Here is a 55581-nt window from a genome sequence, read left to right as displayed (position 1 = left end):
ATCCGGGTCGGCGATGTTGGCCCGCACCAACGCGACCAGCTGACGCTCGCCCGCGGACATCGACTCGCCTCGCTGGCCGACCGGCGAGTCCAGGCCGTCGGGCAACGACTCCAGCCAATCCGTCAGCCCGAGCGATTCGAACGCGTCGACCAGCTGCGCATCCGTCACCTCCGGGCGACCGAACCGCACGTTCTCGGCGAGTGACGCGTCGAACAGGTACCCGTCCTGCGGCACCATCACGACCCGCTCCCGCAACGACTCGAACGAGATCTCGCGCGCATCCACGCTGTCCAGCCGGACCGCGCCCGAGGTCGGATCCATCAACCGGGTCAGCAACTTCGCGAACGTCGTCTTCCCCGACCCGGTCTCGCCGACCACCGCGACCCGCCGGTGCGGCTCGATCCGTACGTCGACGTCGCGCAGAACCAGCTCACCCTCCGGGTACGCGAAGTCCACGTCGTCGAACTCGACCGTGATCGGCCCGCGCGGCTGCTTCACCCCCGACTCCCCCGGGTCGACCACATCGGCCGGCGTGGCGATCACGCCGAGCACTCGCCGCCACCCGGCGAACGCACTCTGCGCGTCGGTCAGCACCTGGGTCGCGATCTGCACCGGGTCCGAGAACAGCGCGACCAGGAACATGAAGGCGAGCAGCTCGCCCAGCGTCGCCTTGTGGTCCACGCCGAGCAGTACGCCGACGGTCAGCACGCCCGCGTTGGCCAGACCGGCCGCGAGGCCACCGATCGAGAAGGTCAGGCCGGTGATGGCCTGCGCCTTGGTGGCCTGTCGCCGGTAGTCCTCGATCGTCGTGTCGATCCGGTCCTGCGTCCGCTTCTCGATCGCGTACGCGCGCACCACCTGCGCGCCGACGACCGGCTCGGCCACCGCGGACAGCATCTCGCCGACCTTCGCACGAACGATGCCGTACGCCGCCGACATCGCGCGCTGCAGGTACTTCAAGCTGGCGAACAGCGGGATGAAGCAGATCAGCACCACCAGCGCGAGCTGCCAGGAGTAGAAGAACATCACCACGGTCGCGAGCACCATCTGCCCGATGCTGACCAGGAAGATGAACCCACCGAACTGCAGGAACTGCGACACCGTGTCCACGTCCGACGTGACCCGGCTGACCAGCGCACCACGCCGCTCGGTGCTCTGGGTCAGCACCGGCAGGTCGTGCACGTGCCGGAACGCCTTGATCCGCATCGTCGCGAGCCCGTTCTCGGAGTTGATCGCGAGCCGCACGGTGGTCAGGTACGACGCTCCGGCGGTGACCACCACGCCTAGCGCGCAGATCACGCACATCCAGGCGACGTACGACATGTCCGGGCCGCCGGCCGCGGACAGCCCTTTGTCGATCGTCTGCTGAACGGCGATCGGTACGACGATCCGCCCAGCGGTCATGGTCAGCGCCAGCAGCCCGGTCAACACCCAGCCCTTGGCCAGCTCCGGCGACACCTTCAAACCCTGCCGCAGTGTCTCCAGCCCACCCGCGTTGTCCGCGTGATCCAACCGGCTACTTGCCTCCGCCGTCGTCACGCCGACGCTCCTTCCGCATCAAGATCGTCCAGTTCTTCGGCCAGCTCCGCCTCTTCCTGGCGGCGCTCGGCGTCCTTCTCGTAGGCGTCGACCAGGTCCCGGTAGGCGGCCGACGTCTCCTGCAGCTTCAGGTGCGTGCCCTGCGCCGCGATCCGGCCGTCGTCCAGGAACAACACCTCGTCGGCGAGCGAGATCGTCGCCTTCCGGTAGGCGATCACCAGGACGGTCGTCGCGTGCTCGGCATCCTGGACCGCGGATCGCAGCCCGGCCAGGATCCGCGCCTCGACCTGTGGATCCACCGCGCTGGTCGCGTCGTCCAGGATCAGCAGGCGGGGACGCCGTACCAGGGCGCGGGCCAGCGCGATGCGTTGCCGCTGGCCGCCGGAGAGCGTCGTACCGCGCTCGCCGACCTTGGTGTCCAGGCCGTCGTGCAGGCTCTTCACGAAGCCGTCGCCCTGCGCGATCCGGAGCGCGTCCCAGACGTCCTCGTCGCTGTAGTCGCCGCCGAGGGTGATGTTGCCGCGGATCGTGTCGTCGAACAGGAACGCGGTCTGCGCCACCAGCGCCACCGAGCCGGCCAGCTGGTCCCGGGCGAGGTCGCGCAGATCGACGCCGTCGACCGTGATCGAGCCCTCCTCCGGGTCGATCAGCCGGGTCAGCAGCGTGGTGATCGTGGACTTGCCGGCGCCGGTCGGACCGACCATCGCGACCGTCCGCCCCGGCTCGATGGTGAAGTCGACCCCGGCCAGTACGTCGCGCTCCGGCAGGTACCCGAACCGTACGTCGTGGACCTGCAGCCGGGCGGCCTTCGTCGAGGGCAGCTCGGCCTCGCCGTACTCCATCCCGCCCTCGGCGGTCAGCACCCGCTGGATCCGGTCCCAGCCGACGACCGACCGCGGCAACTCGCCGAGCACCCAGCCGAGCGCGCGGATCGGGAAGCCGATCAGCGTGAACAGGAACGCCACCTGGACCACGTCACCCGCGTCGGCTCCGCCGGACCGCACCCGGCCGACGCCGACCAGCAGCACCGCGAGCACGCCCAGCCGGGGCAGGCCGTCGATCACCGGGTCGAACAGACCGCGGGCCTTGTTCACCGCGATGTTCGCGTCCCGCAGCGCGTACGTCGGAGTCCGGAAGCGCTCGGTCTCGGCGGCCTCCCGACCCAGCGTCTTCACGACCAGCGCGCCGTCGAACGACTCGTGCGCGACCTCGGAGACATCGGCCCGGAGTTGTTGCGCGCGGGTGGCGAGGGGCTGCAGGTAGCGCTGGAAGATCACGTTCGCGACGAACACCAGCGGGAAGACCAGGCAGCCGACCAGCGCGAGCCAGACGTCGGCCGCGAACATCGCGACGGTCGCGAACGCCAGCATCGCGATGACCCCGATCGCCATCGGCAGCGGCGCGATCACGAACCAGGTCGACTCGACGTCCGCGTTGGCGTTGGAGAGCAACATGCCGGTCGAGTGCTGATGGTGCCACTCGAGCGGAAGCTTCAGGTACTGCCGGGTGACCCGGCGGCGGTACGTCGCCTGCAGTCGGAACTGCATGATCCCGGCCCCGACCCGGCGCCCGACCACGCCGATCGCGTTGAGGATCGCGATCCCGATGAACAGCCCGATCAGCGACGCGATCGCGCCGAAGGTGGTGTCACCGCGGTCGAAGGCCGGCCGGAGCACGTGATCGGTGGCCCAGCCGAGTGCCCAGCCGCCGGCCACCGTCATCGCGCCGTAGAGCATCGCGGCGACTACGGAGAAGGCGAAGATCCACGGCTCTTCCCAGATCGCGACCCGCAGGACCGCGAACCCCCGCCGAGTGACGCTGCCCTTGTCGGGGACTTTCGGCATGGGCAAAACAATCTCCAAGACAGTCAGGTGCGAAAACAAGGCAAGACCATGACAACGAATGACATTCTGCCACCCCCTCTCCCCTGTCTCCTTCCCTTATTCCTCAGGTTGCCGGTAGCGGGGAAGGAAAAACCAGTAAGTAGGTGGTGGTGGTTACGATCGAGTATGTGACCGACTACAGCCGGGTAGAACGACTCGCTTTGTGTGACCTCTTCGATGAACTTGGGCCCGATCAGCCCACTCTGTGTGAAGGCTGGGACACCTACGACCTCGCGGTCCACCTCTATGTCCGGGAAGCTGACCCAATGGCCGGCCCAGGCATCATGATCTCCGCGCTCTCCGACACCACTGACCGCCGGATGAAGCGCGCCAAGGAGCGCTACAGCTTCACCGAGGTGGTCGACAAGGTCCGCAACGGGCCGCCCGGCTTCTCGATCTACGCCTTCCCCAAGCTCGGCCACCAGCTGAACACGACCGAGTACTTCGTCCACCACGAGGACGTCCGCCGGGCCCAGCCGTCGTACCAGGTCCGCGAGCTGCCGGCCGATCAGCAGGAGGGCCTGTGGAAGGGCGTTCGGCTCGCCGGGAAGACGATGCTCCGGAAGGCGCAGAGCGGTGTGGTCCTCAGCCTGCCCGACGGTACGACGTCCGTCGCGAAGCGGCCCACCGAGCTCGGATCGGTGACCGTGACCGGCGACCCGGCCGAGCTCGTGCTGTTCTGCATGGGCCGCCAGCGGGTCGCGAACGTCAAGCTGGACGGTGACGCGGAGAACGTCGACCGTCTCCGCTCCGCCTCATTCGGCGTCTGACGCCTTGGCCGCGGCGCGCTTGCGTCGGGCCCGCTGGATCAGCGCGCTGACCACCGTGGTCAGCACCACGAGCACGATCGCCGCGACCACGCCCTGCCACGGCTCGTCGAACAGGACGTATCCGAGCAGCCCGATCGCCATGTAGACCGCCGCCCACAGCGACGACGCGGTGAGGTCGACCAGCGCGAACCGCTCCCACTTGTAGCCCGCCAGCCCGGCCGCGAGCAGCACCGGAACCCGACCGCCCGGGATCAGCCGGGACGTCAGCAACACCCCGATCTCATGCTCGGCCAAGCGATCGCGCAGTGCGTCCAGCGAGGCGTTGTCACGCAACCACCCGACCCGCTTGGCCAACCGCTCGCCGCCGAACCGGCAACCGGCGTACACGATCAGATCGCCGACGTACGCGCCGCCGGCACCGGCGATCAGTACGCCGACCAGTCCGATCGGGTTGCTGTGTGAGGCCAGGACAGCACCGGTCGAGACCGCCGCACCCGTCGGCAGCACCGGCAGCACCGCGCCGATCAGGACTGCGCCGGCGAGTGCGAACAGGTACCAGAGATCGAAGTGCGCGTCACCGCTCATGCGCTCACCTCGGTCGACTCGCCAGGCACCAGGACGTCCACCTTCACCGCGGGATCCACCTCGGCCATCGCGGTCTTGAACCTGTCCCCCGGTGGCAGGAACAGCTCCGGCTTGATCCAGTCGAATCCGATCGGCCAGAACGTCCCGAAATGTACCGGTAACGCCATCCGCGCGCCGACCCGCCGAACCGCCTCCGCCGCACGGACCGGATCCAGGTGCCCAGGACCGAGCGACGGACCCCAACCGCCGACCGGCACCACGGCGAGGTCGACCGGACCCGCCTCCGCGGCCATCTCGTCGTACAGGTCGGTGTCACCGGCGAACCACACGCTCGGCGAGCCTTCGACGCGATACCCGAGGGCCGGACCGGCGTGCGACGACCACGGCAGCCGACGACCGTCGTGATGCGCGGTGATCGCGGTGATCTCGAGGGACCCGATCCGCACCTGGTTGCCCGGAGCAACCTCGATGCACCGGTCCGAGAACGCGGCGCCACAGTCCTGGTGGATCAGCTTGGCCGCACCTCGTGGCACCACCAGCGCCGCGTCCGGCGCCACCATCGGGAGCGACGTGAGGTGCAGGTGGTCGGCATGCATATGCGAGATCAGTACGGCGTCGCACTGTCCGGCCTCGGCGAGCGGGGCCGGACCACGGCGCCGGCGCAGGTGCGCGATCCGGGCCGTCAGCACCGGGTCGGTCAGGAGCCGCGTGCCGTCCGCCTCGATGGTGGTGGTGGCGTGCCCCCACCAGGTGATCCGCACGCTTCAGGCCTCCACACTCGACTCGACCGGTTCCTTCTGGTCCTTGCGCTGCCCCAGCTTCTCCAGCCAGCTGATCAGCAGTTCGTGGACCGCGTCGGAGCCTACGGGAGGCTCAGCCAGGTCCCAACGTGCCGGGTGTACCAGCACCGCCTCGGTCTGCCAGCCGCCGATGCCACCGTGGCAGCCGACCAGCTCCTCGAACGCCGCCACCTCGTGCGTGTAGTCGTCCAACCGGCTCACCACCACGACGTCACCGTTGTGCGGCATCTCCGCCTGCCGCAGCAGCGACTCCGGCGCGAACGGACCGTACGGCGTCAACGGGTCCTCCCCCTCGATCCGGCCGGACCGCAAGACCCGGACCCCGGCCGCACCGATCGCCACGGGTCCTTCGGCCAGCGAGTCGACGACGACGAACCCGATCCCCGGATGGGTCGCCAGGCCAGGGATCAGCTTCGGGTGCAGTAGCTCGATCTCTTCCAGCGGCACCCGGCCTGGCGTGGTCGCGAGGTAGATCAGCGCCAGGTTGCCCGATGACGTGACCACCATCTGCTCGTCGGCGGCAACGGGCGGCTCACAGTCCTTCGGGCCGAGCTCGACCTCGCCGCGTCCGGCCTTGCTGTGCAGGGCCTTCCGGGTGACCGATCCGGCCACGCTCCGGCGCAGCGACAGCTCGGTCAGGAACGCGTTCACCGGCCCCCAGCCCTCGGACTTGCCGACCGCGACCACCGGTTCCTTGGTGGTGTCGACCAGCTCGTCGACGACCTCGCCGAGCGTCCGCCCGTACCGCTGCAGGAAGGTCGAGCCCTGGCTCTGACCGTGATCGGAGAGTACGACGATCTCGTACGAGTGCGGCAGGATGTCGATGATCCGCTGCAAGGCGCCGAGCACGCGATCCAGACCCTCCAGCGTCTGCAGCGACTCCGGCCGGGTCGGACCGGCGTGGTGTGCGACCTCGTCGTAGTCGACGAAGTCGCAGTAGATCACCGGGGTGCCCTTGACCAGCTCGTCGGTGATCAGCGAGACGTTCAGGTCGCGGAGCAGCACGTTGGTGATCGCGCGCAGGAAGACATAGCCGCCGCCACGCTTGACCCGTGGGACCAGGTGGCGGACGCGCTGTCGTCGGGCCTGGTGCAACTCCTTCACGATCTCCGCGAAACACAGCACCAGACCGCGCGCGGCCCCCTGCGGGCTGGAGAAGAACCGGACGTACCCGCGGCTACGACTGTTCGGCAACGCGGCCCGGCTGAACACCAGTTCGCACTTGTCCGCGTCCCCGGACCAGTTGTTGCTGATGCTGACGCCACCGTCGGCGAGCAGCCCTCGCCCGGTCGACATCCGCGTCTCGATCTCGGCCGCGTCGCGGGCCCGGTTCGTCACCATCAACCGGCCGGAGTCCTTCTCGTACCACCGGAACGCCGGGATCTGCCGCGAGCCGCCGTGCAGGATCCCGGCCTGGCTCGCCGGAGTGGTCGCCGGTACGCCGGTATGCCACGGGACCATGGAGTGCTTACCGTCCCGGATCCAGCCGCCCAGGTTGGGCAGGTTGCCGGCCAGGACCATCCAGTTCAGCAGCGGCGCGGACAGCCCGTCGATCTGGATGATCAGCATCCCGGTCTTCGGCGCCGCGGTGATCTTCCGGGCCCGGCGGTGCACGAGCCGCATGACCTCGGCGACGTACGCGTCGTCACTGCCCGCGTACACGATCCAGCCGACGAACGCGCTCACCGACGACATCCAGATCGCGACCAGCACCGGCGCCTCGACGCCGCCGTGCAGGGTCACGCCGGGATCGACGGTGATGCCGAGATAGACGACGCCGAACTGCGAGAGCAGGCCGCCGACCAGGACGCCGATCGAGCCGATCAGGATCGCGACCCCGGCCAGCACCCAGCGCATCAGGATGCTGAAGAGCGCCAGCAGCACCACCAGCCGGAAGATCGGCAACCGGCCGTCACTGCTGATCTGCGGCAGGGTCCAGAACGTGATGATCAGCGAGATGAGCGAGGCGACGCCGCCGTACAGCATCGCCTGCAGGCCCCGGCCGGTACGGCGCAGGTCCAGCCAGACCGGGCGTCGTCGCCGCCGGTCGCCGGACACCTGCTCTGGTGGTTTCGCCATCTGGTGGATCGTGCTCCCCGTCTGTCCCGCTGTGCCCTACGAGAGTACGAGGCCCGGTCCAGTCCACACGCATCACGCCACACCCCGGACGGGACCTTCCCGGGTCCGCAGCCGGGTCCCGCCGGGGAGATCCCTGACCCGTCACTGGACCTCCAGGTAGTCCACCTCCGTGTACTGGTCGCCCTTGGTCAGACGGATCGTGTTCCAGCCGACGTTGAGCGTGACCGACACCGAGCTCTGCTGCCAGTTGTCCCAGCCGGTGACCGGGTAGCTGACCGCACCCTGGTTGTTGCCATTGACAACAAGCCCGTGGCTCGCGGTCGAGGCCGAACCGTTCGCGTACCCGACGTGCAGCATGTAACTGCCCGCTACCGGCGCGAACACCGTGTTCTCCACCCACGAGTCGGCGTAGTCGATGTAGGCAACCACCTTCCCGTCCGAGGCACCGGCGGCGTTCGCACGCACCGAGCAGTGGTTCAGCGTGCCCCGCTCGGCCTCGTAGCGCACCCGGCTCCCCCGGACCACCGGGAAGTCGTTGGCCCACCCGATGTCGGCGACGTACAGATGCCGCGAGCCGTTCACCCATCCGTGCACGAACACCTTGTCCCCGACTACGTCCGCGCCACCCGGCCCGCAGATGTGGTTGTCGAAGGTCGCGGTCGTCATCAACGGCCGAAAGGCGGTCGTCCACGGTCCGCTCAGGCTCGGCGCGGTCGCGTACGACGTGAGGTAGTTGCAGTCGGTGTAGCCGCCGCCCGAGTAGAACAACACGAACTGACTACCCCGTTGGACCAGATCGGGCGCCTCGATCACGCCGCTCGACGTGAGCAGCGCGGAGTTGCCGCCAACCAGGGTCTGGCCGTTGTTCGACGTACGCGTGAGCCACAGGGTCGAGGGCTGGCCGATCGCGTTGCCGTCGTTCTTCCAGAGCAGGTAGCGGGTGCCGTCGTTCGCGACGAAGGTGTTCGCGTCGATCGCACCGCCCTGGTCGAGCGGGCAGATCAGCGGGTTGGTGCCGACCGGGGTGAACGGGCCGAGCGGTGAGGTCGCGGTCGCCACGCCGATGCACTGGTGGCCGGAGGCCTTGTGCCAGGCGGTGTAGGTGAGGGTGTAGGTGCCGTCGGGGTTCGGGTAGACGTCCGGCGCCCAGGTGCGGCCGGGCTGGGCCCAGCCCGCGGACGGGCCGCCGGGCATCGCGTCACCGCGGATCGTCCACGGCCCGTTCGCGCTCGGCGCGGTCGCGACCGGCACGGTGCCGCGGCCGTTGTTGGTCGAGTAGGCGTACCAGGTTCCGTTCTGCTGGAAGACGTCCGGATCCGGGAAGTCCTCACCGACGATCTCGGCCGGGAACACCGCCGAGGTCGTCCGCGCGTGGGCGGCCGGGGTCAGGACAGAGGTGAGGCTGAGTGCGACGGCGACAGCCGCCAGAAGGCGTCTCATGGGGACTCCTCAGGTGGGGGCGGGTACCTGTACGACGAACTTTTCCATCGATTCACCTGGAACGCGAGACCTCAATCGGCCTGATCCCTGGACCCGGGGGCTCGGGAGGTGTTGACTCCCGCTAGTTGATTTCCGCCTGGGTTGAGGGAGTTTCTCGTGAAGTATTTACCGAGAGTGTCGGGGCGCGCGGTGGTCGCCTCCGTCGCCGCAGTGGCGGCGGCCGTCGGTGGGGTGGTCACCCAGTCGGCGGGTGCGCCGACAGCAGTACAGGCAACCGCCTTGCAGCAGCAGCTCGACGGCCTGCTGAACGACAGCCGGTACGACGGCTCGCAGGTCGCGCTCGTGGTCCGGGACGCGACCACCGGCGAGACGCTGTACAACCGGAACGGCGACCAGCGAATGCTGCCCGCCTCGAACACCAAGCTCTTCACCTCGACGGCCGCGATGCACGTCCTCGGCCCGTCGTACCGCTTCCACACCGATGTCCTCGCGACCGCGCCCGTCCGCGGCGGCAAGCTCCGCGGCGACCTCTACCTCAAGGGGTACGGCGACCCGACCGCACTGGAATCCGATTACGTCGGACTGGCCAAGCAACTCAAGGCGGCCGGCGTACGCCGGGTCGACGGTGACCTGATCGCGGACGACACGTACTTCGACCACGTCCGCCTGGGCGACAGCTGGGCCTGGGACGACGAGCCGTTCTACTACAACGCCCAGATCTCCGCCCTCACGCTCGCCCCGAACACCGACTACGACTCGGGTACGGCGATTGTCGAGAGCCGGCCCGGGACTGCGGTCGGTGCGCCTGTGAAACTCACGCTCGTACCGGGCAACGGCGTCATCAAGCTGATCAGCACCGCGAAGACCGGTGCGGCGGGGTCGTCGAACACGCTCAGCATCGAGCGTGACCACGGCACCAACATCGTCCGGGTGACCGGCTCGGTCCCGCTCGGTGCAGCGGTCGGGCAGGAGTGGGTGACCGTGTGGGAGCCCGAGCTCTACGCAGCTGACGTCTTCCAGCGGGCGCTTGCCGCTCAGGGCATCAAGGTCGACGGCCACATCAAGAACGCGGCCACCCCGGCGACGGCCAAGCAGCTCGCCCGGGACGAGTCGATGACGGTCGGCGAACTGATGACGCCGTTCCTCAAGCTCTCCAACAACATGCACGCCGAGACGTTGGTCAAGGCGATGGGCGCGGTCGTCGAGGCCAGCGGCACGTGGTCGGCCGGACTGGGTGTGGTCACGGACTACGCGCAGAGCATCGGCGTCGACACCAGCCGGATCCGGCTCTCCGACGGCTCCGGCCTGTCCCGCAAGGTGAACGTGACCGCTGACGCAGTCACCGACGTACTGATCGGCGCGCAGAAGGAGACCTGGTGGCAGCAGTGGTACGACGCGCTGCCGATCGCAGGTAACCCGGAACGGTTCGTCGGCGGCACCCTGCGCAGCCGGATGCTGAACACGCCGGCCGCGAACAACCTGCACGGCAAGACCGGCTCGCTGACCGGTGTGACGGCGCTGTCCGGCTACGTGACCGACAAGGACGGCCGCAAGCTGGTGTTCTCGATGCTGAGCAACAACTACCTGGACAGCCCCCGCTCGGTCGAGGACGCGGTCGGCGTCACGCTCGCGTCGTGGTCCGACCAGGCCCCGCCGGCCGCGGTGTCGCCGAACAACCTCCGCAGCACCCAGACCAGTTGTGACCTGGAGTGGGCCAAGGCCTGCTAATGCCTTGGACAGTACGGCGGTCGTTCACCACCATGAGTGCATGACCGCCGTACTGCCAGACACGCACAGCGTCCGCCCACCGACGAAGGACGACGCGAAGGCGGTCTTCGACCTGGTCGCCGCCGAGAACATCGCCGTGATCGGGTTCGCCGACTACACGCTCGACGACATGGTCGACGAGCTCACCGATCCGGGGTTCGCCCCGGAGACCGACGGCTGGCTGGTCTTCGACGGAGACCGGCTGGTCGGCTACGGCTCGGTGTTCGGCAAAGGCGACCATCATCAGCTCGGCATCGACGTCATCACCTCGGACCCGGCGGTCGTCGAGTATCTGCTCGGTGAGGTCATCCGGCGATCCCGCGAGATCGCCCGGGCCTACGGACATGCGTCCGTTCTGCTGGACATCGGTGTCTACCGGGCCGACGAGACCCGCCGGGCCTGGCTGGCCGAGCACGGCTTCAGGTCCGGTACGACGTACCACCGGATGCGGATCGACCACCAGGGGCCGGTGGAACCACCCGTGGTTCCGGCTGGAATCACCGTTCGCCGGGGTGTTCCGGATGAGGCGAGCCGACGGGCGGCGCAGGACGTCCTGAACGCGTCGTTCGACGGGCAGTTCGGCTTCAGCCCACGCTCGTACGAGGAGTGGCACGCGGCGCACGAGAACCAGTCGACGTTCGACTGGTCGCAGATCACCCTGCTCGAGCAGGACGGCCGGGCGGTGGCGTTCCGTGAGTGCACGGATCAGTACATCGAAGACGAGAACTGCAACTACATCGGGCGGTTGGGAGTCCTGGCGGAAGCTCGCGGCAAGGGGTTGGCGACGTTCCTGCTCCGCGACCAGTTCGCCCTCGACGCGGCCGCGGGCCGGGCCGGCACGATTCTGCACGTGGACACGAACAATCCGACGCCGGCGCTCGGCCTGTATCTCTCGGTCGGCATGACGGCGTCGCTCGTGATCGACGTCTGGCAACTCGAGGTCGCCGCATGACGCTGCCCGCCGGCTACACCGCGCGGCCGATGCGGCTCGAGGATGCGGCCTTGGTAGCCGAGCACTCCGGTGCGTACACACGAGCCCTGCTTGGGTTCGCGAAGCATAGTCCCGAGGACGTCGCGAACTACCTGCGCGACCCCGGCTTCGACCCGGCCACGGGCGGATGGGTCGTGCTCGACCCATCCGGCGAGTTCGCCGGCTCGGCGACCGCACTGACGACGGCCGACGGCTCGCGGGCACAACTCGAGGTACTCAGCGAGAACCCGGCGATCGTCCGCTGGCTGCTCGACCAAGGGCTTACCCGGGCCGAGACGGTCGGACGGGCCGGCGGGCAACGCGAGGTCGTGGTGAGTACGGCGAGTCTCCGGCAGGACGAGCTGATGCCCCCGATCATCGCCGCACAAGGCTTCGCGATCGGTACGACGGTCCAGCGGATGCGCATCACCTTCGACGGCCCGGTCAAGGATCCCGTGGTCCCCGACGGAGTGTCCGTACGGCGTGGCGCCTTCGACGACTCGAGTCGCCGCGCGGCTCACGCCGTACTGGAGGAGGCGTTTCGGGCGCAGCCCAGCGCGATGCCGCGGCCGTACGACGAGTGGAAGGAATCGCGGGAGAGCCGGTCGACGTTCGACTGGTCGCAGCTGACCACGGTCGCACTCGATGGGCAGGCCGTCGGAGTGACCGAGTGCAACGACAACTTCGTCAGCACCGACAACTGCGGGTACGTCGGCCGGCTCGCCGTCGTACCGTCCGCGCGGGGCCGCGGGTTGGCCAAGTTCCTTCTGTACAACGCCTTTGCGGTCGACGCGACCGCCGGCAGGTCCGGCACGATCCTGCACGTCGATAGCAACAACCCGACTCCAGCCGTCGCGCTTTACACCGCGGTCGGCATGCGTCCCGACGTGGTCAGCGACATCTGGCGGCGAACGATCCAGCTGGCCTGACGCAGCCGCGTCCCTTCAGTACGACCCGCTCACCGGTGCTGCCGGCGTACACCGTGCGACTCCCGAGCAGACTCTTCAGGTCGAGCCGGAGGCTGGTCGGTGCAGGCCCCGGGGCCGTGCATTGGTGACCGTCGTTATGGTCCGAGTCGATGCCGTACCGGTACGCCGCGATCCGGACCGAGTAGGCGTCCTGGGACAGGATCCGGACGACCGTGTTCGGCAGGCAGGGCTCGATCGCGACCTCGTCGGGTTCGAGCCCGACGGTCAGCACCGACAGGTGATCCGGATCCACCTGGGCCGACGTCACCCCGATCTCACCGCGCAGAAGGATCTTCGTCGTACCGATCTTGTACTGCTTCGGGGCCGGCCCGTCGATCAGGTACTGCGGCATCTCGAGGCCGATCGTCGGCTCGGTCTCGGCCCTCGGTAGCCCGAGAAACGCGCCGGCCCCGGCCACGAGCACGACCGCGGCAACGGCGGCGGACACGACGTACCGCCGCCGGCGCCTCTCCCGGACAGCCTGTTCGACGTCCTCGACCGGCGGCGCCTCGGCCGGCGTCCGCGCCTCGACGTACTCGGTCAGGTCGAGCCCAGGTGCAAGGACCCGCCGGGCCTGGGTCAGCCGGGACCTCACCGCGCCGGTCGCGAGTTCCAGTTCCACGGCGATCTGCTCGACCGGCAGCTCCACCACGTCATGCAGTACGACGACCGCCCACTGCTCCGGCGTGATCCGTGCCTGTCCGTCTGCCGGTCCACCACCACCGGTCAGCCTCGCCAGCGCCCGGGTCACCACCTGCCGCCGGCGCAACCGCTCGATCATCGCCCGCACGGCGACCCCGCGAACCCAGGCCTCCGGGTCCTCGTACCGGCGGATCGCATCCCACCGGCCGAGCAGTTTCACGTACGCGTCCTGGGCCACCACCTCGGCGTCCGCCCGCGATCCCCCGATCGACACCAGCACGCCGATCAGCCGCGGCCAGGTCCGCCAGTAGAAGGCAGCCATGTCCGCAACTGGGTCGCTGTCGTCCTGCACCCGCCCAGTGTCTCGCCGTACCCCACGTCAGCGACAGGGGTTGCCTCCCGGAGATCTGAGAGATTACTCTCGAAACATGTCTCTCAGAAATCCGTACGGCGATTTCGAGATCACCGACCCGCAGGCGATGCGGGCGCTGGCTCACCCGGTGCGCCTGGCTGCGCTCTCCTGGTTGCAGAAGAACGGCCCGGCGACGGCGACCCAGCTCTCGGAGCACGTAGGCGCCTCACCATCGGTGACCAGCTGGCACCTTCGGCACCTGGCGAGCTTCGGGCTCGTTGCCGACGGGCCACCGCCGAGCGGGACGGACCGGCGGCAACGCTGGTGGAGCGCGGTCGCGCACGGGTTCCGGTACGACATGCCCGACACTCCGGAGGGCGCCGTGGCCGCCGGGCTGCTCCGGGCCGAGATGATCAAGCAGTCGCTCGGCGCGGCCCAGCAGTGGCTGGCCGAGACCGAGCCCGGCCTCGATCCCGAGTGGACCCGGGTGGGCGGATCCGCGAACACCCGCCTGGTCATCACGCCCGCGGAGGCCGAGGAGATCGAGACCGCGATCGAGCAGCTGCTCGCGCCGTACGTCCAGCGTCGCGACAGCGGCGAGACGCCGCCGGGCGCCGGCTCGGTCCGCTACCTGCGGATCACCTTGCCCGAAGCAACTATCTGAACCGGGGGAACGCCATGAGCACCCTGTCCGCCACCAGTCTCTGGCGGGACCGCCGCTTCCGGACCTTCTGGTCCGCGCAGGGCGTGTCCGAGTTCGGCGACCGCATCACCGAGCTCGCGCTGCCGCTGATCGCCGTCACCATGCTCAACGCATCCCCCAGCCAGGTCGGCTTCCTCACCGCGGCGGTGTGGGCGCCGAACCTGGCGTCCCTGTTCATCGGCACCTGGGTCGATCACCGCCGCGACAAGCGACCGCTGATGATCGCCGCGGACCTGGCCCGGACGATCCTGCTGCTGTCGCTCCCGGTGGCGTATTGGCTGGACCTGCTGACCCTCGGGCAGCTCTACGTGATCGCGATCCTGACCGGCATTGCGGGCGTCGTGTTCGGGACCGCCTACGCGTCGTTCTTCGTCCGGCTGGTCGGACGGGATCAGTTCCTCGAGGCCAACAGCAAACTGTCGGCGACCCGGTCGATCTCGTTCATGGGCGGTCCCGCCGTCGGCGGCCTGCTGATGCAGTGGCTGACCGCGCCGGTTGCGATCCTCGTCGACGCGTTGTCGTTCGTGTTCTCGGCGTTCCGGATCAGCCGCCTCGACGTCACCCCTGGCGAGGCCGACGAGACACCGGAGCCGCTGCTCACCCGGGCCCGGGCCGGGATGCGCTATCTGCTCAAGCATCCGTATCTGCGCCGCAGTCTCGCCTGCTCGACCACGGTGAACTTCTTCAACCTGATGGGGATGGCGCTGCTGGTGCTGTTCGCCAGCCGCGACCTCGGGCTCTCGGCCGGCACGATCGGCCTCGCCTTCGGGATCGGCTCGTCCGGCGGCCTGCTCGGCGCGGTCGCCGCCGCACCGCTGAGCCGGATCATCGGGGCCGGCCGACTGATCGCGGCAGGAGCGGTTGTCTTCCCCGGCGCGATGGCGCTCGTACTGCTCGCCCAAGGACCGCAGTGGGTCCGCGCGGCCGCACTGGCCGCCGGCATGTTCATCGCGACCTTTGCCGTCATGTGTTACGACATCCCGAACAACTCGATGCAGGCCGCCGTCACCCACGACTACATGCGGAGCCGGGTGTCCGGGGCCTACAGCAGCATCAACTACGGCATCAGGCCGCTCGGCGCGGTCGTCGGAGGGTTGCTCGGCACCTGGATCGGTGTCCGGCCAACCCTCCTCGTCTCCGCCGCCGGCGGCCTGCTTGCCGTCCTGTGGCTGATCGGTTCACCCAATATCCGCACCCATCGGCTCGACGGGCTGGAACCACCTGAGTTCTAGTCGTGCTGCTAGTCGTGGACCGCCCGGTCGGCGAGGTCCTCGACGTCGTCGACCTTGGCGACGGTCCGGCGCAGCGGGACCTCCTTGATGAAGAACACGGCGATCAGGCTGACCAGCGAACACGCGGCCGCGATCAGGAAGATCCGTCCGGTCGCGTCGCCGTACGACTGCCGCACCAGCACGGCCAGCTGCGGCGGCAGGTGGTTGACGTCCAGCAGGCTCGTGCCACCGGATCCGCCCTCCTGCAGCTTCCGCGCCGCCTCGGCGCCACCAGGTCCGCTGAGCAGTCCGGTGATGATCAGGTCCTTGACCCGAGCCGCGAGTACGGCGCCCAGCACCGCCACGCCGACCGCACCACCCAGGCTGCGGAAGAACGAGACCGTCGCACTCGATGCGCCGATCTCCCGGACGTCAACCGTGTTCTGGACGGCGAGGACCAGGTTCTGCATGGTCATACCCATGCCGAGCCCCATCGCCAGCATGCCGAGACCGGTGTACCAGTACGGCGTGGTGTGGTCGATCGTGCCGAGCAGGACCAGGCCGATCACCAGCAGGATCGCGCCACTGACCAGGTACCGCTTCCACTTGCCGTAGCGGGTGATCATCTGCCCCGAACCGATCGACCCGAGGAACGAGCCGAGCATCATCGGGATCGTCAGCAGACCGGCTTCGGTCGGGCTGTAACCGCGGGCGATCTGGAAGTACTGCCCGAGGAACAGCGCGCTGCCGAACATCGCGACACCGACCGCGACGCTGGCCACGATCGCCAGCGCGGTGGTCCGCTGCTTGACGACCTTCAGCGGAACCAGCGGCTCCGGGGTCTTGCTCTCGACGAGTACGGCGAGGCCGCCGAAGATCAGCGTGCCGCCGACGAACAGGGCCGACTGCCAGGACAACCAGGCGAAGTCCGTGCCGGCGAAGCTGACCCAGAGCAGCGGGAGGCTCGCGGCGACGCTGATCAGGATCGCACCGAGGTAGTCGATCCGGACCTCACGCTTGAACGTCGGCAGGTGCAGGTACTTCTGCAGGATCACCAGGCTGATCACAGCCAGCGGTACGCAGACGTAGAAACACCAGCGCCAGCCGAGCCAGGAGGTGTCGACGATGACGCCACCGATGAGCGGGCCGCTGACGGTCGCGACCGCCATCACCGCGCCCATGTAGCCGGAGTACCGGCCGCGGTTGCGGGGCGGGATCGCCGCGCCGATGATGGCCTGCGCCAGCGCCATCAGGCCGCCCATCGCGAGGCCCTGCAGGACACGGGCGCCGATCAGGAACGGGACGGTGCGGGACAGGCCGGCCAGTGCGGAGCCGATCACGAACACCGAGATCGCCACCTGCACCAGCAGCTTCTTGCTCATCAGGTCGGCGAGCTTGCCCCAGATCGGGGTGGACACGGTGGTGGCCAGCAGGCTCGCGGTCAGCACCCAGGTGTACTGCGTCTGGGTGCCTTCGAGGTCGGCGATGATCGTCGGCAGGGCATTGCTGACGATGGTCGAGCTGAGCATCGCCGTGAACAGCGCGGCGAGCAGTCCGATCAGGATCTCGAGAATCTCGCGGTGGGTGAGTTCCGGCGCAGCGGGCATTTGCTGCTGCCGGGTCTCGGTGACAGTCATCGGTCTCCAGTCGATTGAGAGCGCCTCACGACCTTGTTGGCCTCGGTGATGGCGAGTGCGACCCGCTGCATGGTCTGGGCGGCAGCGAGCAGCGCGTCGTCGTCGAGGTCCGCCAAGGCGGCACGAAGTTGCTGGGTGTAGGACGAATACATGGCCTCCAGCTGGGCCTTGCCGCGTGGCGCCAGGCTGACCAACCCGACCCGGGCATCGGCCGGGTCCGGCCGACGGCTCACCAGGCCGTCGGCTTCCAGGGCGGTCACCTGCCGGCTCACGACCGACGCGTCGACACCGAGTTTGGCGGCGATCTCGCCACCTCGCTGCTCGCCGTCCTTCAGCAGGACCTTGAGCACACTCGCGTCGGCACGACGTAGGCCCGCGTCCGGCATCAGCTGCCGGTGCTCGATACAACGAACGGCCCGGATCAGCGAACTGACCCCTTCGAGCACTTCCTGAGCCGCCGTATCCCGCTCCACCCCCGGGACGTGGGGTTGCTGGGCTAGTTGCATAACTCAACTATATACTCGGATAGTTGGTTTCTGCAACCATCTGCGCAGACTGCGGCGCAATGAACACGCAGTGTCACCGGTCCCTCCGAGGGAGCCCGTTCACCCGTCCGAGGGAGGTCGCGGGGTTCGCGCGGACGACACCATGGCACTCGCGAGCGGATCGCAGCAGGTGATCCGCCACGAGCACTGGAGCACCGCACGATGAGAAACGGACGACGCGTCGCCCGTACCGCCCTGATCACGACTGCCGCGGCAGTCGCAGCCGCAGTTCTGGTCCCGACGGCCGCCCAGGCCGGAACGAACGCGACCATCGCCACTGTCTGGGACCGCTACTGCAACAACGGCATCGCGGTGGAGGCGTGGTTCTTCCACTACGGCGACCAGTTCAAGGTCAGCGATGCCTGCGCCGACGGTCACTCGGCCCAGCTCCAGGTCGACGTCGAGCCGATGGCCGGCCCGAACGGTTACGACTGGACCTACACCGAGTCCGGTGGCTGGGGTGCCGAGCACGAGTTCCAGCGCGACTACCCCGAAGGCCTCAAGATCTCCATCCGCGCCTGCACCTCCGAGGGCTCCCGGGCAATAGCCTGCGGCACCTGGCTAAACGGCACCACCTAAAGCTGCCGCCCTGGGCCCCTCCTCATCCGTCGTCGGCGCCCCCTCCTCTTTCCTTTCTTTCCCTTTCTTTCCTTCCTCCCCTATCAGGACAGGTCGTCGTTCAGGCGGGCGAGGAGGCGGCCTAGGTCGGCCAGGTCGGTCGGGTTCCAGCGGTCGAGGATCGCCCGGAACTCGGTCTGCCGCTGGGTGCGCATCGCCTCGAAGCGCTCGGCGCCGGTGGTGGTGAGGCGGAGCAGGCGGGCGCGACCGTCGTCCGGGTCGCCGACGCGTTCGATCAGCCTGAGCGTCTCCAACTGGGTGATGCCGCGGCTGACGGTCGACTTGTCCAGGCCGAGGACCTGGGCGACGTCGGAGGCACGGACGCCGGCGCCACCGCTCGCCGTACCGAGCTCGATCTGGGAGATCAGCGCGTAGCCGGCCGCGTCCATCTCCGGGTGCACGCGGCGGGCCAGTCGCAACGACGCCGACCGGGACCGCCGGAACAGCGCGGACAGTTCTTGCTCGATGGCTGCGACCAGTTCTTCTGATCGCTCGGTGTGCACCGGCGAGCTCACCGGACCACGATCCCGGCGTCGCGCAGCGCCTTCTTGACGTCGGCGATCCGGAAGTCGCCGAAGTGGAACACACTCGCGGCCAGTACGGCGTCCGCACCCGCCTCGACCGCGGGCGGGAAGTGCTCGGGCTCCCCCGCTCCCCCGCTCGCGATCAGCGGTACGTCGACCACCGCGCGAACCGCCCGGATCAGCTCCAGGTCGAACCCCTGTTTGGTGCCGTCGGCATCCATCGAGTTCAGCAGGATCTCCCCCGCGCCGAGTTCACAGCCGCGCTTGGCCCACTCGATCGCGTCGAGTCCGGCCGACCGCCGGCCGCCGTGCGTGGTGACCTCGAACCCACTCGGCTGATCCGCGGACCGCCGTACGTCGAGGGACAGCACCAGGACCTGGTTGCCGAAGCGGTGGGCGATCTCGCGGATCACCTCGGGACGCGCGATCGCGCCGGTGTTGATCCCGACCTTGTCCGCGCCGGCCCGGAGCAGCCGGTCCACATCGGCCGCCTCGCGGACCCCGCCACCGACGGTGAGCGGGATGAACACCTGCTCGGCGGTCCGCCCGACCACGTCGTACGTCGTCTCGCGCGAACCGGAGGACGCGGTGATGTCGAGGAAGGTGAGCTCGTCGGCCCCCTCCGCGTCGTACACCTTCGCCATCTCGACCGGATCGCCGGCGTCCCGCAGGTCGGTGAAGTTCACGCCCTTGACCACCCGCCCGGCATCGACATCCAGACAAGGGATCACCCGCACAGCAAGAGTCACGGGCAAAGGGTACCCAGTCGAGCTATGACGCCCGAAGAACCGTGGGCCGTGGGCCGCGGTTCTTCGGACGTACCGGGCTTATTTCCAGGCGCGGCGTTTGGAGCCGGCGGGGGTGATGGGGCGGGTTGACTCCCAGACTCGGCGCCAGCGGGCTGCGTCGGGGCCGGACTGGGACGGGGATGCGCCGGTCGCTACGCGGCGGCGGGACTCGTACCACGTGGTCGACTCCTCGTCGAGGAGGGCCGAGACCGCGGCGGAGATCCGGGGCGCGAAGTCGCGCGGGCTCTCCCCGTCGGCCGGGCGGAGCGGATCGCCGTACCGGACGGCGACTGTCGGGCGGCCGGGGACCGGCCAGCCGCGGCCGCGCGGCATCGCGGCGAACGAGCCCTTGATGCCGACCGGGATCACCGGCACACCGTGCTCGACCGCCAGGTACGCCGCGCCCATCCGGAACCGCTCCATCCACCCGTCGGGTGAACGCGTGCCCTCGGGGAAGACGACGACGTTCCAGCCGTCCGCGAGCAGGTCGCCCGGGGTCGCGCTGAGCTTGCCGCCGCGGCGCTCGATCGGGAACGTGTTGAACACGATCGCCGACGCGGTCGCCCGCCACCAGGTGTCGAAGAAGTAATCCGCGGCGGCGGCGACGGCGGTCTTGCGGCGCATACCGTCCGGCAGCGTGCAGAGCACCAGCGGTGTGTCGAGGTGCGACGAGTGGTTCGCCACGATCAGCGCGGGACCGCCGACCTTGAGCAGCGAGTCGAGCCCGCTGACCTGCGGGTTCACCTCGAATCGCAGTACCGAGTTCAGCGCGCCCTTCTGCAGCACCTCGCGGACCGCGATCGCGGCCGGGGTCCGGGCCCACTTGGTCGGAAAGACCGTGGACTCCTTCGGCACCACGTACGGCTCGGCCGAACGCGGCACCTGCGGCCGCCTACCCCAGCGCCAGCCGCGCGCGACCTGCTTTACGTCCTTCGCCGTGTCCCGGCTGAACTTCACCAGGCCGGTACCCATCAGCGCACGTCCGCGAGCAGGTGCGGCGGGTTGTGCAGGTAGGTGATCGACGGCGACCGGCCGACCGAGTGGCTGACCATCTCGAGCGCGTCCTGCAGCGTCGACGCGGACCGGAAGCCCATCCGCTCGACCGTCTTGCGGTTGGCGCCGACCCAGACGATGTCACCGCAGTGGTCCAGGGCGTGGGAGATCCAGTACCACATGTAGAACGGGTGCACGCCGTGATACGCGTACGACGTCCGGTACAGGTGGATGTACCACGGGTCCTCGGCGTACTGCTTCTCGAACTTCGCCTCGATCGTGGCCGGGTCGGTCGACTCGGACAGCACCTCTTCGAAGAAGTCGACGTACGACGGGTGGTGCAACTGGCTGAACTCGTAGTCGACCGGGTGGTAGAGGATCACCGCGCCGTCCTTGCGGACGATCGGGTTGCCCCGGTAGGAGTTGAAGTAGTAACCGAGTCCCATGCAGGCGGCGAGGATCGGGTTCATCACCGAGTTCACGTTGTACGGGCCGATGAACGGCACGCCCATGATCGCTACGTCGGACTGGCCCTGCACCTCGACCATGTGCTGGCGGTGCACGTTCTCCAGCGTCTTGTCGTGCACCGGCTCGATCTTGCCGGCGTGGATCCCGGTCAGGCCGTAGTTCGACCGGACGTCGGTGAAGATCTTGTGCCGCAGCTTGGCCGGCGCCGCGGCGAGCGCGCGCTTGGTGCCGAGCATCGAGGCCTGGTCCTTGATCGACCATTCCCATTCACGCTTCTGCAGGAACTCCAGCGGCCCACCGAAGATGTCGTTGTTCAGCGTGGTCTCGATCTGGAACACCTTGACGTGCTGGGTCAGCACCGAGCCCATCCGCCAGGCCGACTCGTGCATCTTCGAGGCCTTGTGGTCCATGAAGGAGCGCGAGTGGATCATCGTGTGGCTGTTGTGGTGGTGCTTCAGCGACTTGTACGACGCCAGCCCGATCGACGTCGACTTGTGGCCGCCGTCCATCGCCACCAGGTTCACGTTCACGTAGACGAGCAGGTCCGACTCGGCCGCCCGCTTGGAGATCTCGACGTCCTCACCGTGCTTGGTCTGGCCCAGGTGGGTCAGGTTCGCGGTGTCCTCGGCGTCGAAGTTGTACAGCTTGCCGTCGGGGAAGAACGACCGGAAGACGCGCTCGCCGACGATGTCGCGTAGCTCGTTCGGGGTGAGCCGGCGGTGCAGCGCGTTCGCCGAGATCAGCTCGACGTCGTCCACGCCGGCGGCCGCGGCCAGCTCGAGCACCGCCTCGATGATGCGCTGGCGGATGTCCGGCTTCTTCATCGGCGGCAGCGGGATGGAGATGTCGTCGAACGCGATCGTCAGCCGCATCCCGGCGAACAGCAGCTCCGGCAGCGGCTCGGACTCGAGCGGGTTGAGCAGCGCGTTCTGGATCGACTCCTCGACATCGCGCACCGGCGGCAGCGCCTCCGGCGGGTACACCACCCGGGTCCCCAGCGGGAAGCGCTCCAGCAGGAATCCCTCACCGTTGTGGACGAGCAGCGGCGGAGTCCGGTCATCCACCTCAAGGACAAACCCTGGCCGAGACATGTCAGAACCTCTCTCGTCGTACGTTCAGCCCCAGTGACGGCGCCCTCATGAGGCCCTCACATCGAAAGCAACCTTGACCGTGCCGAGTCGGCCGGCCGAATGCGCGTGGTCGATCGCCTCGCGCCAGCGGTACAGCGGGTAGCGCGCCCCGACGATCCCGTCGAGCGGAGCTTTCGCGGCGAGCTCCAGTGCGGTGTCGAACGCAGGCCGGCCGTTCGGCTCCTCCCGCGCGGACGCGTAGGTGCCGGCCAGCTCCAGCTCGCGGAACCACACCGGTGACAGGTCCGCGCCGGTCGACGGCATCCCGGACAGGACGACCCGGCCACCGGCCTTGGTCACCCGGAGCACGGTGTCGATCGAGTCCTTGCTGCCGACCGCGTCGACGGCGATGTCGACCCCGCCGAGCAGGAACTCCTTGGCCATCTCCGGCTTCAAGCGGAACGCACCGGTCGAACGCCGTACGCCGCGGAAGACCTCGTCGGGCGCGACCACATCGCTGGCACCGAACGCGCGCGCCAGCTCCCGCTGCTTCGCGTGCTTGGCGACGACGGTGATCCGGCCCGCCTGGGTCAGCTCGCGCAGCGCGAGGGTGGCGAACAGACCGACCGCACCTGCGCCACTCACCAACACCGACTGACCGGGCTCGACGTTCGCCCGCAGAGCGGTGTGTACGGCGCCGGCGAGCGGCTCGACGAGTACCGCGCGGTCGTTGGTGAGTGCGTCAGGTACGGCGTACAGCTGGCTGCGGTGCGCGATCATCACGTTGCCCCAGCCGCCACCGGTGTCCTTGCAGAACCCGGTCTGCAGACCCGGCGCGACGTGGCCGACGGTGATCCGGTCACACCGGTTGGTGTGGCCGGAGGCGCAGCCCTCACAGGGCTCGACGCCGCGAGCCGCGCAGGTGAGGACGCTGTCCATCACTACCCGCGTACCCTTCGGCAGGTCTTCGCAGTCGTCGAGCAGTTCACCGACGACCTCGTGGCCCGGTACGAACGGCATCGACACCATCGCGGAGAAGTACAGCTTGGTCGACCCGGTCACCATGCCGAGGTCGGAACCGCAGATGCCGGACAGGATCGGGCGGATCCGCGCCCAGCCTTCCCGCTCGGCCTTCGGCTCGTTGATCGTGACGAGGCGCAGCGGCGCGGCCGGCCCGGTGAGGATGCCGGGGATGCGGCCGCCGACCGCCTTGGCCGCCAGGAACTTGGCCGGCGACCGGTACATCTCGAGCGCGAGCATCATCAGGCTTTCACTCCCGGCAGCTCCAGTCGGGACGAGGTGGACGGGGTCTTCCAGTCGACGATCTGCCAGCGCGCGGCCCGGGCAGCCCGGAACAGCGAGACGTCCGGCGAGACCGCGACCGGGTTGCCGACCGTGGTCAGCATCGGCAGGTCCGAGTGGCTGTCGGCGTACGCGAAGGACTTGGACAGGTCGATGTTCGTGCCGCGGGCGCGGTGCTTGATCCACGCGGCCCGGGACTCGCCGACCAGTGGCGGTCCGGACAGGAAGCCGGTGCAGCGGCCGCGGTCGTCGACGGCCAGTTCGGCCGCGACGATCTCGTCGAACAGCGGCTCGAGCGGCCGGGTCAGCGGCCGGACCGCGCCGGTGATCAGGATCGTCTTGTGCCCGGCCGCGCGGTGCTCACGGATCCGTCGTACGGCGGCTCCGCTCAGGCGCTCGAGCACGTGCTCGGCGAGGATCTCGTCGACGATGCGATTCAGCTCCTCCAGATCCGCGCCCTCGTAGCGGCGGTAGATCGTGCGGAGGAACGTGCCGCGGTCCTTGCGCTCGGCCGAGATCAGCTTCGGCAGGCGACGCAGCATCGCGCCGACCTCGCCGACCCGCTGGTGGCTGTCCAGCTCGGGCAGCCGCATCCACAGGTAGGTCTCGATCACGTTCGACGACAACAGCGTGCCGTCCATGTCGAACGCCGCGATGATCTCGGAATCCTGCGAGGGCTCGACCTTCTTCAGTATGCCGGCGGACTCGGCCAGCGCCTTGTTCCGCTTCTTGCGTACGACGTCCAGCCGCCGCATCGACTCCGTGACACTCGGGCAGTGCAGCTCCTGCAGGTAGTACTGCCAGTCGACGACCGCCGTGTCGCAGGCGAACTTCTCCCGGTCGTCGCCCTCGAGCGAGTTGTGCAGCGCGAGCACGTTGTCGTCGATGAACTGCAGTTCGGCCTGCGCGTACTCGGCGTACAGGTCCATGTAGCGGCGGAGGAAGTCGAGCCGGCGCTTCTGTACGTCGAGCTCGCGGGCGTACTTGCGGACCCGTTCGCTCCGCGGCACCGTCGTGATGATCTTGTCGGCGATCTTGTGGGCCTTCTCGCCGTACCTCAGCATGCTCTCGACCGAGTCGCCGCCGGGGAACTTCCACACCGGCAGCCGGACCGCGCCGCGCTCGCCCAGGTCGAAGGGATGCTTGGAGAAGTAGGCACGGACTCCGGCGTACAACTGCTCGAACGTCAACGGGTTCCGGGCGCCGGAGCCGATGTGGTAGTACTCCGGCTTGCTCAGCTCGGGCTCGGTCGCCATCACCGCACAGATCGCGCCGACCACGTGGTCGACCGGGATGATCTCGATGACGGAGTCCGGGGAGGCCGGGAACTCGGGCAGCTCGCCGCGGCCGTAGGCCAGGATCAGCGGCTCAGCCATCTTGAAGCCCTCGATCCAGCCCGGGTGCGGGCTCTGCACCGCGGACTCGATGATGGCCGGCCGGACGATCGAGGTCGGCAGCCGGTTCGAGAACTCCTCCACCACGCGCTCGCCGAGCGCCTTGGTGAACGTGTAGCAGTCGGTCCAGCCGAGGCTGCGGGCGCGCTCGGTGCCGGTCTCGACCAGCTTCTTCGCGACCCACTCGGTCCGGCGACGCTCGGTGTCGGCGGCCGCGGTCAGGTGACCGGCCCGGCGGTGCAGCTTCTCCGACTCCTTGCGGAACTTGGACAGCATCGGCGCGGACCGGGACTGCTCCTCGATCCGGGCCTTCATCGCCATCCCGGCGTCGGCCTCGGTCCGCCAGTCGACACTGTGCTCGACCGCCGCCTCAGGGATCGCGCCCCGGCGCCGGCCAGCGGTGTAGGCGGTGGAGATGTGCACGTAGTGGACCGGGCGTTCGGTCTCAGCGATCCGCTCGAGCAAGCTCTTGGTGCCGAGCACGTTGGTCGTGAACGCCTCGTGGATCGGCGGGTCGAAGGAGACGTCGCCGGCGCAGTGCACGACGATGTCGAGATCCTTCGGCAGCTCGGGTACGTCGGACATGTCGCCGTTGATCACCTGGATCCGGGCCGCGCTCAACGCCTCGGCGTCGGCGTGCTCGGTGCCCTCGCCGTAGAACGGCTTGAAGATGTCCTTCTTCAGCAGCTGCGCCATCCGGTCGGTGCCGGTCAGCGAACCCTTCGGGCGGATGATCGCCACCACGGAGGTCCCGGGCAGGTCGCCGAGGATCCGGTGCAGCAGGGCCTCACCGACGAATCCGGTGACGCCGGTGACCAGGACCTTCTTGTCCTTGAGCTTGTCGGCCAGACTCACTTGTCGCCTCCACGCGTGAGCTCGAGTGCCTCGGTCAGGGTGAACGCACCGGCGTACAGGGCCTTGCCCACGATCACGCCTTCCACGCCGTCGTCGACCAGCGTGCTCAGTGCCTCGAGGTCGTCAAGGCTGGAGACGCCGCCGGAGGCGATGATCGGCTTGTCGGTGCGTGCGCACAGGTCGCGGTACAGGTCCAGGTTCGGTCCCTGGAGCATGCCGTCCTTGGTGACGTCGGTGACCACGTAGCGCTCGCAGCCGGCCGCTTCCAGCCGCTCGAGCACCTCGTACAGGTCGCCACCTTCCTTGGTCCAGCCGCGGGCCGCCAGGGTCCGGCCGCGGACGTCGAGGCCGATCGCGATCCGGTCGCCGTACTGCTGGATGATCCGGTCGCACCACTCCGGGTCCTCGAGTGCGGCCGTACCAATGTTTACCCGCCGGGCACCGGTGGCCAGGGCCGCCGCGAGCGAATCGTCGTCGCGGATGCCGCCGGACAGCTCGACCTGGACGTCCACTTTGGCGGTCACCTCGGCGAGCAGTTCGCGGTTGCTGCCGCGGCCGAACGCGGCGTCCAGATCGACCAGGTGGATCCAGTCCGCACCGGCCTCCTGCCACGCCATCGCGGCCGCCAGCGGATCGCCGTACGACGTCTCGCTTCCGGCCTCTCCCTGCACCAGCCGAACCGCCTGCCCGTCCGCCACATCGACGGCAGGCAACAGCACCAGGTTCTCCGACATGGCCCACACCCTAGAGGGCGATCCGGAAGGTTTCGTAACCCACTGCCCCGCTGAGTCGTTGAGATCCGATCTGTCTCAGCAATACCACCGTTGGCAGTGGTCTTATCCTTTGGAGCGATCGGCGCCGGGCTGTCCGGGCCGCTGGAGGCGCTTGATCAGCCGCCCGATCGACCGCCCCTCAGACCGCTTCAGATCACGCACGATCATCGTCCTCAACTCCCGGACGACGCGGTCGATCGCCGACTGACTCCCCGGGTCGTTCTTCCGCGGAACCGCGGCGCGCTCCTCCTCGCCGTTCACGTACCAGGGCACGCCGGCCTCGGTGAGCCGTTCGGACACACTCTTCAGCTCGGCCAGCACCTCGTCGGAGCAGATCAGCTCAGCGCGCCAGACCAACCGGGTCAGATCGGCGGCGACCTTGTTCGACTCGATCGCGAACTCGGCGCGCAGTGCGCCCTGGGCGCGGCGCAGGGTGGGGACCAACTCCAGGTACAAGTCGTGGAGGTGGTCGCGACGCCACTGCTCGTAGGTTGCGGCCCGCTGAAGCCTCGCCGTGAGGTAGGCACCGACGATCACCCCAGCAAGTGCGACGGCCAAGGTGAGCAGCCAGTCCATGGGCTCAGTGTGCTCCCGGGTGATGCTAGGCACCACAGCCTAAGGTTGAGCGTGATGATCACCGTGGCGGAGTTGGAGGACGATCCGCATCCGGCGCTTGCGGGGCTTCGGCCGGTGGGGTGGGTGGAGGCGCTTGGTGGGTGGGTGGTGGCTTCTCGGGGCTTGTGTTTGAGCGTTTTGCGGGATCCGGAGACCTTTACCGTTGATGATCCGCGGTTCTCGACGGCTCAGGTTGTTGGGCCGTCCATGCTGTCGTTGGACGGGGCCGCGCATTCGGCGCATCGCGTGCCGTTCGAGTCGCCGTTCGGGTTGGCCGAGACCCGGCGGCGGTTCACCGGACCGGTGGAGCAGACCGTTGCGGGACTGCTGGCCGCGCTGACGCCTCCGGCCGACCTTCGCGTCGGTCTGGCCGGGCCGTTGTCCGTGGCGGTCGTGGCACTCTCGCTCGGGTTGCCGCCGGCGTCGGCCGCGACCGTGCTGGAGTGGTACACCGCGATCTCCGACTCCGTCTCCGGTGTCTCGGCCGGGCGCCCGGTCACGCCCGAGGGCGCGCAGGCGTTCCAGCTGCTCCACAAACACGTTGCTGCAGGCATCGACTCCTCCGACTCGCTGATCGCGGCCGCGGCGGCGGCCGGACTGGGCGTCGACGAGGTGGTCGCGAATGCCGCCGTACTGATGTTCGGTGGGATCGAGACGACCGAGGGCATGATCACCAACCTGCTCTGGCACCTCCTCACCCATCCGAACCAACTCGACCTGGTCCGGGCCGACCCCGGACTGCTGCCCAACGCCATGGAGGAGTCGCTCCGGCTCGAACCAGCGGCCGCGGTCGTCGACCGCTATGCCACCCGCGATGTCGAGCTGGCCGGTCAGTCCATCCGCCGTGGTGATCTCGTCACCGTCTCGCTGGCCGGCGCCGGCCGGGATCCCGAGGTGTTCGAGCAGCCCGACAACTTCGACGTACGCCGGTCCAACGCGCGACGCCATCTCGCCTTCGCGAGCGGGCCGCATATCTGCCTCGGCATGCACCTGACCCGGCTCGAGACCCTGGCCGCTGTCGGTGCCGTCCTCGAACTCCCCAGCCTCCGGTTGTTACCGGACTCGCCCGCACCCCGCGGCCTCGTCTTCCGGAAGCCGACCGCCTTGAACGTCAGCTGGGACGTCTGAGCACCAGCATCGCAGCCGGGTACGCCGGAACGACCCGATCCGGATCCCGGTCCGCGTCGGCGGCGAACCGCTCGAAGCCGGGATCGAGCTCGTCCGCCGGGATGTGCTCGAACGTGGACAACGCCCGCAGCTTGACGCGCTCGTAGGTCTCGCGCAGGGTGCGGGTCTTCTCGCCGCTGACCCAGACCGGTTCGTCGGCCGCATCCAGCCCGGCCTGCCGGGCCAGGTCCGCGGCTTCGGCAACGGACAGGTACATGGCGGCGTCGACCTCGCGGGCGGACGGGAAGTACTCGTACCAGAACAGGTCCGGCATCCGGTCCGCGAACTGACTGCGCAGAAACGCCGCTCCCCCGGGCTTGAGCACCCGGTGCACCTCCTGCAGCCCCTTCAGCTGGTCCGGATAGTGATGGAAGGACAGGAACATCAGCACCGCGTCGACCGATGCGTCAGGCAACGGAATCTCCTCCGCGCTGCCCTTCAAGTAGGTCACCGCCGGATGCGCGGCGTGCTCCTCGGCCAGTTCCCGCATCCGATCCGACGGCTCCACGCCGTACACCGGACCCTGGAACGCCTCGGCCAGCCCTGGAGTCAGGCGACCGCTGCCGCTGCCGAGGTCGAGGATCCGCAACGGCCGCTCCTCGGGCAGATACGCGCCGAACGCCGCCATCCACCGGCTCACCTCATCGGCGGTCATCCCTCGGCCGGCCGTGTACACACTGCTCAGGCGTCCGTCGTAATCCACCACTCGTCAACCATAGAAGACGTCGTAGGCCAATCGCAGGATCAGCGCGGAGACGACGACCAGGAAGATGACGCGGACGAAGCGGCTGCCGCGGGCGACCGCCGTACGGGCGCCGAGGAGACCACCGAGCATGTTGGCGGCGCCCATGATCAAGCCGAGACCCCACAGCGGCGCACCGTGCAGGGTGAAGATGATGATCGCGCCGAGGTTCGTGGCCACGTTGGCGATCTTGGCCTTGGCGCTCGCCTGCAGGAAGTTGTAACCGAGCAACCCGACGAGCGCGAAGATCAGGAACGAACCGGTGCCCGGCCCGACCGCGCCGTCGTAGAACCCGATCAGTACGCCGACACCGCCGGCCGCGAAGTAGTGATCGCGACCGTCGAAGCGCAGTGCGGTGCGGGCGCCCAGTGACGGCTTCAGCGCGGTGTAGATCGCGACCCCGATCAGCAGCACCAGCACGATCGGCTTGAACCACGACATCGGGATCTTGGTCGCCACCAACGCCCCGACCGCCGATCCCAACCCGGCCAGGATGGCGAGCGGCAGGACCGTCTTCTTGTCCGGCCGGACCTTGACGCCGAACGTCACCGCGCTGGTCGTCGTACCGAACAATGACGAGATCTTGTTCGTCGACAGGATCTGGGCCGGCGACGCGTTCGGCAGGCCGAGCAGCATCGCGGGCAGCTGCAGCAACCCACCGCCGCCCACCACCGCGTCGATCCACCCGGCCGCAAAGGCCGCGATCACCAGGAACAACAGAGTCAGCACAGAGATGTCAGGCACGGCGGAAGATCCTCACCCGACCATGATCGAGTAAGGACGTTATACGAGAAAACCTTTACCTCGGTCAGCGTGACCGACCCCACTCCCGCGCGCCAGAACCGCGGCCAGCACGGACCGCACCTCGTCGCCCGCTCGCCCTGCACGCCAGGCGATGAAACCGTCGGGCCGGATCAGCACGGCTCCGTCGGCCGCGATCCCGTAGGCGCGCAGCAACGCGCCTTCCTGCTCGCCCGCCCGCAGCAGTCGCAGATCGACATCGAACTCCTTCGCGGCCGCGATCCCGGCCGCGGCCCACTCCGCGCCCGCGGGACCGGTCAGTAGCGTGAAGTCTCTGGCGAACAGATCGAGCGTGGATATCCGCCGGCCGTCCCGTTGCAGCCAGACATGCGGTGCCCGCAGGCCGGGACGCCCGGACGGCACCCGCGGATCCTCGACCTCGCAGCCCAGATCGGTGTCCTCGGTCAGCACCGCCGCCGAGGCGCCGTACCGGTAGCCGAAGATCATCGTGATGTCGTCGATCTTCTGGATGTCCTCCGCGCTTCCGGCGTGCCGCTGTTCGAGCAGCTCGAGCGCGACCCGCAACGTCGTCCGCGCCACCGGTCGGCGTTCGTCCGCGTAGCTGTCCAGGAGCGGTTCGCCCGCCTGCCCCTTGATCACGGCCGCCAGCTTCCAGGCCAGGTTGTGTGCGTCCGCGATCCCGGTGTTGGCGCCGTACGAACCGGACGGCGGTACGACGTGAGCCGCATCGCCGGCGAAGAACGTCCGGCCGGACCGGTACTGCTGGGCGACCCAGCCACCGATCCGCACACTCGACGCCTTCTGGGTCCAGCCAGGAACCATGGGGACGACGGTGACTTCCAGCTCCGGAACCCCGGTCGCCTGACGGACCAACTCGGCACAGCGCTCCTCGGTGAACTCCTCGCCGTGCTCCGGCTGGTACGGAACGCCGAGCATCCACCGACCGGCCTGTTGCAGCGGCGCGAGCACGGTCCCCGGCGTCGGCTGGTCGAGGTATGCCAGCAGGAATCGCCTGTCCCCCACAACGCCGCTCAGGTCCGCGTCGAAGACGAAGTGCATCGCGTGCCCGAGCTCGACGGCTTCGTCCGCACCGATGCCGAGCTTGTGCCGTACGCCGGCCCGATGACCGTCCGCCGCAACCAGATAGTCAGCCTGTATGACGTACTCCGCCTGCTGGTCGCGAACGGTCGCGCGAACCCCGTCGGCGTCCTGGTCGAGCGAGATCAACTCGGCCCCGAACCGTACGTCGGCGCCGTACCGCTCGGCGTGCGCGCGCAGGATCCGCTCGAGATCGTCCTGATCGATCAGCGCCCAGTCCGTCGGACTCACCCCTTCGGGCGGCCGGACATGGGCGAGGAGATCTAACCGGAACCGCTCGGTGCCGGTCAGGGTCTCCGCGCCGATCATCTCCGGGAAGTCGGCCAGCAGCGAGGTGTGCCGCCGGATCTCACCCTCGAGCCCGAGGGCCCGGTAGATCTCCAGCGTGCGCGGGTTGAACGCCCGCGCCTTCGGCATGATCGCGGTCGACGGGTGCCGCTCGACCAGGATCGGCCGGACTCCCTGCTGAGCCAGGAGAAGCGCCAGGGACAGCCCGGTCACGCCTCCCCCGACGACGAGGACGGCGGTGCGCTCGGTCGCTGAGTGAGTCATGCCCCTATCGTCATGTGAACACCTGACTTTGTCAAACAGATGGATGACTAATGCAGGCAGGCGTATGATCGCGCCATGTCACCGTCGAAACCGCGCCGCTCCCCGCCGCAGGCCGAGCGTCAGCGTGACTCCGAGCGGACCCGGACGCTGATCCTCGAGGCAGCCACGGCCGAGTTCGCCGCGCATGGTTTCGCCGGCGCCCGGATCGCCGCGATCGCGACCCGGGCCGGGGTCAACCAGCAGCTGATCTCGTACTACTTCGACGGCAAGGAGGGGCTCTACCAAGCGATCTCCGAGTCCTGGCGGCAACGCGAGCAGGAGCTGGTCCCCCGCGAGCTGTCGCTGGCCGAACAGATCCGGCAGTACGCGCTGGAGGCCGTGAACAATCCCGACGGAGCCCGGCTACTGGCCTGGGGTGGCCTGGAATACACGGGTCCCGCCTCCGATGCCGACCATGCGGCACGCTCGGACCGGCTGCAGCGCAGCGTCGACGAGATTCGCGCCGCGCAGGCCACGGGACGACTGCCGGCCGAGCTGGATCCGGCCTGTCTGCTGGTGATGCTGATGGGCGCGGCGATGGCGGTGACCACGCTTCCGCACGTGATCGAAGGCGTGTGCCAGGTCGACCCGCGGTCCCCCGAGTTCGTCAATCACTACGCCGACCAGGCAGCAGCCGTCGCCGCCCTCCTCGGCCTGGCCTGACAAACCGTCCACCTGGTGCGACCGCCCCTGACCGGGTGGCGCGGAAGAATGGCGGGGTGAAGTTTCTACTGTTGATTCACAACAATGCCGAGGCCCTTGCTGCGTTCAGCGAGGAGCAACTGATCGAGATGTCCGGTGGCCAGGAGCAGGTCGCCGCGACCGCGCGGGAGCTGCAGGACAGTGGCGAGCTGGTCTCCATCCTCGCGCTGGAGGACCAGGTGACGGTCAAGAACGTCGAGTTCGTTGCCGGTACGGCGGTGATCTCGGACCGGCCGCTGCTGGAGACCAAGGAGTTCCTGGCCGGCGCGCTCGTACTGGACTGCGCGTCGATCGAGCGGGCGCTGGAGATCGCGGCCCGGATCCCGCTGGTCGAGTTCCGGCGCGTGGAGATCCGGGAGGTGCGGCTCGACGAGCGCGACTTCTTCGCGGAGCTCACCGAGCCGTGACGCGCGAGCTCGAGGGCGCGATCCGGGCGGCGGCGCCGCGGGCGCTGGCCGCGCTGGTCCGGCGGTACGACGCGTTCGACCAGTGCGAGGACGCCGTCCAGGAGGCGCTGCTGGAGGCGTTCGTGCAGTGGCGGGCTAACGGCGTACCCGAGCAGCCGATCGGATGGCTGATCAGCGTGGCGACGCGGCGGCTCGTCGACGGTTGGCGGCGTGACAACGCCCGCCGGCAGCGCGAGCTCAACGACTTTCTGCGGGAGGACCAGCACGACCCCGACTACCGCGAGGACGCGGATGACACGGTCCGGCTGCTCGTGCTGTGTTGTCACCCAGCGCTGACACCGGCGTCGCAGATCGCCCTCACGCTGCGTTCGGTCGGCGGTCTGACCACGGCCGAAGTGGCCGCCGCTCTCCTGGTCAGCGAGACGACGGTGGCGCAACGCATCAGCCGGGCCAAGCGACTGATCCAGGACGCACCTTTCGAGCTACCCACCGCCGAGGAGTACGACGGACGCCTCCGGGCTGTCCTGCAGGTCCTCTACCTGATCTTCAACGAAGGCCACACCGCCAGCGCCGGCGACGAACTGCAACGCGTGGACCTGGCCGAGGAGGCGCTTCGCATCACCCGGTTGCTGCGCGCGGCGACCGGTGAGTCCGGCGAGGTGACCGGGCTGCTTGCGTTGATGATCCTCACCCATGCGCGCCGGGACGCGCGTACCGGTCCCGGCGGCAACCTGATCCCGGCCGACCGGCAGGACCGCACCCGCTGGTACGCCGATGAGATCGCCGAGGGCACCCGCTTGGTCGAGGACACACTGCGGGTGGGAACCGTCGGGCCGTACCAACTGGAAGCGGCGATCGCGGCTGTGCACAGCGAAGCCGATTCGGTCGCAACCACGGACTGGGCCCAGATCGCCGGGCTGTACCGGATTCTCGAGAAGGTCGATCCGAGTCCGATGGTCACGCTCGGCGCCGCGGTGGCGGTCGCGATGACGGATGGCCCCGACGCCGGGATCGCGATCGTCGAAGGGCTTGCGGACGATCGCTACCTCGGCGACCACCATCGCCGCTGGGCGGTGCTCGCCCACCTGCACGAACTCGCCGGCCGGTCCGGCCAGGCCCGCGAGTACTACCTCGCGGCCCTCGACCGGACCCGCAACACCGCCGAACAGAACTACCTCCGCGACCGGATCGCGCACCTCTAGCCGAGTGGCCCGCGGAAGACGTCGCCCGGGTCGATCGACTGCATCAGCGCGTCCAGCCGGGCCCGATGTGCGCCCGGATAGCACCGCTCGAGGTCGGCGGTCGTCGGGTGGGACAGGAAGTTGACGTACGCGCCCTTCGGCGCCAGCTCCTCCCACAGCTGGTCGAAGTCGGCCGCCTGCTCCTGCGGTCCCATCAACACCGAGTTCACCATGAAGCGCGCATCGCGATGGGCGAACGCGGTCGCATCCGCAGGTACCTCGCCGTACGCACCGCCGAGGGCCCGGATCTCCAACGCCAGACCAGGAATCTCCGGACGTGCCGCGAGCAGCCTCTCGCCGAGCTCCGGCGACCACCGGTCGAAGAGCCCGTTGCGGATCCGCGGCCTGAGTCCGGGCGGCATGTGCATCTCCGCGAACACCTCGGCGTACGGGACCTCGGCCACCTTCTCGGTCAGCAGCGTGCCCAGGTGGCGCAGCGGCTCGAGGATGGCGTCCCGCTGCGCGGGATCCCCGGAGACGCACACCATCACGGCAACCGGGACCTGCCGATCGGCCATCATCGTCGGCGCCAACTGCAGTGACGAAGTCAGGTCCTCCGGCGCGTCAGCGGCGTACTCGGCCCAGGCTGCCAGGACCTGATCCGCCTGCGTCCACGGATACAGCAGCGTGCCGAAGTGCACGGTCGGTTGGCGTACGGCGGCGACGTCGTACGACGTGACCACGCCGAGACTCCCCGCAGCGCCGCGCAATCCCCAGAACAACTCGGACTCAGTCGTGGCGTCGACCCGGCGTACGGCGCCATCCGCGGTGACCACCTCGGCCGCGATGACCTGGTCGATCGCCAGACCGTGCCGGCGAACCATCCAGCCGATCCCGCCCCCGGCCATCAACCCGCCGACCCCGACGCTCGCCGTGTCACCGGACGAGATCGCCAGCCCTTCGCCGGCCAACCGCGCGGCCACCTGTCCCCAGGTCGCCCCGGTGCCGACACGCACGACTCCATCGGCCAGCACAGACACGTCGTCCATCGGCCGGACGTCGATCACCACGCCACCGTTGTTCGTACCGGTCCCCGCCCCATGGTGCCCACCACTCCGCACCGCGACCGCCAACTGCTGCGCCTCGGCGTACTTCAAGGCCGCGACCACATCAGCCGCGCCCGCACACCGAACCACCACCCGCGGCTGCCCCTCGGCAACAACGGTCCGGCTGATCTCCTCGTACGACGCATCCGCCGAGGTGATCACCTCTCCCACTACGGCTGCCCGCAGTCCCTCCACAGAATCCTTCATAGCCAACTCCCTCGATCCAGACGCCCCCAATCGGCATCTCGCCCAGGGATCGAAGCCGACCGCCGTTCCTCGACATCACTCGCGAAAGAATTTCTGGCCGAACGCAAACCGGTCCCACTCCGGGTGGATTGGGACCGGTTCGGAAGCGGTGTGTCAGCTGCGGACCGTGGTGACCAGGTGGTCGACGATCTCGGCGACGGGGATGTCGGCGCGGTCGCCGGACCGGCGGTCCTTGACCTCGATGGTCCCGTCGGCCAGGCCCTTGCCCACCACGGCGATCGTCGGCACACCGAGCAGCTCGGCGTCCTTGAACTTGACGCCCGGGGAGACCTTCTCGCGGTCGTCGTACATCACGCTGAGGCCGCGGGCCTCGAGCTCGGCGGCGATCTCGGCAGCCTTCTCGAAGACCTCCGAGTCCTTGCCGGTGGCAACGAGATGGATATCGGCCGGGGCGATCTCGCGCGGCCAGACCAGGCCGAGCTCGTCGTGGTTGCCTTCGGCGATCGCGGCCACCGCGCGGGTGACACCGACACCGTAGGAGCCCATGGTGACCGTGACGAGCTTGCCGTTCTGGTCGAGCACCTTCAGGTCGAGGGCGTCGGCGTACTTGCGGCCGAGCTGGAAGATGTGGCCCATCTCGATTCCGCGCGCACTCGACAGCGGACCCGAACCGTCCGGCGCCTCGTCACCGTCACGCACCTCGGCGGCCTGGATCGTGCCGTCCGCGGTGAAGTCGCGACCGTGGACCAGGTTGAGCACGTGGAAGCCGGACTTGTCCGCACCCGTCACCCACGCCGACCCCTCGGCGATCCGGGGGTCGAGCAGGTAGCGGATGCCCGACTTGTTCTCCGAGCCCAGCACACCAGGACCGATGTAGCCCTTGGCCAGCGCCGGGTGCTTCTCGAAGTCGGACTCCTCGAACGCGACCACCTCGGCCGGCTCCACCTGCGCACCAAGCCGCTTCTCGTCGATCGCCCGGTCCCCCGGTACGCCGATCGCGAGCGGCTCACGCGTGCCGTCGGGATTCACCAGCATCACGAGCACGTTCTTCAACGTGTCCGCGGCGGTCCACTCGCGCCCGTCGGTGCGCGCGTGTTTCGCGTTCAGCACCTCGACCAGGGTGTCGATGGTCGGCGTGTCCGGGGTGTCGACCACGGCAGCCGCGGGCACAGCCGAGGCGTCGACCGGCGCGGCCTGCGGGATCTCCACTGCTTCGACGTTGGCGGCGTACCCACCCTCGGAGCGGACGAAGGTGTCCTCACCGTTCTCCGCGATCGCGAGGAACTCCTCCGAGCGGGACCCACCCATCGCGCCGGACATCGCCTTCACGATCACGTAGTCGAAGCCGAGCCGGTCGAAGATGTTGATGTACGCCTGCCGGTGCAGCTCGTAGGATCTCGCCAGCCCGTCGTCGTCGATGTCGAACGAGTACGAGTCCTTCATCACGAACTCACGCCCGCGCAGCACACCGGCCCGCGGCCGTGCCTCGTCGCGGTACTTGTTCTGGATCTGGTAGATCGACAGCGGCAGATCCTTGTACGACGAGTAGAGCTCCTTCACGACGAGCGTGAACATCTCCTCGTGCGTCGGCCCGAGCAGCATGTCCGCACCCTTGCGGTCCTTCAACCGGAAGATGTTCGGCCCGTACTCGGTCCAGCGGCCGGTCGCCTCGTAGGGCTCGCGGGGCAGCAGCGCCGGGAACACGAGCTCTTGCGCACCGAACGCGTCCATCTCCTCGCGCACGATCCGCTCGACGTTGCGCAGCACCCGCAGACCCAGCGGCAGCCAGGTGTAGATGCCGGGCGCGGCCCGCCGGATGTACCCGGCGCGGACGAGCAGCTTGTGGCTCGGGACCTCCGCGTCCGCCGGGTCCTCGCGAAGGGTGCGAAGGAACAGCGACGACATGCGCAGAATCACGGGAGTCTCCAAGCGTGCAACGGGTCAGAACGACAACAACGGACGAGACAGAGAATATCGGCCCGGCGGTAATGCTCTCACCACGTTATCCACAGGCTCACGCCGCCCGGCCCTCGCGGGCGGCCTTCAGGGCCCAGCGGATCAACGGGATCTGCAGCGGCAGCCGGGCCCAAGCAATCGCTTGAGCCGACCGGGATCCGTTGCCCTGCAGGTCGGCGGCCATCTGCACGTTCGCCGGGAAGACGGCGACCAGCAGGCCGGCGCTGGCCAGCCCCGCCACCCGGCGCGTGCGTGGGTGCAGCAATCCGGCCGCACACGCCAGCTCCGCAACGCCTGACGCGTAAACGAGTTCTTTCTTCCGCGGCAGTACTCGCGGCACGATCTGCTCGAACGGCCGCGGCTTCAGGAAATGCAGCGTGCCGAGAACGCCGAACAGAACGGCCAGGCCCGTGGTGGTCTTGCTCCGAGACGCCATGCGCCGGAGCTTACTCGCCGGTAGTCAGAAAAGAATGGTGGCGAACGTCTCGACGGTGCGAAACCCGACGCGTTCGTACGCCGCTCTGGCCGGCAGGTTGAACGCATTCACGTACAGCGTCACCACCGGCGCGATCTCCCGGGCCAGCTCGACCACCGCCGCCATCCCCGCCGCGGCCAAGCCCCGGCCACGGAACTCCGGATCAACCCAGACACCCTGGATCTGGCAGACCCCGGTACCGACCGAGCCGACCTCGGCCTTGAAGACGACGCGACCGTCCTCGATCCGCGCGAACGCCCGTCCGGCCCGGATCAGCTCGGCCACGCGGGACCGGTAGAACGTCCCGTCCGGCCCGGTCTGCGGCGGTACGCCGACCTCCTCGGTGTACATCGCCACACACGCGGGATAGAGGATCGGCAGTTCGACCGGCTCAACCGCGCGCACCAATGGATCCGGCGTGATCAGCGGTGACTCGTCGATCTCCATGAACGGCTGGTTGTCCCGCACCTCGCGGGCCGGACCCCAATGCGGCTCGAGGATCGTCCACAACTGCTCGACCGCGCGCGCCTGACCGAGGATCTGGAAGCAGTTCCGTCCCCGCCGCATCGCGTACGCCGCGAACGCGCGCAGAGCCGGGTCGTCAGCCCCGACCGGCACCATGTTTCCGCCGGCGTGGCAGAGGGCTTCGAGCGCGCCCTTCTCGACGTACCCCCAGACCTCCGCACCGCGGCGAGGGTCGAGTCCGGACGCCTGCACGAGGCTGTCCACGAACACATTCACGACCGGATCGCGGGCGATGACCGCGCGCGCCGCCGCGAGGTCACGAGGACCGAGAACCCGTACGCCCACGCGCAGAACCTAGCGGATGAACACCCACGGAGTATGCAAGGGGCCGGTCAAACCGCGGCCTGATCCGGTTCCGGATCGTGTCCCGCGGCGGTCCGCCGCAGCGGCGAGGTCCAGGCCACCAGCACCCCCACGAAGCCGGCCAGGCCCATCAGCACCATGCCGGTCCGGATGCCGACCGCGTTGCCCAGAATGCCACCGAGCACCGCGCCGAGCGTCCAGCCGACACCCCATGACAGCATCCGGCCCGCCGTGTTGACGCGGCCGAGCAGGTGTTCCGGTGTCACCTGCTGCCGATAGGACACCGAGTTCACGATCACGAGCATGTACGCCGAACCCCACACCAGCAACGCGATCGCGGCCACGATCCACCCCGGCGCGAGCGGCGTGAGGACCCCGACGAGCGCCGAGACCGGCACCGCGTACAGCGTGATCGCCGCCGGCGGGTACCGCTTCAGCAGTCGCGGCAGGCCGAGCGCCGCGATCAGCCCACCGATCCCCCACGTACCCCAGACGAGTCCGAACCGGAGTCCCGACGTACCAACATGGAGAACCCGGTCGCACCACACCACGATCAGGGCCATGAATCCGCCGCCGGCGAACGACTGCAGGCTGCCCACGATCGTCATCGTCCGCACACCGGGATGCCGGACCAGAAAGCGGAGTCCTTCGGCGATGTCGGCGAAGACCACCCGCGGCCGCAGTGGCTGCTGCTCGACCCGCCGCTCGGACATCGCCCGGACGATCGCGCGCACCGCCAACGCCGACGCAACGAAGCTCAACGCGTCGACGGCGAGCAGGGTGGCCGGACTCAGCACCGCGAGGATCAGGCCGGTCAGCGGCGGGACGAGCAACTCGATCAGACTTGTCGCCGACCAGACCGCCGAGTTCGCCTGCGCGACGCGGGCCCGGCCGACTAGGACGGGCAGAGCGCCGAAGTTCGCACCGTCGAAGAACGTGTACACGGCCTGCACGGTGAAGGCGACGATCAGCACCTGCAGGACGGTCAGGATGCCCAGGAGGTGCGCGATCGGGATCGAACCGACGACCACCGCGTTGATCAGGTCCGACGTCACCATCGTCCGGCGCCGGTTCCAGCGATCGGCGAGCGCGCCGGCGAACAGTCCCGTCAGCAGGTACGGCGCCGCCTCGAGAGCGGTCACCATCGCGGTCAGGACGGTCGAACCGCTCAACCGGTAGACGAGCACCGGCAACGCGATCGCCGTGACCATCGACCCGGTGAACGACAGCACCCGGGACGACCAGTACCACCGGAAGTCCGCATCGTCGCGCAGTCGAGTCGTCGTCATGGCCTGCATCTTGCAACCTCAGGTGGAGTGGAGGTCAATGACCATCCACATCAATTCGTCGCCGAGATCGCGGTCCGGGGTCTTGGTCGCCGCCACGAACCCGTTGGCCCGGTAGAAGCTGATGGCGGCTTCGTTGGTGACCAGGACGTCCAGGAGGAGTTCCGTCGTACCGGTCGGCAGGGCTTTGATCGCGGCGCCGAGGAGGGCCTTGCCGATGCCGGCGCGCTGGTGGGCGGGGAGGACGTAGAGCTTCCACATCACCCAGGAGTCGCCCTCGCGGCCCAGTCCGACCATGCCAACGAGCTCGTCACCTTCGTCCGCGACCAGCGTGATGCCGTTGCGGATGCCTCGCTCGACCGCCTCCGGCGACCACCACTGCGCGAGCCCGTCGGTGATGAACTCGTCCGAGGCCAGACCGGCGTACGCCACCGGCCAGGTGGTCAGTCCGATCTGCCTGACGGCGTCGATGTCGGTGAGTTCTGCGGGCCGGATCATCCGTGGATCACCACCAGCTGGCCGTCCGGGTCCGTGATCTCGAGGCCCTCATCCGTCCGCGTGGCCGTGCCGATCCGTCGCACGACGTCGTCCAGATCCTCGGTGGTGGTCAGATCCAGTCGTACGGCGAACTCCGCATCGGCCGGCCCGAACCGGACCGACGCATCCGCACCGACCGCGTCGAGGAAGCGACCCCACCCGGCCTCGTCCGCCCCGGTGAGGTGCGGCGTGACCGTCCAGCGTTCGTCCGGGTTCGCGTCGTGCACCTTGTAGCCGTAGAGGTCCTCGCTGCGCTCGTCCACCCAGATCACGACTCCGTCGGGACCGGTCACCGACAGAACGCGCCCGTACGCCTCGTCGAAGACGGTCGCATCCAGGAAGCCCGCCTCCTCCAGCCGGCCCTTCAGCTCGTCGATCTTGTCCGCCTCGAAGGACAGATTCGTCTGTCCCGGCTGCCCACCGGTGCTGCTGCTGGCCGCGTCGTGCAGCGCGACCATGCCGCGACCGGTGAGCATGTCCACCCAGCCGCCCCGCTCGGACTCGATCCGCGACCGCAGGCCGAGCGCCTCCAGGAACGCGCGCATCGCGTCCACATCTGTCGTGAACCGCAGTGGCCTGATCACCACGTCGTTCATCCTCTGGCCTCCCCATGCTTGTCCAGGTACTCGCTCAGTGCCTGCTCGACCAGGGCCGACAGACTTGCGGTCTCGTCGATCGCCTTGTGCTTCACCCGCCGCACCAGTTCCGGCGGCAGATACACGTTGAACTGCACCTTCTTGCCACCGTCATCCGCCATGGCTATATTGCTAGCATCCTAGACAGCTACCAGTCAATCCTCGAGGAGTACAGCGATGAACCTCAGCTTCGACCACCTGGGCCTGCTCTCCGACACCAACCAGAAGAACCAGGACCTGGCCGACTTCTTCTCAGGCGTGCTTGGCCTGGAGGTCTCGGGCAACGCCGGCGAGGGGTACGCGGAGGTCAAGGCGGGCGCCATCACGATCGCGCTGCACACCGGCGCGATGGTGGACGGCTTCGGCCCACATGGAGGCACCCTGCTCCAGTTCAGCAGCGACGACGTACGGGCCGACGTCGAGGAGATCCGCGGCCGCGGCGGCAAGATCGCCCTCGAGCCGACGGACACCGACTGGGGCACGACCACGGCGTACGTCGCCGGCCCGCACGGCGTGCTGGTGGAGCTCTACAAGTTCAACTGAACTAGACGGCGGTCAGCAGGGCGTCGTCCAGTTCCTTGAGGAGCTTGGCCTTCGGGCGGGCGCCGACGACGGACCAGATCACCTCGCCGCGGTGGAACAGCATCAGGGTGGGCAGCGCCATCACGCGGTAGCGCGCCGAGATGGACGGGTTCTCGTCGGAGTTCAGCTTGACGATCGTGAGGTGGTCGCTGCGCTCGGACGCGATCTGGCCGAGCACTGGGACGATCTGGTGGCAGGGCGGGCACCACTGGGCCCAGAAGTCCACCAGGACCGGCTTGTCCGAACGCAGCACCAGGTCGTCGAAGGTGGTCTCGTCGACCGCCTGCAGGTCACTCATAGTTGGTTCATCCTCCAGCTCTCGGCATCGGTCAGGAGGTCGGTCAGCCGGGCCCGCAGCTCGGTGAGCTCCGTGATCCGCCGATCCACATCGGCGATCCGGGTCCGGTACGCCGACAACGAGGCCGGGCACACGTCCGCCCGCTCGTTCCCGGCTCGCAGGCACTCGATGAACGGGTACGTCTGCTCCGCGGTCAGCCCGAGGCTCAGCAGCGCCTTCACCTCACGGACGACCAGCACATCGCCGGCGTCGTACGACCGGTAGCCGTTGGACTCCCGCTGTGGCTTCAGCAGCCCCTGCGCCTCGTAGTACCGCACGGCCTTGACCGTCACACCGGCCTCGGCCGCCAGATCACTGATCCGCATCCCGCCTCCTTCACCCCGACGCTAAACCTTGCCCCTGGGGTCAAGGTCAAGCCAGGATAGTCAGTGGCCTCGGAATGCCTCCTCCAGCCACCACGAGGGATGGTCCCCGACGACCTTCGCGTCCACGAGCATCGGCGCGGACCGTGGTCCGTTCAGCCAGTCCTCGACCGCGACGAGGTCCTTGGCGGTACGCACGGTCGCCGCCTCGAAGCCGTATCCCCGGCCGATCGCGGCGATGTCGGTCGGTGGGAACGTCACCGTGTCCAACGGGTGCCCGCCGGGACCGAAGTGGTGGACCTCGGCGCCGTACGCGTCGTCGTTGTACACGACCACGAGCATCGGCAGGCCCAGTCGTCGTACGGTGTCGAGCTCCGCGGCGCCCATCAGCGCACCGCCGTCACCGAGTACGGCGACGGGCAGGCGGTCCGGCTGCGCCAGCGCGGCGCCGATCGCGGTGGCCAGCCCCAGGCCGATCGACTGGAACGCCTGGGTGAAGCAGAAGCCGTTCTCGTCCGGCACCGAGAGGTAAGCGCTCGGGTAGCCCATGAAGTTGCCGGAGTCGACCGCGATCACGCGTTCGGCCGGGAGGAGGTCGTCGAGCATGAGGCTCAACGTCCGTGGGTCGATCCGCTCTGCCGTGCTCTCGTCGTCGAACGCGACGTCCCGCCAGCGCACGCTCCCGAGCTCCGTCGTGCGATAGCCCACCCGCTGGTCGCCGTACGCATCAAGGACTGCCCTGGCGGTGAGCTCTACGTCGCCGGTGACGCCCAGGTGGATCTCGCGGTGGACGCCGAGTGCGGACGCGTCGTCGTCGACCTGCACGACGGTCGCGTCGGGATTGATCAGCTGACCGTGCCGCATCGTCCACATGTTCAGCGCGCAGCCCCAGCCCACGATGAGGTCGGCGGCGCGAATCAGCTCGGCGGTCCTTGGCGAGGCGAAGCCGCCCGAGATGCCGAGCGACCAGGGATTGCCCTCGAAGAGACCGTGCGCGACGGCTGAGGTCGCGAGGAGTGCGCCGGATCGTTCCGCCAGCAATTCAAGAGGTTCTCGGCTTCCGCGGGAGCCGCGTCCCGCGACGAACACTGGTCGCTCCGCCTTTTGAAGCAGGGCGGTCAGCGCGGCGGCGTCCGGCGCCACCCGGTCCTTCGAGGACGGTGGCGCGACGATCGGTGCCTCAGTCTCCAACGTCTGCAGGGAGAGCGGGACGTTCAGCAGGACAGTCCGGCGTTCACCAACGGCGGTCGCCACCGCCCCCATTGCCTCGGCGACCGCCGTCTCTGCCGAGGTGATCCGGACCGGCACCGCACCGACCGCGCGGGCCAGCGCCTCCTGGTCGACGTAGAAGTTCGACCGCGGCTCGGTCACCTCTGCCGCCACGACGATCATCGGCGTCCGGCTCTTCGCCGCCTCGGCGATCCCGGTCATCGCGTTCGTCAGGCCGCAACCCTGATGGACCGAGACCGCAGCGACGGCGCCGCTCATCCGCGAGTATGCGTCTGCCATGGTGGCCGCACCGCCCTCGTGCCGGGCCGCGACGAACTGCGCGCCGCCGGCAACCATCGCGTTCGTCAGATGGAAGTTGCCCGATCCGATCACGCCGAACACCTGGCGGACACCCGCGGCCGCCAACGCCCGCCCGACGGCATCCGCGACGTTCATCAGCGTTCGACCAGCCCAAGCACGCGGGCGGGCGCGCCGGATCCGCTCACGATCGGCAGTGGCCCGGCGATGATGACGGCGCCGGTCGGCGGCAGCTGGGCAAGGTTCTGCAGTTGGGTCAGCCCGTACTTGTCGCTGCCCATCAAGTAGGAGTGGCACGGGAACGGCGGGTCGAACGAGTGCGCCTTGCCGGCGTCCGTACCGACGGTCTCGACCCCGAGGCCGAGTACGGGCGACTCCTGCGCGACCCAGCGCGCACACTCCGGCGACAGGCCTGGCGTGTGCGGTCCGGTCTCGTCGGCATTGATGAACGCCTCCTGGGAATGCGACCGCGCGTCCCATCCCGTGCGTACGAACAACCAGCCGCCGGCGGGCAGCGGTACGTTCTCCGCCTCCCAGGCCTTGAGGTGGTCGACCTCGACGAGGAAGTCGGGATTCTGCTCGACCTCGGCGCTGAAGTCGAGGACGACGGCCGGCGCGATCAGCCGGTTCGCCGGGACCGACGCGACGTCGGCGAGATCCTTGCCGGTGACCCAGTGGTTCGGTGCGTCGAAGTGGGTGCCGGTGTGCTCGCCGCTGGTGAAGTTGTTCCAGTACCAGGCCGGCCCGCGATCGTCGTACCGGCTGATCTCCTCGAGTGCGAACTTCGCCGTCTGCCCGAACTCCGGCGGCAGCTGGATCACCGGTGTCGACGCGGACAACGGCGACGTCAGATCCACCACCTCGATCGATCCGTCGGCGAGGGCCGCGACGAGTACCGACAAGGGCGACGAACCGGTCATGCGGACCTCCAGGGCAGTGGCTGATTCCAGGGGCGTGCACCTCGGCGAGGTTTCGCCCGGGTCAAGGTTCCGTCAGCATAGGCCGCATGCTGCTGGGGACCTTTCGCTCATCCGAACTCTCGCCAGGCGGACGCGTGATCGAGCGCATCGCGGTCCGCGGCGTGCTGTTTCGCGGACCGGAGTTGCTGCTGCTCTCGTCCCGTCACGGTGACTACAAGTTCCCCGGCGGCGGGATCGAGCCCGGCGAGTCGTTCGCGGCGGCGCTGACCCGGGAGTTCGGCGAGGAGTGCGGGTACGCCGACGTGGTGGTCGGCGTCGAACTCGGCACGACCCGGGAGGAGGTGCCGGCGCTCGATGCGGCGTACGACGTGTTCGGCATGACCTCGCACTACTTCGAGTGCTCAGGTGGAGTGCCCGCGGGTCGGCAGGAGCTGGAGGGATACGAGGCCGAGCTGGAACTCACGCCGTGCTGGGTAACGGTGGATGAGGCACTCGCGGCCAACCGGGCCGTGCAGGCGCGCGGTGTTGGGGTGATGCGCTGGCTCGTGCGGGAGACCGCCGTACTCGAATGGCTCAGCGCACGTGGTCGCTGACCCACTCCCCCAGCACTTTGGCGCTGGCGTCGACCAGAGCGGGCCAGTCGAGGGCGGCCTCGTCCGCGGAGTCCGAGACATGCTTCACGACCCGGACCGGTACGCCGTACTCACGGCACGCATAGACGACGCCGTACGCCTCCATGTCGACGAGATGCGCCCGTTCCGCCAACCGCGCCCGTACGACGGGATCCGTCACGAACACGTCCCCCGACGCGAGCACCGTCCCGTCCCCACCCTCAACCGTCAGCTCATCCTGCGGATCCAACCCGATCGCCCGGATCGCATCCGCGTTCACATCGTGATTGATCACGGTGCTGGGCAAGAACAACCCCGACAACCCATCCCTGAGCGCCCCCGTGGTCCCCACATTCAGCACCACCAGATCCGAGGTGTCACGCCCCGCCAACGCCCGCCCCACAGCCACCGCCGCCGCAGTCTTCCCCACCCCGGTAACCACCACCGGCACCCCCGCCGGCACATACCGAGCCTCCCCAGCCACCGCACTAACCACCAGATACTCGGTCATCGCACCGATCAGCCGACGGAGACGGTGGGGTTGCCTGGTTCGGTGGTGGAGGATTCCATGGACTCGGCGATGCGCATGGCTTCTTCGATGAGGGTCTCGACGATGGCGGCTTCGGGGACGGTTTTGATGACCTCGCCCTTGACGAAGATCTGGCCCTTGCCGTTGCCGGAGGCGACGCCGAGGTCGGCCTCGCGGGCCTCGCCGGGGCCGTTCACGACGCAGCCCATGACGGCGACGCGGAGCGGCACCTCCATGCCTTCGAGGCCGGCGGTGACCTGGTCGGCGAGGGTGTAGACGTCCACCTGGGCGCGGCCGCAGGACGGGCAGGAGACGATCTCGAGCTTGCGCTCGCGCAGGTTCAGCGACTGCAGGATCTGCAGGCCGACCTTGACCTCCTCGACCGGCGGCGCGGACAGCGAGACCCGGATGGTGTCGCCGATGCCCTTCGACAGCAGCGCACCGAACGCGACCGACGACTTGATCGTGCCCTGGAACGCCGGCCCGGCCTCGGTCACGCCGAGGTGCAGCGGCCAGTCACCCTTCTCGGCCAGCAGTTCGTACGCGCGGACCATGATCACCGGGTCGTTGTGCTTCACGGAGATCTTGAAGTCGTGGAAGTCGTGCTCCTCGAACAGCGACGCCTCCCAGACGGCCGACTCGACCAGCGCCTCCGGCGTCGCCTTGCCGTACTTCTCCAGCAGCCGCTTGTCCAGCGAACCCGCGTTGACACCGATCCGGATCGACGTGCCGTGGTCCTTCGCGGCGGCCGCGATCTCCTTCACCTGGTCGTCGAACTTGCGGATGTTGCCCGGGTTCACCCGGACCGCCGCACAGCCGGCCTCGATCGCGGCGAACACGTACTGGGGCTGGAAGTGGATGTCGGCGATCACCGGCAGCTGCGAGTGCTTGGCGATCTCCGCCAGCGCGTCGGCGTCCTCCTGCCGCGGGCAGGCGACCCGGACGATGTCGCAGCCGGCCGCGGTCAGCTCGGCGATCTGCTGCAGCGTGGTGTTGACGTCGTTGGTGGGGGTCGTCGTCATCGACTGCACCGACACCGGCGCGTCGCCACCGACCAGCACCTTGCCCACCTTGATCTGGCGGGTCTTGCGGCGTGGTGCGAGGGTCGGCGGCGGCAGCGCGGGCATGCCCAGGTTGATGCTCATGTGTCCTTAACCGTTGGGTGAGGCCGTTGTGAGCGGCTAGCCGTTGAAGAGCTTGATGGGGTTGACGATGTCGGCGATGACGAGCAGGACGCCCATCACCACGATCACACTGGCCGCGACGTACGCGATCGGGAGCAGCTTGGCCACGTCGACGTAGCCGGGGTCGGGGCGGCCGAACAGCTTGGCCAAGCCGCGCCGGATGCCTTCCCAGATCGCGCCGATCATGTGACCGCCGTCGAGCGGCAGCAGCGGGATGAAGTTGAACAGGGCAAGGAACAGGTTCAGCGAGGCGAGCAGCGAGACCAGGAACGCGACCCGCTCGCCACCGGTGAGCGACTGGTTCGACGCGATCTCGCCGGCCACCCGGCTGGCGCCGACCACGCTCATCGGGCTGTCCTCGTCGCGGTCGCCGCCGACGATCGACTTGGCCACGCCGACCAGCTTCTGCGGGAAGTTGCCGATCGCCTTCACCGTCGCGACGGTGAGTTCGCCCATCTTGTCGACGACGAACCCGAAGCCCTGCCGCTCCAGCTTCATCTCCGGCGAGACGCCGAGGAAGCCGACCGACACAACCTTGTCCGACCCGGCCTGGTCCTGGACCTGGTTGACGATCGTGTTCGTCTTCAGCGTCTCCTGCCGGCCGTTGCGCTCGACAACGATCGTGGCGGGCTTGTCGGTGTTGGCCCGGATCAGCGGGGTGAGCTGGTCCCAGCTGGAGATCGCGGTGCCGTTGAACGAGACGATCTTGTCGCCGACGACGAACCCGGCGTCCTTGGCCGGCGATTCCTTGTCACCGTCCTGGCACTTGCGGTCCGCGGTCGCCTGGGAGGCGGGGATCACACAATCGGTGACGGTGGCAACGGTCGTCTGCGCGACGTTGGCGCCGTACAGCATGAAGAGGCCGCCGAACAGGACGAACGCGATCACCACGTTGACCAGCGGGCCGGAGGCCATCACGATCAGCTTCTTCCACCACACCTTCTGGTAGAAGAGCCGGCCATCGTCCTCGGGGGCGATCGTCTCGAATTCAGCGCTGCGCGCGTTCTCGACCATCGACTGGATCGGGCCTGTGTTGGCCTTGCGGACCTTGGTCGGGTCCTGACCCTTCGCCGGCGGCATCATGCCGATGATCCGGACGAAGCCACCCGCCGGGATCGCCTTGAAGCCGTACTCGGTCTCACCGCGCTTGAACGACCAGGTGGTCCGGCCGAAGCCGACGAAGAACTGCGTCACCTTCATCCCGAAGGCCTTGGCGGGCACCATGTGGCCGAGCTCGTGCAGCGCGACCGAGATCAGGATGCCGGCCACGAAGAGCACGATGCCGAGGACGGTGAGCAGAGCGGTCATGCCTTCGTAGTCTCCTGTACGCCAGTCAGCTCGTGGGCCCGACCGCGGGCCCAAGCATCCGCGGCGAGTACGTCGTCGATGGAAAGTTCCTCATACGAGGGTACGTCGTGTTCGGTCACCACCCGGGCCACGGTGTCGACGATCGCCAGGAACGGCAGTCGCCCGTCCCGGAACGCCTGGACGCAGACCTCGTTCGCGGCGTTCAGCACGGCCGGTGCGGTGCCGCCACGCGTCCCCGCCTCCCGGGCCAGCTGGACCGCTGGGAACGCCTCGTTATCCAGTGGCTCGAACTCCCAGCTCCCCGCCGTGGTCCAGTCACACGGCGCCGCAGCGTCCGGAATCCGGTCAGGCCACCCGAGCGCGAGCGCGATCGGCAACCGCATATCGGGCGGCGAGGCCTGGACCATCGTCGACCCGTCCACGAACTCGACCATCGAGTGCACGATCGACTGCGGGTGTACGACGACCTCGATCTGACTCATCGGCAGTCCGTAGAGCAGGTGGGCCTCGATCACCTCGAGCCCCTTGTTCACCAGGTTGGCCGAGTTGATCGTGATCACCGGACCCATGTCCCAGGTCGGATGGTTCATCGCCTGTTCCGGGGTGACGTCGGCCATCTCGGCCCGCGACCGGCCCCGGAACGGACCACCCGACGCGGTCACCACCAGGCGCCGTACCTCCTCGGCCGTGCCGCCGCGGAGGCACTGGGCGATCGCGCTGTGCTCGGAGTCGACCGGCACGATCTGGCCCGGCTTCACCCGGCGGGTGACGAGCGGACCGCCGATGACCAGCGACTCCTTGTTGGCCAGCGCGAGCGTCGTCCCCGCATCCAGGGCGGTCAGCGTCGGCTGCAGCCCGACCGAACCGGTGATCGCGTTGAGAACCACGTCACACCGCATCGCCGCGAGCTCACTCGAAGCATCCGGCCCGGTGATGATCTTCGGGATCTTGAACTCGCCCTGCGCGTAGCCCTTGCGCTGGGCCTCGGCGTAGAACGCGAGCTGCAGGTCCTGGGCGACCGTGGCCTTCGCCACCGCCACCACCTCGACCTCGAACTCCAGCGCCTGCTCCGCGAGCATCCCGACGTTGTCGCCGCCGGCGGAGAGCGCGAGTACGTGGAACCGGTCCCGGTTACGCCCGATCAGCTCGAGGGCCTGGGTTCCGACCGAGCCGGTGGAGCCGAGGATGACGACGGTTCGCGGGTTCACGACGCCATTGTTCCAGGTCTGCACCCCTGGTGACGACGCCGGTGACGACGCTGGTGACGATCCGGTGCGGCTACGCGATGTAGAGACGCAGCGCCAAGGCGCCGAGGCGGATCTCGTCGCCGTCGCGGACCATCGCCGTACTGATCTGCTCGCCGTTCACGTGCGTGCCGTTGGTGGAGCCGAGGTCGCGTACCTCGTAGCTGTCCGCGTCGATCCGGAGCAGCTCGGCGTGGTGCCGGCTCACCTCCTGACTTTCCAGGATCACATCGCAGTCCGCAGCGCGTCCGATCCGGACGAGGTCCAGCAGCGGCACGACGTCGCCGTCCGGACCCACGAGCACCGGCTGCGGCCCGGCCTCCAACGCCGCCGCAATCTCCGGGACTCCCCCGGTACGGATGGGCAGCGAGACGATCAGGTCGTCGCCCTTGTCCACATGCAGGTTGTGCTGAGCGCCGTACGCGAGCAGAAGGTCGTCGTACTCGTCGATGACCACAGCGGACACGTGGTAATACCCCGGCGGCAGTTGCGCGTACGCCGCACCGCCGAGCGACGTCGTGAGCACCAGAGCGTCGTACTCGGCGTGACTGACATCGGTGATCGTGATCAGCACCGGGTTGTGCGCGGTGAGGTGCGCCTCGGCCCCGGTGTCGCCCGGACCGAACTCGACCGTGAGCAAGGGCGCCGGGCGAACCTCTTCCAACCCGACCAGCCGGTCGACTGCGGGGACTGTTCCGGTGGGGACGGACAACGGCAGGTACTGGCCGTGGGACCGCACCAGGACGTTGAGTTGCGGCTCCAACGACCTGTCCTTGCGGCGCGCCAGGAAGAACGCGCCCACCATCCCCTTGCCGAAGATGAAGGCCACATCGCCCACCACAGCGCGGATAAATCCAGACGTCGGCTCCATGGTCACCCCCGGCGATCAAGTATCCCGGAACGACGACTCCGGTACGGCTGATCTCGGTGTGCCGCGGCCACACTAGGCTGTGAGATCGATGACAACAGTGCTGATCATTGAGAACGATCCCGGTAGTGGTCCGGGCCGGATCCTCGACTGGCTCGACGACCGGGGCATCGCGCCTACCGTCGTCCGTGCCTGGTCCGGTGAGCCGATACCGACCGATGCCGGCGACCATGCCGCGCTGATCCTGCTCGGCGGCGGCATGCTGCCCGACGCCGACGACGCGTCACCGTGGCTGCCCGACGAGCGCGACCTACTGCGCGCCGCGCAGGACCGCGTGCCCGTCCTCGGGATCTGCTTGGGTGCGCAGTTGCTGGCGCATACCTTCGGCGGTGAAGTGCGCGGTAAGTACGGCCTGCCCGAGAAGGGTGTGACCGACCTGACCGTGTTGCCTGGCGCCGCCGGCGACCCACTGCTCGCCGACCTCTCGACACCTGTCCGCGCGATCGAGAGCCATCAGGACCAGATCACCCGGCTGCCGGACAACGCCGTACACCTGATGTCCAGCGAACGCTGCGCCCTTCAGATGCTGCGGATCGGTCACAGCTGGGGTGTTCAGTTCCATCCCGAGGTGACAGTCGAGCGGGTACGGCGCTGGAACGTCGACACCCTGCGGTCCTGGGGCTTCACGCCCGAGACGGTGTTCGCCGAGGCCGAGCAGTACGAGGCCGAACTGGACCGGACCTGGTCCACGGTGGTCGGCCGATTCCTCGACCTCGCGAACTGAGAGAGCGCTACCTTTGGGAGCATGAGTCTGGAGCAGCCGCCGCCTGGGCATCGGGCGTCCGACAACGACCGCGAACGTGCCGCCGCCGTGGTCCAGGAAGCGCATAGCGACGGGCGGCTGGACTTCGAGGAGTTCGACGAGCGTCTGACTCAGATCTACACCGCGAAGACCCAGCTCGAGCTGCGGAACGCGACGGCTGACCTGGTGCCCGTCGCACATGGCAACTCCGCCGCGCTGACGCTCCGCGCGAAGCACAGCGCACAGAAGCGTGAGGGCGCGTGGACCGTGCCGGAGCAGCTGACCGCGATCGCGGAGCACTCGCAGGTGAAGCTCGACTTCACCGATGCGCTGGTGCAGTGGTCGGTGATCCATGTCGACGCGCACGCCAAGCACAGCTCGGTCGTGATGGTGATCCCGGAGGGCTGGAGTGTCGACATCGACCAGGTCGACATGGTGCACAGCACCGCCAAGAACAAGGCCGGCCCGCCGAAGGCCGGTGGCGTTCGGCTGCGGGTGACCGGACAGGCCCGCCACGGCAGCATCGTGATCCGCCACCCGCGCAAGCGGCACTGGTGGTGGCCCTGGTACCGGAAGTGATCGACAGCCAGGTTTGCGGTTAGCGTTTGGCCATGACCGTTTCGCTGGACCTCGTGGATGTCGACTCGCTGCTGACCGAGGAGGAGATCGACGTCCGTGCGACCGCACGACGGTTCGCGGACGAGCGGTTGCGGCCCTCGTTGCCCGAGTGGTTCGAGACGGCGACGATTCCCGCGCGTGAACTGGCGAAGGAGTTGGGCGCACTCGGGTTCCTCGGCATGCACCTGACCGGCTATGGGTGCGCCGGCGTCGGTCCTGTCGCGTACGGGCTGGCGTGCCTGGAGATCGAGGCCGCGGACTCCGGGATGCGGTCGCTGGTCTCGGTCCAGGGATCGCTGGCGATGTACGCGATCTGGAAGTACGGCAGCGAGGAGCAGAAGAACGAGTGGCTCCCCCGGATGTCCGCCGGTGAGGCGATCGGCTGCTTCGGGCTGACCGAGCCGGACTTCGGCTCGAACCCGGGCGGCATGCGTACGAACGCCCGCCGCGACGGCGACGACTGGGTCCTCAACGGTTCGAAGATGTGGATCACCAACGGCTCGGTCGCGGACGTCGCGGTGGTCTGGGCCCGCACGGACGAGGGCGTGCGCGGCTTCGTCGTACCGACTGCTACGCCTGGGTTCTCGGCGCCGGAGATCACCCGGAAGATGTCGCTGCGGGCGTCGGTGACGTCGGAGCTGGTGCTCGAGGATGTCCGGCTGCCGGCGTCGGCTCAGCTGCCTGAGGCGCAGGGGTTGTCGGGGCCGCTGGGGTGCCTGAACGAGGCGCGGTTCGGGATCATCTACGGGGCGATGGGCGCGGCGCGGGATTGCTTGGAGACGGCGATCGCGTACGCCGGTGAGCGGGCGGTGTTCGACAAGCCGTTGTCGGCGTACCAGCTGACACAGGCCAAGATCGCGGACATGGCGGTCGAACTGAACAAGGGCATCCTGCTCGCCGTCCACCTCGGCCGGTTGAAGGAGAAGGGCTCGCTTCGGCCCGAGCAGGTCTCTGTCGGCAAGCTCAACAACGTTCGTGAGGCGATCGCGATCGCGCGGGAGTGCCGGACGATCCTGGCCGCGAACGGCATCAGCGGCGAATACCCGATCATGCGGCACGCCAACAACCTCGAATCGGTGCTTACGTACGAGGGGACTTCCGAGGTCCACCAGCTCGTGATCGGGCAGGCTCTGACCGGTCACGCCGCCTTCCGCTGACCGCCGGCGCATGCTCCTGGCCCGATATGGGCACTGGGTGTGAGATCGACTACTCCTAGTGTTCGGGAAGGAGCGGGTATGCGGATCGGAGCCGGAATCGCTCTCATCGCGGCGGGTGCCATCATCGCGTTCGCTGTACGGGACACATCCGACACGCTGAACCTGACCGCCCTGGGGATCATCATCATGCTGGCCGGCATCGCCGGGATCTGGCTGTCGTACCGGCTGGCGAACCAACGCCGGAACCACGAGCCGACGGTCCTCGATCCGGAGGTGGAGAAGCAGTACGACACCACTCCGCCGAAGCAGGTCGCCGACCAGCCCATCGACGTGACGCCTACGCATCTGCGCGAGGATCACCGCTGACCGCTTGCCGGGGTTAGGCTTCCGCGCGTGGCGCAGCAGAGTGGTCGGATAGCGGTGGTGTGCGGCGTCGTCGTCGTGCTGCTCGCGGCGGGCGGCATCGTCGTACGGCAGGTTGCGCGCAGCGACGACCAGGTCAGCGCCGGGAAGATCGTCAGCCTGACGCCGTCCCCTTCCGCCTCACCGTCCCCTTCCGCGACGCCGACCCGGCTGCCTACCTACGTGCCTCCGAGCACCAAGCCGAGCAGCCCGACGTCGACCATCACCGCGAAGACCCTCGCGACCGAGAACCGGGCTGTGCAGCGCAATCCGCTGTACAGCGTGGGTGCGCTGCCGGCCTCGCACTGCAAGGAGCCGTCCAGCCGTCCGACCTCGCTCGCGAATGTACGGAAGTACTACACCGACTTCCTGACGTGTCTCAACAAGGTGTGGGCACCGATCGTGCAGAAGGCAGGCTTCACGTTCTGGGCGCCTCGCCTGGAGGTTTTCACCGGCCCGACCCGGCCGGGCTGCGGCGTCACGGACTCAGCGGCGTACTGCAGCGAGGGCGTCATCTCGATGAGCGCGGACTTCGACCTGAAGAACTACCGCAACCAGGAGAAGCTCTGGACCCGTACGACGATGGCGCATCTGGTCGCGCACGAGTACGGCCACCACATCCAGCGCCTGGTCGGGATCTCTGCGGCGTCGGCGGCTCGGTCCGCGACCCTGACCGGAGATGCCGCGCTGGCGGAGAGCCGCCGGATCGAGCTCCAGGCCTCCTGCTTCAGCGGGGCGTATCTGGGTGCTGACCGGAGCTACTTCCCGGTGAGCGGGTCCTGGATGGCGCGTTGGACCTGGACGATCCGCAACCGTGGCGACGAGTGGAACCCGACCCGCAGCCACGGCAAGGCCAGCAACCACAGTCGCTGGACCCGTCGCGGGTTCGACGCGGCCGCGCCGTCGGCCTGCAACACGTTCACCGCCTCGGCTGCGAGCATCGCCTGATCCTGCTTTAAGGCTGGCTGAAGGGTGGGGCGCATCCTGAAAGCATGGACCGGAATCGTGCATTGCTGGAGCGGTTGTGGCCGACGGACGGGCAGCTCGCGTTGTCGGCGGAGGCGGAACACGAAATGCGCGCCGAGGACTACGTGCTGGAGATGCCGCAGTCCGGTGAACGCATCGTCGGGCGGGATCGGATGCGCGCCATGCAGCAGGAGTACCCGGCACCACCGTCGATCCAGATCCTCCGGATCACCGGCGAGGGCGACCACTTCGTCGTACTCGGACGCTCGGACTACGGCGGCGACATCTACTACGTCGCCAACATCGTCGAGTTCAGCGACGGTCGGATCGCCCGGGAGACCCGCATCTACGGCGCCCCTTTCGAGGCGCCGGAGTGGCGGGCGCAATACGCTACTTAGCCACCTCGGTAGCGCGGGACTCACGGACCACGGTGACACGGATCTGGCCCGGGTAGGTGAGCTCTTCCTCGACCTGCTTGGCGATGTCGCGGGCCATCACCTGGGCGGCGATGTCGTCGACCGCGTCGGGCAGGACCATCACGCGGATCTCGCGGCCGGCCTGCATCGCGAAGACCTTCTCGACGCCGTCGTGGTGCATCGCGATCTCTTCCAGTCGTTCGAGCCGCTGCACGTAGGCCTCGAGCGACTCCCGGCGCGCACCGGGCCGTCCACCGCTCACGGCGTCCGCGGCCTGTGTGAGGACGGCCTCGACCGTACGCACCTCGACCTCGTTGTGGTGGGCCTCGATGCAGTGCACGACGTCGTCGTTCTCGCCGTACTTGCGGGCCAGCTCGGCACCCACGATCGCGTGACTGCCCTCGGACTCGTGCGTGAGCGCCTTGCCGATGTCGTGCAGGAACGCACCGCGCTTGCACAGCTTCGGATCCAGCCCGAGCTCGGCCGCCATCATCCCGGCGATGTGCGCCGACTCGATCAGGTGCTTCAGCACGTTCTGCCCGTACGACGTCCGGTAGCGAAGCAGACCCATCGTCCGGATCAGCTCCGGGTGCAGGTCGGTGATGCCGACCTCGGCCATCGCATCCTCGGCGGCCCGCTCACACAGCTCGGCGACCTCGGCCTTGCTGCGTTCGTAGATCTCCTCGATCCGGCTCGGGTGGATCCGGCCGTCGAGCACCAGCCGAAACACCTGGACTACGGCGACGTGAGCAAGTTGAGCGGTGGCGACCAGACGCTGCTGACAACGTTGCAAGGCGTCGTCAACCGCACGCAACC

57 protein-coding genes (1 of these 57 only partly in view) are annotated in these 55581 nt (G+C 68.5%); 19 read left to right on the top strand and 38 right to left on the bottom strand.

The genetic code is table 11. The features are described from left to right. Together AB0L70_RS21145 and AB0L70_RS21140 are read right to left on the bottom strand one after the other, a co-directional pair. Window positions 1-1539 carry the 5' portion of an ABC transporter ATP-binding protein gene (locus AB0L70_RS21145; RefSeq protein WP_363686541.1) on the bottom strand. Its footprint begins 261 nt before the window's first position, so only the first 1539 of its 1800 coding nucleotides appear in the window; it begins with the start codon at window positions 1537-1539; its stop codon lies off the left edge, out of view. Further along, window positions 1536-3383 carry an ABC transporter ATP-binding protein gene (locus AB0L70_RS21140; RefSeq protein WP_363686539.1) on the bottom strand — a complete coding sequence of 616 codons (1848 nt, stop codon included), beginning with the start codon at window positions 3381-3383 and terminating at the stop codon, window positions 1536-1538. Before AB0L70_RS21140 ends, AB0L70_RS21145 begins: the two co-directional genes overlap by 4 nt. A gap of 149 nt (window positions 3384-3532) precedes the next feature. On the opposite strand from AB0L70_RS21140, the gene AB0L70_RS21135 reads away from it, so the two are divergent. Continuing rightward, window positions 3533-4192 (top strand): TIGR03085 family metal-binding protein, encoded by a 660-nt coding sequence (locus tag AB0L70_RS21135; RefSeq protein WP_363686537.1) that lies wholly within the window; start codon window positions 3533-3535, stop codon window positions 4190-4192. Here the strand turns inward: AB0L70_RS21135 and AB0L70_RS21130 are convergent. The 4 genes from AB0L70_RS21130 to AB0L70_RS21115 form a co-directional block, all read right to left on the bottom strand. Then, window positions 4178-4777 carry a VTT domain-containing protein gene (locus AB0L70_RS21130; RefSeq protein ID WP_363686535.1) on the bottom strand — a complete coding sequence of 200 codons (600 nt, stop codon included), beginning with the start codon at window positions 4775-4777 and terminating at the stop codon, window positions 4178-4180. The genes AB0L70_RS21135 and AB0L70_RS21130 overlap by 15 nt on opposite strands. Next, window positions 4774-5538 (bottom strand): MBL fold metallo-hydrolase, encoded by a 765-nt coding sequence (locus AB0L70_RS21125; protein WP_363686533.1) that lies wholly within the window; start codon window positions 5536-5538, stop codon window positions 4774-4776. Before AB0L70_RS21125 ends, AB0L70_RS21130 begins: the two co-directional genes overlap by 4 nt. Before the next feature lie 3 nt (window positions 5539-5541). Continuing rightward, on the bottom strand, window positions 5542-7656 hold the full coding sequence (locus tag AB0L70_RS21120; protein ID WP_363686531.1) for an alkaline phosphatase family protein: 2115 nt from the start codon (window positions 7654-7656) through the stop codon (window positions 5542-5544). A 141-nt stretch (window positions 7657-7797) separates the two neighbouring features. After that, the gene (locus AB0L70_RS21115) at window positions 7798-9096 is read right to left on the bottom strand and encodes a family 43 glycosylhydrolase (RefSeq protein ID WP_363686529.1); all 1299 of its coding nucleotides are present in this window, start codon (window positions 9094-9096) and stop codon (window positions 7798-7800) included. Between the two features lie 156 nt (window positions 9097-9252). Between AB0L70_RS21115 and dacB the strand changes: the two genes are divergently transcribed. Genes dacB through AB0L70_RS21100 form a run of 3 tightly spaced genes read left to right on the top strand, consistent with a single transcriptional unit; the run spans window position 9253 to window position 12762 of the window. Next, window positions 9253-10824, top strand: a complete 1572-nt coding sequence (gene dacB, locus AB0L70_RS21110; RefSeq protein WP_363686527.1) for a D-alanyl-D-alanine carboxypeptidase/D-alanyl-D-alanine-endopeptidase — start codon at window positions 9253-9255, stop codon at window positions 10822-10824. A 40-nt stretch (window positions 10825-10864) separates the two neighbouring features. Next, the gene (locus AB0L70_RS21105; RefSeq protein ID WP_363686525.1) at window positions 10865-11815 is read left to right on the top strand and encodes a GNAT family N-acetyltransferase; all 951 of its coding nucleotides are present in this window, start codon (window positions 10865-10867) and stop codon (window positions 11813-11815) included. Further along, complete coding sequence (locus AB0L70_RS21100; RefSeq protein ID WP_363686522.1) at window positions 11812-12762, top strand: GNAT family N-acetyltransferase; 951 nt, start codon at window positions 11812-11814, stop codon at window positions 12760-12762. The genes AB0L70_RS21105 and AB0L70_RS21100 overlap by 4 nt, the downstream gene beginning before the upstream one ends. On the opposite strand, the gene AB0L70_RS21095 is transcribed toward AB0L70_RS21100, so the two are convergent. Beyond that, complete coding sequence (locus tag AB0L70_RS21095) at window positions 12725-13795, bottom strand: sigma factor (RefSeq protein WP_363686520.1); 1071 nt, start codon at window positions 13793-13795, stop codon at window positions 12725-12727. The two genes, AB0L70_RS21100 and AB0L70_RS21095, sit on opposite strands and share 38 nt — an antisense overlap. 76 nt (window positions 13796-13871) lie before the next feature. Here AB0L70_RS21095 and AB0L70_RS21090 point away from each other — a divergent pair, with 76 nt between their 5' ends. Further along, window positions 13872-14459, top strand: coding sequence for a helix-turn-helix domain-containing protein (locus AB0L70_RS21090; protein ID WP_363686518.1), 588 nt, complete (start codon window positions 13872-13874; stop codon window positions 14457-14459). A 14-nt stretch (window positions 14460-14473) separates the two neighbouring features. Then, window positions 14474-15730, top strand: a complete 1257-nt coding sequence (locus tag AB0L70_RS21085) for an MFS transporter (RefSeq protein ID WP_363686516.1) — start codon at window positions 14474-14476, stop codon at window positions 15728-15730. A gap of 8 nt (window positions 15731-15738) precedes the next feature. Here AB0L70_RS21085 and AB0L70_RS21080 read toward each other — a convergent pair whose 3' ends face one another. Both AB0L70_RS21080 and AB0L70_RS21075 read right to left on the bottom strand, forming a co-directional pair. Further along, entirely contained in the window at window positions 15739-17346 is a 1608-nt protein-coding gene (locus tag AB0L70_RS21080; protein ID WP_363686514.1) for an MDR family MFS transporter, read from the bottom strand. After that, entirely contained in the window at window positions 17343-17852 is a 510-nt protein-coding gene (locus AB0L70_RS21075) for a MarR family winged helix-turn-helix transcriptional regulator (protein WP_363686512.1), read from the bottom strand. Before AB0L70_RS21075 ends, AB0L70_RS21080 begins: the two co-directional genes overlap by 4 nt. Window positions 17853-18053: 201 nt before the next feature. On the opposite strand from AB0L70_RS21075, the gene AB0L70_RS21070 reads away from it, so the two are divergent. Further along, a complete protein-coding gene (locus tag AB0L70_RS21070) occupies window positions 18054-18470 on the top strand; it encodes a hypothetical protein (protein WP_363686510.1) in 417 nt (138 codons plus the stop codon). Window positions 18471-18553: 83 nt separating this feature from the next. On the opposite strand, the gene AB0L70_RS21065 is transcribed toward AB0L70_RS21070, so the two are convergent. The 8 genes from AB0L70_RS21065 to AB0L70_RS21030 form a co-directional block, all read right to left on the bottom strand. Continuing rightward, a complete protein-coding gene (locus tag AB0L70_RS21065; protein WP_363686508.1) occupies window positions 18554-19024 on the bottom strand; it encodes a MarR family transcriptional regulator in 471 nt (156 codons plus the stop codon). After that, the gene (hisF, locus tag AB0L70_RS21060; protein WP_363686506.1) at window positions 19021-19782 is read right to left on the bottom strand and encodes an imidazole glycerol phosphate synthase subunit HisF; all 762 of its coding nucleotides are present in this window, start codon (window positions 19780-19782) and stop codon (window positions 19021-19023) included. The genes AB0L70_RS21065 and hisF overlap by 4 nt, the downstream gene beginning before the upstream one ends. A gap of 78 nt (window positions 19783-19860) precedes the next feature. Beyond that, window positions 19861-20793 carry a lysophospholipid acyltransferase family protein gene (locus AB0L70_RS21055; RefSeq protein ID WP_363686504.1) on the bottom strand — a complete coding sequence of 311 codons (933 nt, stop codon included), beginning with the start codon at window positions 20791-20793 and terminating at the stop codon, window positions 19861-19863. Beyond that, on the bottom strand, window positions 20793-22346 hold the full coding sequence (locus AB0L70_RS21050; RefSeq protein ID WP_363686501.1) for a lactate racemase domain-containing protein: 1554 nt from the start codon (window positions 22344-22346) through the stop codon (window positions 20793-20795). The genes AB0L70_RS21055 and AB0L70_RS21050 overlap by 1 nt, the downstream gene beginning before the upstream one ends. A 72-nt stretch (window positions 22347-22418) precedes the next feature. Then, a complete protein-coding gene (locus AB0L70_RS21045) occupies window positions 22419-23615 on the bottom strand; it encodes a zinc-binding dehydrogenase (protein ID WP_363686499.1) in 1197 nt (398 codons plus the stop codon). Further along, the gene (locus AB0L70_RS21040) at window positions 23615-25903 is read right to left on the bottom strand and encodes an HAD-IB family hydrolase (RefSeq protein WP_363686497.1); all 2289 of its coding nucleotides are present in this window, start codon (window positions 25901-25903) and stop codon (window positions 23615-23617) included. Before AB0L70_RS21040 ends, AB0L70_RS21045 begins: the two co-directional genes overlap by 1 nt. Continuing rightward, window positions 25900-26637, bottom strand: a complete 738-nt coding sequence (gene priA, locus AB0L70_RS21035) for a bifunctional 1-(5-phosphoribosyl)-5-((5-phosphoribosylamino)methylideneamino)imidazole-4-carboxamide isomerase/phosphoribosylanthranilate isomerase PriA (protein ID WP_363686495.1) — start codon at window positions 26635-26637, stop codon at window positions 25900-25902. Before priA ends, AB0L70_RS21040 begins: the two co-directional genes overlap by 4 nt. A gap of 102 nt (window positions 26638-26739) precedes the next feature. Beyond that, complete coding sequence (locus AB0L70_RS21030; protein ID WP_363686493.1) at window positions 26740-27252, bottom strand: hypothetical protein; 513 nt, start codon at window positions 27250-27252, stop codon at window positions 26740-26742. A 246-nt stretch (window positions 27253-27498) separates the two neighbouring features. On the opposite strand from AB0L70_RS21030, the gene AB0L70_RS21025 reads away from it, so the two are divergent. Then, complete coding sequence (locus AB0L70_RS21025; RefSeq protein ID WP_363686491.1) at window positions 27499-28419, top strand: cytochrome P450; 921 nt, start codon at window positions 27499-27501, stop codon at window positions 28417-28419. Here the strand turns inward: AB0L70_RS21025 and AB0L70_RS21020 are convergent. Genes AB0L70_RS21020 through AB0L70_RS21010 form a run of 3 tightly spaced genes read right to left on the bottom strand, consistent with a single transcriptional unit; the run spans window position 28403 to window position 31612 of the window. Further along, complete coding sequence (locus tag AB0L70_RS21020; protein WP_363686489.1) at window positions 28403-29164, bottom strand: class I SAM-dependent methyltransferase; 762 nt, start codon at window positions 29162-29164, stop codon at window positions 28403-28405. The genes AB0L70_RS21025 and AB0L70_RS21020 overlap by 17 nt on opposite strands. Window positions 29165-29167: 3 nt before the next feature. After that, complete coding sequence (locus tag AB0L70_RS21015) at window positions 29168-29944, bottom strand: TSUP family transporter (RefSeq protein WP_363686487.1); 777 nt, start codon at window positions 29942-29944, stop codon at window positions 29168-29170. Between the two features lie 39 nt (window positions 29945-29983). Then, complete coding sequence (locus AB0L70_RS21010) at window positions 29984-31612, bottom strand: FAD-dependent monooxygenase (RefSeq protein ID WP_363686485.1); 1629 nt, start codon at window positions 31610-31612, stop codon at window positions 29984-29986. A gap of 75 nt (window positions 31613-31687) precedes the next feature. On the opposite strand from AB0L70_RS21010, the gene AB0L70_RS21005 reads away from it, so the two are divergent. The 3 genes from AB0L70_RS21005 to AB0L70_RS20995 are packed head-to-tail and all read left to right on the top strand — an operon-like array spanning window position 31688 to window position 33962. Continuing rightward, window positions 31688-32314, top strand: coding sequence for a TetR family transcriptional regulator (locus tag AB0L70_RS21005; protein WP_363686483.1), 627 nt, complete (start codon window positions 31688-31690; stop codon window positions 32312-32314). 56 nt (window positions 32315-32370) lie between these two features. Beyond that, window positions 32371-32760, top strand: coding sequence for a YciI family protein (locus AB0L70_RS21000; RefSeq protein ID WP_363686481.1), 390 nt, complete (start codon window positions 32371-32373; stop codon window positions 32758-32760). Next, window positions 32757-33962, top strand: a complete 1206-nt coding sequence (locus AB0L70_RS20995) for a sigma-70 family RNA polymerase sigma factor (RefSeq protein WP_363686479.1) — start codon at window positions 32757-32759, stop codon at window positions 33960-33962. Before AB0L70_RS21000 ends, AB0L70_RS20995 begins: the two co-directional genes overlap by 4 nt. Here the strand turns inward: AB0L70_RS20995 and AB0L70_RS20990 are convergent. The 8 genes from AB0L70_RS20990 to AB0L70_RS20955 all read right to left on the bottom strand — a co-directional run bounded on the left by AB0L70_RS20990 (window position 33959) and on the right by AB0L70_RS20955 (window position 41093). Further along, window positions 33959-35254, bottom strand: coding sequence for an FAD-dependent oxidoreductase (locus AB0L70_RS20990; protein ID WP_363686477.1), 1296 nt, complete (start codon window positions 35252-35254; stop codon window positions 33959-33961). The two genes, AB0L70_RS20995 and AB0L70_RS20990, sit on opposite strands and share 4 nt — an antisense overlap. A gap of 153 nt (window positions 35255-35407) precedes the next feature. Beyond that, window positions 35408-37171, bottom strand: a complete 1764-nt coding sequence (locus AB0L70_RS20985) for a proline--tRNA ligase (protein WP_363686475.1) — start codon at window positions 37169-37171, stop codon at window positions 35408-35410. A 97-nt stretch (window positions 37172-37268) separates the two neighbouring features. After that, window positions 37269-37646, bottom strand: a complete 378-nt coding sequence (locus tag AB0L70_RS20980) for a DoxX family protein (RefSeq protein ID WP_363686473.1) — start codon at window positions 37644-37646, stop codon at window positions 37269-37271. Window positions 37647-37670: 24 nt separating this feature from the next. Further along, complete coding sequence (locus tag AB0L70_RS20975) at window positions 37671-38495, bottom strand: GNAT family N-acetyltransferase (RefSeq protein WP_363686471.1); 825 nt, start codon at window positions 38493-38495, stop codon at window positions 37671-37673. A gap of 47 nt (window positions 38496-38542) precedes the next feature. After that, the gene (locus AB0L70_RS20970; RefSeq protein ID WP_363686469.1) at window positions 38543-39802 is read right to left on the bottom strand and encodes an MFS transporter; all 1260 of its coding nucleotides are present in this window, start codon (window positions 39800-39802) and stop codon (window positions 38543-38545) included. 18 nt (window positions 39803-39820) lie between these two features. Then, on the bottom strand, window positions 39821-40297 hold the full coding sequence (locus tag AB0L70_RS20965) for a GNAT family N-acetyltransferase (RefSeq protein ID WP_363686467.1): 477 nt from the start codon (window positions 40295-40297) through the stop codon (window positions 39821-39823). After that, window positions 40294-40932 carry a VOC family protein gene (locus AB0L70_RS20960; protein ID WP_363686465.1) on the bottom strand — a complete coding sequence of 213 codons (639 nt, stop codon included), beginning with the start codon at window positions 40930-40932 and terminating at the stop codon, window positions 40294-40296. Before AB0L70_RS20960 ends, AB0L70_RS20965 begins: the two co-directional genes overlap by 4 nt. Next, complete coding sequence (locus tag AB0L70_RS20955; protein WP_363686463.1) at window positions 40929-41093, bottom strand: CopG family transcriptional regulator; 165 nt, start codon at window positions 41091-41093, stop codon at window positions 40929-40931. Before AB0L70_RS20955 ends, AB0L70_RS20960 begins: the two co-directional genes overlap by 4 nt. 55 nt (window positions 41094-41148) lie before the next feature. Here AB0L70_RS20955 and AB0L70_RS20950 point away from each other — a divergent pair, with 55 nt between their 5' ends. Further along, a complete protein-coding gene (locus AB0L70_RS20950; protein ID WP_363686461.1) occupies window positions 41149-41514 on the top strand; it encodes a VOC family protein in 366 nt (121 codons plus the stop codon). A gap of 1 nt (window position 41515) precedes the next feature. Here AB0L70_RS20950 and trxA read toward each other — a convergent pair whose 3' ends face one another. Genes trxA through AB0L70_RS20930 form a run of 4 tightly spaced genes read right to left on the bottom strand, consistent with a single transcriptional unit; the run spans window position 41516 to window position 44660 of the window. Next, window positions 41516-41851, bottom strand: a complete 336-nt coding sequence (gene trxA, locus AB0L70_RS20945) for a thioredoxin (RefSeq protein ID WP_363686459.1) — start codon at window positions 41849-41851, stop codon at window positions 41516-41518. Further along, complete coding sequence (locus tag AB0L70_RS20940; protein WP_363686457.1) at window positions 41848-42216, bottom strand: MerR family transcriptional regulator; 369 nt, start codon at window positions 42214-42216, stop codon at window positions 41848-41850. The genes trxA and AB0L70_RS20940 overlap by 4 nt, the downstream gene beginning before the upstream one ends. A 60-nt stretch (window positions 42217-42276) precedes the next feature. Next, the gene (locus AB0L70_RS20935) at window positions 42277-43878 is read right to left on the bottom strand and encodes a thiamine pyrophosphate-binding protein (RefSeq protein ID WP_363686455.1); all 1602 of its coding nucleotides are present in this window, start codon (window positions 43876-43878) and stop codon (window positions 42277-42279) included. Continuing rightward, complete coding sequence (locus AB0L70_RS20930; RefSeq protein ID WP_363686453.1) at window positions 43878-44660, bottom strand: cyclase family protein; 783 nt, start codon at window positions 44658-44660, stop codon at window positions 43878-43880. The genes AB0L70_RS20935 and AB0L70_RS20930 overlap by 1 nt, the downstream gene beginning before the upstream one ends. A 134-nt stretch (window positions 44661-44794) precedes the next feature. Here AB0L70_RS20930 and AB0L70_RS20925 point away from each other — a divergent pair, with 134 nt between their 5' ends. Further along, window positions 44795-45253, top strand: a complete 459-nt coding sequence (locus tag AB0L70_RS20925; RefSeq protein WP_363686451.1) for an NUDIX domain-containing protein — start codon at window positions 44795-44797, stop codon at window positions 45251-45253. Here the strand turns inward: AB0L70_RS20925 and AB0L70_RS20920 are convergent. The 5 genes from AB0L70_RS20920 to AB0L70_RS20900 all read right to left on the bottom strand — a co-directional run bounded on the left by AB0L70_RS20920 (window position 45234) and on the right by AB0L70_RS20900 (window position 50374). Further along, window positions 45234-45782, bottom strand: coding sequence for a nucleosidase (locus AB0L70_RS20920; protein WP_363686449.1), 549 nt, complete (start codon window positions 45780-45782; stop codon window positions 45234-45236). The two genes, AB0L70_RS20925 and AB0L70_RS20920, sit on opposite strands and share 20 nt — an antisense overlap. 8 nt (window positions 45783-45790) lie before the next feature. Beyond that, entirely contained in the window at window positions 45791-46945 is a 1155-nt protein-coding gene (gene ispG / locus AB0L70_RS20915) for a flavodoxin-dependent (E)-4-hydroxy-3-methylbut-2-enyl-diphosphate synthase (RefSeq protein ID WP_363686447.1), read from the bottom strand. 36 nt (window positions 46946-46981) lie between these two features. Beyond that, window positions 46982-48292 (bottom strand): site-2 protease family protein, encoded by a 1311-nt coding sequence (locus AB0L70_RS20910; protein ID WP_363686445.1) that lies wholly within the window; start codon window positions 48290-48292, stop codon window positions 46982-46984. Next, complete coding sequence (gene dxr, locus AB0L70_RS20905; protein ID WP_363686443.1) at window positions 48289-49500, bottom strand: 1-deoxy-D-xylulose-5-phosphate reductoisomerase; 1212 nt, start codon at window positions 49498-49500, stop codon at window positions 48289-48291. The genes AB0L70_RS20910 and dxr overlap by 4 nt, the downstream gene beginning before the upstream one ends. A gap of 70 nt (window positions 49501-49570) precedes the next feature. Then, window positions 49571-50374 (bottom strand): FHA domain-containing protein, encoded by an 804-nt coding sequence (locus AB0L70_RS20900; RefSeq protein WP_363686441.1) that lies wholly within the window; start codon window positions 50372-50374, stop codon window positions 49571-49573. Window positions 50375-50495: 121 nt separating this feature from the next. Here AB0L70_RS20900 and AB0L70_RS20895 point away from each other — a divergent pair, with 121 nt between their 5' ends. From AB0L70_RS20895 to AB0L70_RS20870, 6 genes are all read left to right on the top strand, one after another. After that, window positions 50496-51188, top strand: a complete 693-nt coding sequence (locus AB0L70_RS20895) for a type 1 glutamine amidotransferase (protein ID WP_363686439.1) — start codon at window positions 50496-50498, stop codon at window positions 51186-51188. A 21-nt stretch (window positions 51189-51209) separates the two neighbouring features. Beyond that, a complete protein-coding gene (locus AB0L70_RS20890) occupies window positions 51210-51785 on the top strand; it encodes a DUF1707 domain-containing protein (protein ID WP_363686437.1) in 576 nt (191 codons plus the stop codon). Window positions 51786-51817: 32 nt separating this feature from the next. After that, entirely contained in the window at window positions 51818-52981 is a 1164-nt protein-coding gene (locus tag AB0L70_RS20885) for an acyl-CoA dehydrogenase family protein (RefSeq protein WP_363686435.1), read from the top strand. A 78-nt stretch (window positions 52982-53059) separates the two neighbouring features. Further along, the gene (locus AB0L70_RS20880) at window positions 53060-53347 is read left to right on the top strand and encodes a DUF6458 family protein (RefSeq protein ID WP_363686433.1); all 288 of its coding nucleotides are present in this window, start codon (window positions 53060-53062) and stop codon (window positions 53345-53347) included. A 27-nt stretch (window positions 53348-53374) separates the two neighbouring features. Then, window positions 53375-54331 (top strand): neutral zinc metallopeptidase, encoded by a 957-nt coding sequence (locus AB0L70_RS20875; RefSeq protein ID WP_363686431.1) that lies wholly within the window; start codon window positions 53375-53377, stop codon window positions 54329-54331. Window positions 54332-54375: 44 nt separating this feature from the next. Then, window positions 54376-54747, top strand: coding sequence for a nuclear transport factor 2 family protein (locus tag AB0L70_RS20870; RefSeq protein ID WP_363686429.1), 372 nt, complete (start codon window positions 54376-54378; stop codon window positions 54745-54747). Here AB0L70_RS20870 and AB0L70_RS20865 read toward each other — a convergent pair. After that, on the bottom strand, window positions 54740-55581 hold an 842-nt coding region (locus AB0L70_RS20865; RefSeq protein WP_363686427.1), incomplete at its 5' end, for an HDIG domain-containing metalloprotein. The two genes, AB0L70_RS20870 and AB0L70_RS20865, sit on opposite strands and share 8 nt — an antisense overlap.

It is taken from the genome of Kribbella sp. NPDC051952, from assembly GCF_040680855.1.
Taxonomy (GTDB): domain Bacteria; phylum Actinomycetota; class Actinomycetes; order Propionibacteriales; family Kribbellaceae; genus Kribbella.
The sequence above is the reverse complement of the archived record's forward strand: the minus strand, read 5'-3'. Positions and strand labels throughout refer to the sequence as shown.

Bases quoted from the DNA above. Each gene is read 5' to 3' on its own strand.
- AB0L70_RS21140 (WP_363686539.1), bottom strand. From the start codon at position 3,383: ATGCCGAAAGTCCCCGACAAGGGCAGCGTCACTCGGCGGGGGTTCGCG.
- AB0L70_RS21130 (WP_363686535.1), bottom strand. From the start codon at position 4,777: ATGAGCGGTGACGCGCACTTCGATCTCTGGTACCTGTTCGCACTCGCC.
- AB0L70_RS21120 (WP_363686531.1), bottom strand. From the start codon at position 7,656: ATGGCGAAACCACCAGAGCAGGTGTCCGGCGACCGGCGGCGACGACGC.
- AB0L70_RS21115 (WP_363686529.1), bottom strand. From the start codon at position 9,096: ATGAGACGCCTTCTGGCGGCTGTCGCCGTCGCACTCAGCCTCACCTCT.
- AB0L70_RS21105 (WP_363686525.1), top strand. From the start codon at position 10,865: ATGACCGCCGTACTGCCAGACACGCACAGCGTCCGCCCACCGACGAAG.
- AB0L70_RS21100 (WP_363686522.1), top strand. From the start codon at position 11,812: ATGACGCTGCCCGCCGGCTACACCGCGCGGCCGATGCGGCTCGAGGAT.
- AB0L70_RS21090 (WP_363686518.1), top strand. From the start codon at position 13,872: ATGTCTCTCAGAAATCCGTACGGCGATTTCGAGATCACCGACCCGCAG.
- AB0L70_RS21085 (WP_363686516.1), top strand. From the start codon at position 14,474: ATGAGCACCCTGTCCGCCACCAGTCTCTGGCGGGACCGCCGCTTCCGG.
- AB0L70_RS21080 (WP_363686514.1), bottom strand. From the start codon at position 17,346: ATGACTGTCACCGAGACCCGGCAGCAGCAAATGCCCGCTGCGCCGGAA.
- AB0L70_RS21075 (WP_363686512.1), bottom strand. From the start codon at position 17,852: ATGCAACTAGCCCAGCAACCCCACGTCCCGGGGGTGGAGCGGGATACG.
- AB0L70_RS21070 (WP_363686510.1), top strand. From the start codon at position 18,054: ATGAGAAACGGACGACGCGTCGCCCGTACCGCCCTGATCACGACTGCC.
- AB0L70_RS21055 (WP_363686504.1), bottom strand. From the start codon at position 20,793: ATGGGTACCGGCCTGGTGAAGTTCAGCCGGGACACGGCGAAGGACGTA.
- AB0L70_RS21045 (WP_363686499.1), bottom strand. From the start codon at position 23,615: ATGATGCTCGCGCTCGAGATGTACCGGTCGCCGGCCAAGTTCCTGGCG.
- priA (WP_363686495.1), bottom strand. From the start codon at position 26,637: ATGTCGGAGAACCTGGTGCTGTTGCCTGCCGTCGATGTGGCGGACGGG.
- AB0L70_RS21030 (WP_363686493.1), bottom strand. From the start codon at position 27,252: ATGGACTGGCTGCTCACCTTGGCCGTCGCACTTGCTGGGGTGATCGTC.
- AB0L70_RS21025 (WP_363686491.1), top strand. From the start codon at position 27,499: ATGCTGTCGTTGGACGGGGCCGCGCATTCGGCGCATCGCGTGCCGTTC.
- AB0L70_RS21010 (WP_363686485.1), bottom strand. From the start codon at position 31,612: ATGACTCACTCAGCGACCGAGCGCACCGCCGTCCTCGTCGTCGGGGGA.
- AB0L70_RS21005 (WP_363686483.1), top strand. From the start codon at position 31,688: ATGTCACCGTCGAAACCGCGCCGCTCCCCGCCGCAGGCCGAGCGTCAG.
- AB0L70_RS20990 (WP_363686477.1), bottom strand. From the start codon at position 35,254: ATGAAGGATTCTGTGGAGGGACTGCGGGCAGCCGTAGTGGGAGAGGTG.
- AB0L70_RS20980 (WP_363686473.1), bottom strand. From the start codon at position 37,646: ATGGCGTCTCGGAGCAAGACCACCACGGGCCTGGCCGTTCTGTTCGGC.
- AB0L70_RS20970 (WP_363686469.1), bottom strand. From the start codon at position 39,802: ATGACGACGACTCGACTGCGCGACGATGCGGACTTCCGGTGGTACTGG.
- AB0L70_RS20965 (WP_363686467.1), bottom strand. From the start codon at position 40,297: ATGATCCGGCCCGCAGAACTCACCGACATCGACGCCGTCAGGCAGATC.
- AB0L70_RS20960 (WP_363686465.1), bottom strand. From the start codon at position 40,932: ATGAACGACGTGGTGATCAGGCCACTGCGGTTCACGACAGATGTGGAC.
- AB0L70_RS20955 (WP_363686463.1), bottom strand. From the start codon at position 41,093: ATGGCGGATGACGGTGGCAAGAAGGTGCAGTTCAACGTGTATCTGCCG.
- AB0L70_RS20950 (WP_363686461.1), top strand. From the start codon at position 41,149: ATGAACCTCAGCTTCGACCACCTGGGCCTGCTCTCCGACACCAACCAG.
- trxA (WP_363686459.1), bottom strand. From the start codon at position 41,851: ATGAGTGACCTGCAGGCGGTCGACGAGACCACCTTCGACGACCTGGTG.
- AB0L70_RS20940 (WP_363686457.1), bottom strand. From the start codon at position 42,216: ATGCGGATCAGTGATCTGGCGGCCGAGGCCGGTGTGACGGTCAAGGCC.
- AB0L70_RS20935 (WP_363686455.1), bottom strand. From the start codon at position 43,878: ATGAACGTCGCGGATGCCGTCGGGCGGGCGTTGGCGGCCGCGGGTGTC.
- AB0L70_RS20930 (WP_363686453.1), bottom strand. From the start codon at position 44,660: ATGACCGGTTCGTCGCCCTTGTCGGTACTCGTCGCGGCCCTCGCCGAC.
- AB0L70_RS20920 (WP_363686449.1), bottom strand. From the start codon at position 45,782: ATGACCGAGTATCTGGTGGTTAGTGCGGTGGCTGGGGAGGCTCGGTAT.
- ispG (WP_363686447.1), bottom strand. From the start codon at position 46,945: ATGAGCATCAACCTGGGCATGCCCGCGCTGCCGCCGCCGACCCTCGCA.
- AB0L70_RS20910 (WP_363686445.1), bottom strand. From the start codon at position 48,292: ATGACCGCTCTGCTCACCGTCCTCGGCATCGTGCTCTTCGTGGCCGGC.
- AB0L70_RS20895 (WP_363686439.1), top strand. From the start codon at position 50,496: ATGACAACAGTGCTGATCATTGAGAACGATCCCGGTAGTGGTCCGGGC.
- AB0L70_RS20890 (WP_363686437.1), top strand. From the start codon at position 51,210: ATGAGTCTGGAGCAGCCGCCGCCTGGGCATCGGGCGTCCGACAACGAC.
- AB0L70_RS20885 (WP_363686435.1), top strand. From the start codon at position 51,818: ATGACCGTTTCGCTGGACCTCGTGGATGTCGACTCGCTGCTGACCGAG.
- AB0L70_RS20880 (WP_363686433.1), top strand. From the start codon at position 53,060: ATGCGGATCGGAGCCGGAATCGCTCTCATCGCGGCGGGTGCCATCATC.
- AB0L70_RS20870 (WP_363686429.1), top strand. From the start codon at position 54,376: ATGGACCGGAATCGTGCATTGCTGGAGCGGTTGTGGCCGACGGACGGG.